Source organism: Paraburkholderia sp. BL23I1N1 (assembly GCF_003610295.1).
GTDB lineage: Bacteria > Pseudomonadota > Gammaproteobacteria > Burkholderiales > Burkholderiaceae > Paraburkholderia.
Genome location: NZ_RAPV01000001.1, coordinates 3,850,594 through 3,905,840, shown reverse-complemented (window position 1 = coordinate 3,905,840; position 55,247 = coordinate 3,850,594). Strand labels below are relative to the sequence as shown.

Below are 55,247 nucleotides of genomic sequence, written 5' to 3'. Positions count from 1 at the left end.
CGTATTCCGATGATCGTGGTGTCGCCGTTTTCTCGTGGCGGCCGCGTGGTACATGAATATTCGGATCATGCGTCGATCATCAAGTTCATCGATCGCAACTGGTCGCTGTCTCCGATCACGCAGCGTAGCCGTGACAATCTGCCGAACCCGGTGCAGCTCCCAGGCAATCCGTACGTGCCGGTCAATTCGCCGGCCATCGGCGATCTTTTTGACTCGTTCCAATTCGACCGGGACCGGGATCAGGACGATCATCACAATGACAAAGGACAGGGTAATAACGGTGGGTTCGGCTGGTGGCCGTTCTGACAAGACTTGAATAACCAGTTGTAGCAAGTAAGTAGCAAACTCCGCGGCATGGCGCGTGGCCGTGTCGCGGAGTCCGTCGAACTGAACCGTCCGTGCAGCAATGCCAAGGCCGCCGATGCGAAATCGCCCCTCTTTTTCGCTTGTCCACGGCAACGCGGTGGGCCAAACTGCGCTTCATGAAAACGCTAATGCCATCCGTGGCTTGCTCCGACTCACTCCAAGGTCTCCCCGATATCCTTGAACAGGGTTTATCAGTGGTGTTTTGCGGAATCAATCCGGGCGTCCGTGCGGCATCGACAGGCCGCCACTTTGCCGGCCGAGGGAATCGGTTCTGGCGGGCCGTTCATCTGGCAGGTTTTACGCCTGAACAGATTTGCCCTGACGACGATCACACGCTCCTGCAGTATGGTTGTTGCCTGACAACCGTGGTCTCGCGCCCAACTGCACGAGCGGATGAACTATCGCAATGGGAATTCAAAGCGGCGGCGACGGAATTCGAGCGGAAGATCGAACGATATGCACCGCAATGCGTTGCCTTCCTCGGAAAGATGGCGCTCTCTGCCATGTCCGGCAATCGCGAAATACACTGGGGCCCGCAACCGGCAACGTTCGGCGGCGCCCGCGTATGGGTGTTGCCCAATCCCAGCGGTCTGAACCGGACATTCAGCCTCGACGCACTGGTGACTGCCTACCGGGAACTTCGTCTTGCAGTCTCGCCGGCTGGTTGAGTCTGGCGAAATTCGCGTGCGGAATGGCCTAATCCTGAATCCACCTACTCCTTCCAACACTCATGCGTCAGCCTGTCTGCAGATTCTCTGCAGCCCAGGTCAAGTGCGCCCTTCTCTGCGCGTGTTCGACGCCAGACGTGAAAATGTTAAGTACAAGTCGAGACAGTGAGTTACCGCACACATGCAGGTCCCCGCCGGGTGTAGTTTGTCGGAAAGGTATTTAAATCGAGAAATGCCGTGGCAGCAACCGACATGCAAGATCGGATTAACCGTGCGGTGTGGAGCAGCCGCAGCGGGCGGAACGGGTTCGCCGTAGCCAGCGGCTGGACCGATTCTGGTGAGGCGGCAGCTTTCGCCTGGGTGGCACACCAGGTGCAACACCAGCCAGTTCTCGATGTAGGCGTGGGCGGGGGCAGAACCGTAGCCTTGCTAACGGCGATGAGCAATGACTACACCGCAGTCGACTACACGCCTGAACTGGTCGCGATCTGCCGCCGTAACCATCCGGGCATCTGCGTGCAGCAGATGGACGCTCGCGACATGTCGGCCTTTCCAGACGAGAGCTTTGCACTGGTCGTATTCAGTTACAACGGCATCGACGCGGTGGATTACGTCGGCCGCCGCGCCGTCTTGCGGGAGTTCGCCCGCGTGCTGAAGCCGGGCGGCCTGGTACTGTTTTCGGCCCACAACTTGTACGGACCGAGCTACCGTCAAAAACCGCTGCATCTTCTACGAATGCCAAACCTGTCGGTCAATCCGATTTCAACCTGCATCGATGTTGCCAGGATCGGATATTCGCTGGCAATTGGCACCCTCAATTACTTGCGCTATTCACCGCTCAATCGTGAGTTCGACGGTTACGCGATCCGGGTTTGCGCCGCGCACGAATTCGGCATTGTTATCATGTACACCGATATGGACACGCAGCGTCGCCAACTTGCCGAAGTGAATCTGCACACCGAGGCGGTGTTCGGAAACTCGACCGGACGGTGCATGCAGGAGGGTGACGATGTGAGGAATGATTCATGGTTCCACTTTATCGCGCGCAAGGTTGTGGCGCGATAAGGATGGCTGGACGAGAAAACCGGGACCTTGAAGTTCAGCTTGGGTAGCGTGCAGTTTTTGATTGATCAGTGATCCTCTTCAATGATGACTGACCGCACGCGCTCAGTTATAAGCCGCCAGAAGCTCTCAAACTCCTGATCGTTGCGGAACCGGTATCGTTGAAATCCGTAAGGCCGCCCCTGGAACGTGAAACCGATCGTTTCCAGTACCTTGGGAAAATAGTTCCCTTGCCGTGTCGACGAAGACTGTTGATAACGCCGCAGATTGCCAATCTCGGGATACGGCATCATCACCGGCGGCTTCGACAGGACCGGCGGCTCGAAGACGGTTAGCCCCTCGGGTGTCAGCAGAATTCGACGGGCCAGCCATGGTCCTAAAAGGCACCAGCCGAAACAGGCGACGGCGAGCATTGCAAAAATCGCCCCATACAATTCTTCTCGCGTCCGGTAACTTACACCCGCCGTATGCCACGCCCAACCCGTGTTTCCAGTCCACGGCCGCCCTCCGTGCATCAACATATACGCCGCCCCGAATGCGCAAACGACGCCTGTCAGCGCGCCAAGCCAGAATCGGCCGATCAATGGGAATTCAGTCATTGGTGTTTTATCGTTTTCCATATGCGCTGTATTGTCGTATTAACGAACGATTGACGGCACGCGACTCAGAGTGTGTGAAAACGCATTGATCGCCTAGACGGTGTTAGGAACTTCGAAGTACTGGGATTGCATGGACAAGCATAAACATGGCGAAGACGACAAAATGCAGACCTGCGAGTGTTTCGGGCAAGCGTTCGTAGTCGCGAGCGAGGCGTCGAAAGCGGTTGAGCCATCCGAAGCTGCGCTCGACTACCCATCGACGTGGCAACAGCACAAAACCCTTTTTCGCTTCATCGAGCCTGATCACCTGGAGATCAATTCCCTGAGCGCGCGCGGCCTGCGCAGGAGCTTCGCCCGTGTAACCCTGATCGGCAAAGGCCACTTTCACGGTTTCTCCCGTTGCCTGCTGCACCTGGCGCGCCAGCTCTGTCACCTGTGCGCGCTCCTGCTCGTTGGCCGGCGTCACGTGTACGGCGAGCAACTGACCCAGCGTGTCGACCGCCATATGCACCTTGCTGCCACGCTTGCGCTTGTAGCCGTCATAGCCTGCGCGTGGACCGCTCTCACATGTCGATTGCATCGTACGGCCATCAAGGATCACCGCGCTGGGCTGCCCCCGCCGCCCCTGCGCGACACGGATGATTGAACGAAGATCACTCACCATGCACTCGAAACAGCCGGCCGCCAGCCATCGTTGCGTCTGCTGGTACACGAGTTCCCACGGCGGGAAGTTGGTCGGCAGCATTCGCCACGCAGCCCCAGCGCGAGCCATCCAGCGCAACGCATTGAACATCTCGCGCAACTCGTATTTACGCTGTGGTGCACTCTCATCCATCAACGTCAGATACGCTGCTACGAAGCTCCATTCTTCGTCTGACACGTCTGTCGGGTACGCTTTACGTTTCTCTCTTGTCATCCCTCCAGGGTACCAGGTTTTGACCGGAAGTTCCTAACACCGTCTAGGTCAGCCTCCTTTCTTTGATGCCTCAAAGCAGACGCTCACGGCCGGCTGCATGTGGCCGCGTACTGCCTCACGCAAAGGGCATACGCAATGTGAACTGAGCAAGTCTGCGGTCAGCAGCACTCGACCCACTTCGACCCCTCAGTTCCGCGCAAAGCGGACAATCAGCGGACGCACCGCCTTGTCGCGGGCCGGCCGAATAACTTCATCGCTATGCACCTGTAGAGTCAGCAGGTGACGTCGCGCGCGATGATCTCGACCAATTCAAAATGCAGCGTTACCAGCTTGAAGTGGTCATGCAGGTCGACATGCGGCATGCACCGAATATGGCACTCACAAAATTTCCTTGCGCTGGAAAACGTCTCGCCACGCCAGACCTCTTCCGGGATGTCCCCGAATTCGATCGTATACACCTTGGTGGCCTTGATGATGCAGCGAAGCCGCTGCCGCAAATCGTAGACTTCAATAATGTCACCCGGTGCATAACCACCGTCGCCGTATTCGCCGTACGGCTTATAGTATTCCGCGAGCGTTTCGGCGGTGACGGTCTTGCGACCATCCATGACAGCGCGCGGAAGACTGTCGTCGTTTTCGTCAGCCCCCCAAAACGTCAGTCTCTTTCTTCTGTTCATCTTGCATCCCTGTGCGTTGCTGCTTCCTCGACCGATCGATTCCAAGCTTCGTTACGGGTGTCCCTCCATGGCCGAACCCAGCCTGATGTGACGGGCCAGGCATGCTCCACGTGACTGACGCTGACGCGGCTAGTTACCAGCTGCAGGCAATCGAACGTATCATTAACTGTGTACTGTGAACAGATTGCGATCATGCGGAGCCTCACATGCGCTTCCAAGAGTTTCTTGAAAGGTGGCGAAACAACCCTTCCACGACATTGCAAGTCGCGCTTCTTATACGCATCGCAGATGCCCTTCAAGAATCGCCTGATTGCACCGGTGCGGTGGTCGTCGGGTCCTTTGCAAAAGAGAGCGCAGACCGCCTCTCTGATATCGACCTGGTCGCTTTTTGTTCGGAAGGCGGCGGACATTCGTTGCTCAAAACTATAAACCAGCAAATCGCGCCGTCGAAAGTTCTCTTCACGTTCGACGGCATGCACGATCCGGACAGTCCGTTCCAAAAGCTTGTCTTCGAGGACATGTCGTCTGTCGAGTTTCACGTGGTGTCGCCCAAGACGGAACTTACCGTGGAGCAGCCTTTCGTCGAGATTGTGAATCGAGATTCATACCTTGAGTCCAGAACATCACCGCACCTTTCAGCAACGAAACGGGACATGACTGTTTTCCGCCACGGTGATCGATTCTTGGCATGGGAGCTTTTTAACTGCTTGAAGTGGCTGTGGCGCGGAGACTACACCGGTGCAAAACGATATCTAGTCAAGCTGGGCAAAGCGATCGAGGCATCGGAGAGAAACGATAGATCACCATCGTGACGGTTTCCCCAGGACGCAGAAATTGTCTCGCCACTGCTGTCCCAATCAGACGGATTGTTGACGATCCACCCGACCGCAGTGACTGGCCGAAATCGCAGAAAGAACAACTGACTGGTGCCAGACTCCACGTGCCATCATGCAGAGAGCCAGGACACACCAGACACAGAGGAAGATTGATTCCCCTTCGGACTCGCACACAATCTCTCCGCTCACGTGGTCACGCCAGCCCACCAGCGTCTGCCCGTTGCCGGCTTCGGAGAGATAAGCGGCAATCGTTATTCCTGACTCGATGCGAGGCCTTCCGTGTGCGTATTTCAAGTACCTGCAGCACGGATTGCCCGCGCGGCCCTGTTAGCGCCCCGGGCTCACTCGCCTGGTGGCGAGCAAGCCTCAACTGCGGAGCGCCACAGTAGCCACAACGAGAGCCGAGAAGATCAGCGCAGGGGCGAGATGCTTGAACGACTCCCGGTTTCGTAGCAACGTGAAGAACACGGCGACCAGGATCGCACCGGCCAGCGTTAGGCCCAGGACTCTCGTTTGTTGTCCAAAAAGAAGTGCCGAACACAACAGCTCAAGAGCGCCACAGAGCAAATGAAACCATGCCGGGTAACCCCAGCGTACGAAGTCGCTCTTCACCGTGCCGCGTCCTGTGAGATTGACCACCCCGGCAACCGCGAACAGAACCGCCACGATCGTCGCGAGAATCGATTCGAAAGATGCGCTGTTCCACGCCATGGTCATGCTCCGTTGATTTGCTGAAAGTGATTTTGTACAGAGAGGTCCGCGATCAGGCCGAGGCCATGGGGTTCCCACGCAAGAACTTGCCGGGCATGCTGGCCACTTACGGTCTGATCGAGCGCCAGTGCGTCAGCGAACGGCCCAAGCGATTTGCGAGCATCGTCGAGCGGCCAGAGTTCGACGCGATCGGCGCCGACCGAGGCCCGAATCGCTTCACCCATTTCGGCAACCGCAACGGCGTCTTCCGCAACCACGTTGAAGATCTGTCCCGTGACTCGACCGTCTCCGCTTGCCGCCCGCTCCACCGCGCTCAGGTAAGCCGTGGCGAGATCATCGACGTGAACGGCAGGCCAGTGGTTGCGACCATCGCCGACGATCCTCACACTGCCGGTCTGACGGACCATGCCGGCAAGCATGCCGAAAACGCCGCCGCCGTAGCCGTGCACCATCGCCGGCCTGAGGATCACTGCGGCAATCGAGCGGCTTGCTGCTAGCGCCAGCACCTGTTGCTCCACTGCGGGCCGCCAGGCGATGAGTGGTGTCGGGTTCAGCGCCGATGCTTCAGTCGCGGGCCCCCCCTCCGTATTGCCGTAGACCCAGGTGCCCGACGTATAGACAAACGCTGCGCCCGGACGCAGATGCGAAAGCATCGCTACAGCCGCGACCTCATCAGCAGCAGCGGCGGAAGCATCGTTGGTCGACGCGGCGTGCACCACGCCATCAGCGGCACCGGCAGTCGCAGCGAAAGACTGCGGCTCACGCAGGTCGCCGGAATACAGTGTCACACCGAGACGTGCCAGCGCGCTGGCGGCCGCCGAGCTGTCCTGGCGCACCAGCGCCGTGACCTGATGACCGAGGCTGATCGCCTTGCGCGCGACCGCTTGCCCGATGAAGCCAGTACCACCTGTAATGAACAGTTTCAAAGCGTTCTCCAATGATTGGCTGCGAAGTTGAATAGTCATACAAACGAGACCCATCGGTCTCGTTTGGGTAAATCTAAACGAGACTGCCCAGTCTTGTCAACTACTCGACGATCTGTTATTTATCTCGCATGGACACTTCTTCTCTCCCCGGCCTGAGCCCGCTGCAATGCCGCAAGCGGTCCGCAATCCTCGACGGCGCGAAAACCGTTTTCTTACGCGAGGGTTTCGGTCTGGCAACGATGGACGATGTCGCCTCGGCCGCCGGCGTCGGCAAACAGACGGTCTACCGCCACTTCAAGTCGAAGGAGGCGCTCTTCGTTGGTTTGGTCAGCGAGATGTGCGCCCAGGTGGGCGTGCTGCTTGCCAGCGCTCAGGGCGAGCAAACCGATGGCGCACCCGAAGTGGAGTTGCGCGAGTTGGGATGGTTGCTGGCACGAAGCCTCATTACGCCGGATTATCTGCGGCTTTACCGGGCCATCGTTGCCGAGGCCGAGCGTCTTCCGGAACTTGGCCAGGTGTTTTTCGAAAATGGTGCAAAGGTCGTGCGTGCCTTTGCCGCAAAAATTCTGCGAAAGCGTTTTGACGAATCGACTGCTGCATTGCGGGCAGCGACATTCGTTCAGTTGGTGCTTGGCGACGCGTATCTGGAACTGTCAATTGGCTACACGGTGGCCGATGTTGACGCACGCTTTGCGCTGCAGATTGACGAGGCGGTAGCGGTTGCACTTCGCTAAGGAGCGCTGCATAAGATGTCGGGCCGCTGCATACGGCACGCGACTCTGACTTGCCGGCCACGAAGGTCTGCAATTGCGCCGTCTAATAAAATTGGTTCACGGATGTCGATTTAGCCCTCTCTCGAACGTCGACTAGGTGAGCGCTGGAGTTGCGTATCCGGCACTCACCGAGACATTCAGCAAAGGAGAAATCACCGTGCCCCCTAAACTGCCCCCCGTTATCACCGCCTTTGAACGGTCGCCCGATAGCGGCAGGGGGCTGTCGCGTGACACGCGTGTTCGCTGGGCGCTTGAAGAAGTCGGCCAAGGTTACGAGGTTCGTCTTGTTTCGTTCGACGTACTGAAGGATCCCGCGCATCGAGCGCTTCATCCCTTTGGGCAGATCCCGACCTATGAAGAAGGCGCGCTTGTCCTGTTCGAGTCGGGGGCGATCGTGTTCCATATCGCAGAGCGCCACGCCGGCCTGCTACCTGACGACGCGAATGCCCGGGCACGCGCGATCACATGGATGTTTGCCGCGCTCAACACGGTTGAGCCGCCGATCCTCGATCTCCAAACCACCAAATTCCTGGAGGGAGACAAGACCTGGTACGACGAGCGTCTGCCTCTCGTCAAGGATCGCATCCGTGACCGGCTGGGCGAGCTTTCCGATCACCTTGGCAACGCCGACTGGCTCGATGGTGCGTTCAGCGCGGGCGACCTGATTATGGTGTCAGTGCTACTCAGGTTGAAAGCATCGGGTCTGCTGGACGAATATCCGAACCTCGCCGCCTATGTCGCCCGCGGCGAAGCCCGGCCCGCCTACAAACGTGCTTTCGCCGCTCAATTGGCGGTTTTCACCGGCAAGCCACCGGCCGGTTGAAAACGCAAAAGTACTCGGTTTTCGACGTAGAGGTAACGGGGCCGCCGCCACCGGTTGTTAGGCGTCCTTGTGCCCCTGGCGCCGGAGTACAACATGGGTGGCTTTCTCCGACGCAACGAACTGAACGCATTCGTATCCCAGAGCGCGTACGTCAATCCCCTCGAACAGTCGCTCTCCCCCGCCTAGCAGGACCGGCGAGATAGCGACGCGCAGCTCGTCGATGAGCCCCGCACGAAGATATTGCTGGATAGTGTTAGCGCCGCCGCCAATGCGTACATCCATTCCGTTGGCTGCGTCGCGCGCCCGGTCAAGCGCCTCGTGAATACCGCCCGTGACGAAGTAGAACGTCGTTCCGCCTTCCATCTGAATGGGCGGGCGCGCGTGATGAGTCAAGATGAAAGTTGGAACGTGATAGGGTGGGTTGTCCCCCACCAGCCTTTCCAGTTCATGTCGGGCCAGGAACCGCGAATCGGCCCGAACATGTTTCTTCCGAGAATCCAGGCGCCAACATTCTTGAAGCCCCGCGCAGCGAAGTCGTCATCGATCCCCGTTGTGCCACCGTCGGCGCCAAATAGGGTCTGTTGGAACGTGCGTGTCGGGACTAACCACTGGTGCAATTCTGTCCCGCCCACGCCGAGCGGATTACTCATGTCCTGATTCGGACCCGCTCCGTATCCGTCAAGCGAGATGGTAAAGCCCTCAACTCGGACGCGTGTCATTTCATGACCTCCTTTCGATTAGCGCCTAACGTAATATCAACCGCAAGACCTGTGGCTTATATCAGTCACTGCGGTATACATTGGCCCAAAGAATCCTGAAAAATACCTTACCAGCTTGGTTTTCAGCGTTCACTGTAAAAATTCAGCTAAATAAAACGCCCGTGAAACCCCGCGCTCAACAACGCGCAATCGGGCATTAGTATTGCAATGAAATATGCCGCCTGCCAATCAAAAGTTGCGATATGGCATTGATCTCAAACCAGACCATGATACCCGCAGTCGCAAACACGCAACGCGAGCTTGGATCAGCACAAAACCGTGATTGCAAAGACGAAAACGTTTGCCACGGGCTTTCCGGCGCGCTCACGTCCCGCTTGCCTTTTTGGGGGGCATTCTTCAATTACCGGGCGTAACGAAACTGACATAAAGACCCATTAGCGTGCTGATTTCTCGTTCAACGGGTAGTCTCGAAATGCACCCCGCGCTTGCGCAGTTTCGTCGCCCTGGCGTACCCGGAAGCCCGCGGTGCGCCGGCGACCTGTGTCAGGAAGTCCCTGCCATCGATGCGGCTGATTCGAACTCCCTGGCAATGGAGATTTTCTATTCGCGGCGCGATATGGTCAGTTTGGCCGTGTTGGAGGGCGACCGCCCCATCGGACTGATCAATCGCGATATTCTCCTGTCGCAAATGAGCAAACCGTTCCACCGGGAGCTTTACGACAAGAAAAGCTGTATCGCGTTCATGGACAAGGAGCCGCTCATCGTCGACGCGGACATGAGCATCGAGGCGCTGACCTTCAAAACGGTCGAGGTGGGTAACAAGGCGCTGTCGGACGGATTTATCGTGACGAGACAGGGCCGGTTCGCCGGACTTGCCAGCGGCTATCAGCTATTGGGTGCCGTGGCTGAAATGCAGGCGGAAAAGAACCGTCAAATCATGCAGAGCATTGAATATGCAAGCGTGATTCAGCAAGCCACGCTGCGCGCTTCGCGCGACGCGCTCTCGTCCATGTTGCCGGATGCCACGTTGATATGGGAGCCGCGTGATGTGGTGGGCGGCGACTTCTATCATTTCGCTTCGTTTGCCGATGGATGGTTCGGCGCCGTAGCCGACTGTACTGGACATGGCGTGCCTGGCGCCTTCATGACGCTGCTTGCTTCGGCCTCACTCTCGCAGGCGCTCGAGCGAATCGGGCCGCGCGACCCAGCCGCACTTCTCGCGGCGGTCAATCGCAACGTAAAGGGGTTGTTGGGTCAAGTCAATGGGACAGGTGAGTCGCCGCAGTCGAACGACGGCCTCGACGCCGCTTTCTTCTGGTTCGACGCCGGGCAGCAGCGACTCCATTTTTCCGGTGCACGCATCGCGCTGCACGTTTTGCGGCCAGATGCCGATCACTTTGAAAGCATTCCGGGCGAACGCATGGGCGTCGGCTATGTCGACAGTCTGGCTGACTATGTGTGGGCCCTGAACACCGTTGCACTTCCGCAGGGTAGCCTCCTGTTCGTCTCGACAGATGGGCTTATCGATCAGATCGGCGGTCCGCGAAAAATTGCTTTTGGGAAGCGCCGGGCTCTCGAACTCATTGTCGAGAGCCGTGCGCAATCGCTATCCGCGATATGCGAAGGTCTTCAGCGCGCGTTGGCCGACTGGCAAGGCGCAGAATCCCGTCGCGACGACGTAACACTATTTTTTGCACGAGTTTAAGGTAGTCCATGAACATGTTTGAACTCTTAGATCAGGATGCCGCGTTTTTCGAACTCGCACAGAGGCGCAACCTGATTTTCTATCACAAGGGCTACTTCTCCCATAGCATCGTCGCGGCGATGAGTGAGGTCATGAAACTGCAACTGGAAGTTGCAGGGGTCAGCGCTCCAACCCGGCGCAAATTGTTTTCGACCTTTATCGAACTCTCCCAGAATATCGTCCACTATTCGTCCGACTCGCTCGTCGAAGGGGGCGGCAACGGTGGCGCCATACGCGAGGGTGCGGTGTGCATCACCACCGAGGGTGAGCGTCACCTCATGTTATGCGTCAATCCCATTGCGACGGCGGCGGTGAGCAGCCTGCGCGAGAGGCTTGAACCGTTGCGCAGCATGTCGCTTGAAGAAATCAAGCAGGCGTACAAGCTATCGCTGCGCTCCGATACGCCGGAGGAAAGTAAGGGCGCGGGGCTTGGCTTTTTGACGATGGCTCGCGACGCGAGCGCTCCGCTGGAGTTTGCCTTTTACCCGCGTGTCGATGCCCCGGAAACCACACTGTTTTGCCTCAAGACGATCATCTGACCAAGGGACGAGTAGGCGCCATGGATAATCTTTATATTGCGGCCACGACTACGTCGCCGGAAGTCGATTTTCAATTCGACCAGAACGTGCTGACGTTCAGGGGAGAGTCTTATCCCGAGAACGCGGCCGCGTTCTATGCTCCGGTCATCGAGCGGCTTCGCGAGTACCTTGCAAGTTGCGAGAATGCCGCTATCACGGTTGAAGTTACGCTGACTTACTTCAACAGTTCGAGCACGAAGATGCTGTTCAGCGTGTTCGATGCGTTGGACCAGGCGGCTTCATCTGGAAATCACGTGCTGGTGAGATGGTATCGCGACGCCGAGGACGAAACCATTCTCGAATTCGGCGAGGAATTGCAAACCGATTTTACGGCGATCCAGTTCACCGATTGTCCGGTTGCGACGTAAGGACGGCCACGGTGGTCTCAACTTCCTCTTCGGACGCACCTTCGAACGACGCTCCGGACCTGTTCCAGAACGAGAGCGAGGCGCTGGAGAAGGCGCGCGCGATTCATGCGGATGTCGGCGCCGACCCGCAGCAATGCCGCCTGGCGCTAGCTGAACTCATCGGACACTATGAACGCCTGATGCGCGAGACGCGCCGCCTTATTGGGCGCAGCGACCGCGCCGAGCGGGAGATGCATGCACTGACTCAACAGTTGCAATATCGTGCGACACACGATGCGTTAACCGATGTGTTGAACCGCAGTGCGGTGATCGAGCGCACGAGCAAGGCGCTGCGCGTTGATCGGGCAGTGATGATCTTGCTCGACATCGACGAGTTCAAGAAAGTCAATGACGATTTCGGGCACCCTGTTGGCGACGCGGTGATACTCGGCATCGTCGATTGCTTGCGACGCATTGTCGGCGAGCAAGGTGTCATCGGTCGCGTCGGCGGCGAAGAATTTACGGTGTTGTTACCGGGGCATGATCTCGCCGACGCACTGCAGTTGGCGGAGAAAATGCGCGGGGCGATCGGTAGTTACGTTTTCGCCGCGCCTGTGAATCGTCGCATCACGGCCAGTTTCGGCGTCAGTGCCAATCCGGTTCGGACCGATTTCGATATTGCATACGGGTTAGCAGATTCGGCCTTGTATAAAGCGAAGCGAGGTGGGCGGAATCGCGTGGAGTTTGCTGATCCGCAATTGGTTTCGCCTGCGATGCCGATCGAAAACTGAACGGCAACTTGTTGCTGCAGGTACGTCCTCGGCGCGTCGCGAGAAAGAGAAATCTGCTTGCCGACCGTCGGCTGGACAACGCCCAGCGCACGGGCCGCTTTGGTCAAGCTACCCGCCTCGACGACCCGGACGAATAGTTGAAGCGCTTCCAGTCGATCCATTCCGTCAGTTCTCCCAAGAGAAGAAGAATGCCTGATCGGCGTTCGAGGGCAATGCCGTCACACCAGCGCGCCGCCTGGAGGGCGCGGTTCGACGGGTCTGACGCAGCAAGAAGCGCGCAAATCCGCTCGACCGCTCAATTCGTCGGCCAAGGCGAACGCTACCGCGCCGTTGCTGCTTACATCGCGCTTCGTGCGGCGGTATGCAGATCCGATCTGCTGTCCTTTTTCCCCGATGGGATGAAATCCGTTGTCAGAAGTGCAACCGTGTCTGAGCTGGCAATCGAACGCTTCTTGCTGGCTCGAACCTGGATGCGCTCCAGACTCTGGTAGAAGAGTTCGAGTTGTCTCGCATCTGAAGCCCGCCGCTCGAGGTCGAACACATCCTCAAGCACACGACGCGAGACGTAGAAACGTTGAAGTCCGTGGGCAATACGAACCTGAAAGACAACGCCGTCACTGTTGTGCGACACCGCTGCCCAAATCAGCAGATGGCTACTCATGGAGCCCCCCGTAGATCACAATTTCAAAAGCAAAAGCTGGCCAATCCATAGTCGCACAGGCCAATATTTTTCAAAATTGTGACGCTCACTGATTTGACATTTTTACCACAGTCATCTGTTGCGACGCAGCGGAGTGGGCACCCTGCTCGCCGAAGATATAGCACCCAGGTCAGGGTGTTTGCGGATTGGGCAGCTATATTGTTAGCCTCTGTTTGAGTCATCGCGGGTGACCATCGAGCGCCCACCTTATTCACTCACGCGCCAATCACTTCTGCCCTGCCGAACGGCCACCGTCACTGCCACCCAGCGCCTCGAGCAATGGCCGTAACGCATCCAGTTCCGCGCCGAAACCACTCCAGTCGCCCGCCTTCAATCGCTCGATCGCACGGTCATAATGAGCAAGCGCTTCGCGGGCGCGCGCGTCCGCCGTGCCCTGAGGCTGTGCCGCGAGTGGCGCGCTTTCTTTGAAGAGCGCCGCCAGCGCTTCGCCCAAAGTTTCCTTCATCACCACCCGGTCCCCATACGCGGCAATCACCCGCTTCAACTCGGGCAACTGACCCGACTCCGCGCGCAAATAGAGCGGAGAGATATAGAGAATGGAGTTCTCAATCGGCACGACGAGAAGATGGCCGCGAATGACGCGCGAGCCCATCTGGTTCCACAGCGAAATCTGTTGCGAAATCTCGGTGTTCTGCTGAATGCGTGCCTCGATCTGGAACGGCCCATAGACGAGCTTGTCCTTCGGGAACGAGTAGACGATAAGCTTGCCGTAGTTGGGCGGATCGCAACGCGCGGCGAGCCACGCGATCATGTTGTCGCGCTGGCTGGGCACCATCGGCAGCATCAGGACAAACTCCTCGTGCGGTTCCTCGGGCAGCCGCATGATCATGTAGTAAGGCGTCATCGGCGTGCCGGGACTATTCCCGCCATCTATGCCGATCAATTCCCGCGGGAACTGCCAGAGGTCCTCGCGATTGTAGAAAACCTCCGGCGCGTCCATGTGATAAGCCCGATACGTTCGCGCCTGGACCAGGAACAGATCTTCGGGGTAGCGGATATGTTGCTGCAGGTCTTGTGACATCGCCGCAAGAGGCTTGAACAGGCCCGGGAAGATGCGCTGATACGTCCGTAGGACCGGATCGGCAGGATCGCTGACATAGAAATCCACTGAGCCGTTATACGCGTCGATCACAACCTTGACTGCGTTGCGGACGTAGTTGGCGCCATCGCCGAATCCCGGCTGGGCGTAGGGGAACCAGCGGCTTGTCGTATAGGCGTCCTGCATCCAGAAAAGGTGTCCGTTGCTTATGACGAGATAGGGATCATGGTCAAGGGTGAGGAACGGGGCGATCGTCCGTACGCGGTCCTGAATGTTACGGTGCAGCAGGATACGGCTAGCGTTCGTGATATAGCCGGTTAGCAGGATGTTCGGATCGTCGAACTGCCAGGCAAAGAGGCTTCGGCGCGCCGCGCTGCCAATGGCAATCCCATCGCGCCCGTCGTAACTGGCGTAGACGTTGTCCTTGCCCTTGGGGTAATCGAATTCGGCGACGCTACCTTTGACGATGACGTAGCCCTCCCCTCCTTCACCGAAATACAAACGCGGCTCACGAATGGCCGGTCCACCGTAGGTCACGGGTGGAATATCCTGCAGATAGAAGGAGGGCAAACCTTCCGTCGATTTTTCGGTGACGGGCGACATCACCACGCCGTTGCCGTGCGTGAACAGGAGGTGCAGGTTCACCCAGGTCTGGGCGTTCTCGGGAAGCATCGAAGGTTCCAGTTCGCGAGCCGACAGCATCACCTGTCGGTAGCCGGCGTCGAGACGATAGCGGTCGATGTCGACGGAGAGGAATTTGTAGTAAGTCCTGATCTCCTGCAACTGCGCGTAGGTATCCATCAGCGGCTGCCCGTCCCACAGGCGAATGTTGTCGATGATCGCGCGATTGGCCTCGAGCGAGGCGAGATTCAATTGCTGCTCGGCCGGAAACGGCTTGACCGCGATCTGGTTGAGGCCATAGCCCATTCGCGTTAGCGCGATGTTGTTCTTGATATAGGGCATCTCCAGTTGCAGCTCGCTCGGCTTGACATAGAAGCGCTGGAACAGCGCCGGGTAGATCAGCGCGAACACGAACGAGGTGCCGAACACCAGCAATACGGAGGCGGCAGGAATGCGATAGTCCCGTCGGCGCATATTGACCCACGACGCGACGGCCGCAATGGCGGAAAGTCCGACAAGCACCCACAAGACCGGGAGTTCGACGTGGATGTCGGTATAGCCGGCGCCGACCACGACGCCGTTATCGCCGTAGAGCAGTAAAAAACGGTCGAGTGCGTAAGAACCGGCCTTCAGGGCGAAGAACACGCCGAGCAGCGCTGCACCGTGAGCGGCGGCAGCGGCTGAGAGTCCACGCGGCGGCCGCTCGAACGTGATATCGCCGCGTACCCCGTAGATCGCGCCTGCAACGATCGCACTGCAAAACAGCACCTGCAGCAGCCAGTTCTTGAACGCAAGATAGGCGGGCAGCGAGAACAGATAGAAGCCAATGTCCTGGCCGAACACAGGATCGCGCTCGCCATAGGGCACCTGATGAAGGAAGCGCAGCACCAGATCCCAGTTGCCGAGTTCACCGACGGCAATGATCAGCCCCAGGACAATAGCGCTACCGGCAATGCTGGTGCGCCACGGAATGCGCGGTGCGAGTTGGTCTGCCAGTTCGCTGATGAATTCCGGCGTACCTGACAGACGAGCCGTTTCCACTTGCCAGCTACCTGGACGCCTCGCGTAACGATGCGCGAGGAACCCCGACGCGGCGATTACGCCCGCCGACGCGGCGAACACGGCGGCAAAAAGGAGCACCTTGGCGGAGACGACCGTCCAGAAAACGTCGACATGGCCGATTGAAGCAAACCACAGCCAGTCGACGACGAACCCCGTGATGCGTCCGAGGACGATCAGGGCACCCACAACACCCGCCACCGCGATTGCGGTGCGTCTGTAGCGCATGCGGGAGCCGGGTTGCCAATGCATCGCCCCTCCTTTGCTGGGATTAGGGTCGTATAAACAATTGTAGTCTGGCGAGGCAGGTGGCGTATGCCCACCCGATCCGGATTTGATTTGACATCCGTAACCTGGACCGGGACTATTGGAGCCGCAAAACGTGCCGGCGCGATCAAGATGCCGAGTGCAAATCGAACCTACCCCACCCACAGTATCAGGAGACACAGCGCCATGAGTGATCAGCCGTTCGGCCGTTCCCGTCGTGATTTCATGCGTATTGCCGTTACGGCAGGCACCACCGCAGCGCTGCCGTGGATGCAGGACGCCCACGCGCAGTCAACGACCAGCTCCGCAACGCCGGCACCCGCCGCTGGACACCCGGCAAAAGGCACACAGCTGATCCTGCTCGGCACCAAGGGTGGCCCGACGCCGTCCGATCTGCGCGCGGCACCGTCGAACGTGCTGGTGGTCGACGGTCAGCCCTACGTGGTCGATTGCGGCAACGGCGTCGCGCTGCAGTTGACCAAAGCGGGCGTCAAGCTGCCGGGCGTCCGTGACATCTTCCTGACGCACCATCATTCGGATCACAACGCCGACCTCGGCAACCTCGTGTTCCTCGCCTGGGCCACCGGCCTGCACATGCCCGTGAATCTCTACGGGCCGCCGCGCATGACAAAGATGATCGACGACTTTGTCGACATGAACGCGATCGACCTCGACGTGCGGATGCGCGAAGAAGGCCGCCCGCCGTTCCGGCCACTGATCAACATCCATGAATTCGACGGCCCGCGTCTCGTGATGGAAGACGACCGCGTGCGCGTCACCTCGACGCTGGTCGACCACTACACGATCAAGCCGGCATTCGCTTACCGCTTCGAGACGCGGGACCGCACCGTCGTCTTCTCTGGCGACACGACCTACTACCCGGCGCTTGCCGAGTTCGCGAAAGGTGCTGACGTCCTGGTGCACGAAGTGATGTACCTGCCCGCGCTCGAAAAGCTGATGAAGACCGTCGACAACGCGCCGACGCTGCTCGATCACCTCGTGAAGAGCCACACCACCACGGAGCAGGTCGGCAAGATCGCCGCGGCGGCAGGCGTCAAGACGCTGGTGCTGAGCCACTTCGTGCCGGGCGGCGATCCCGCGATTACCGACGAGATGTGGGCCGCCGACGCGCGCAAACATTTCGACGGACAAGTCATCGTTGGAAAAGACCTGCAGGTTATCTGAGTGTCAGGAAGAGCCGCCATGCAATCCTCTGCGATTCCCCTGACCTTGCTGACGGGCTTTCTCGGTTCGGGTAAGACCACCTTGCTTAATCGCCTGCTGCCGCAACCGGCGCTGGGCCGTTGTACCGTGGTGATCAACGAACTGGGCGCGATCGGTCTCGATCATCTGTTCGTCAGCACCTCGCGCGACGAGACCATCGCGCTGCTGGAAAACGGCTGCCTGTGTTGCGGCGTGCGCGACGAACTGGCTGCCACTGTGGCCGATCTGCTGGAGCGCCGCACGCGCGGCGAAATTCCCGCCTTCGAGCGGATTTTGATCGAGACCACGGGGCTAGCGCGACCCGGTCCGGTGATCTCGTTGCTGCTTGGCGACCCGGCGCTTGAAGGCCGTTTGCAACTCGATGGCATTGTGACGACCGTCGATGCGAAACACGGCGCCGCACAACTTGCACGACATGAGGAATCGCGTCAGCAGGTGGCCGTCGCGGACCGGCTATTGCTGACCAAGGCTGAACTGACCGATGAACCCGCACTTGCCGAACTCGAGTCCGCGCTTGAGGCGCTGAATCCGGGTGCGACGCGCATCCCGGTGCGCAACGGGGAGATTGACGCACAACAGCTGCTCGATATCCTGACGCCGCGTGCCTTGCGGCCCTGGTTGCGCGCCGAACCTGCACCGAGCAAGCTGCTGATGCGGGGCGCTACAGCGTCACGTGTGGCTCATCCGGACATCGACACCTTTTGCCTGACCTACTCGCAGGCATTGCCGATGCAAGCATTCGAAACCGCGCTAACCGTCCTGCTCGGCTATCACGGCGAGCGCATCCTGCGGGTTAAGGGGATCGGCAATTTCATCGGCGAATCGCGGCCGGTTGTGTTCCATGGCGTGCAGCAGTTGCTGCATGAACCGCTGCGGCTTGACGCATGGCCCGACGACGATCACACGACACGGCTCGTGTTCATCGTACAAGGTCTGGCCAGGTCGGTAATCGAGGAAACGATCACGCATTTTCTGCGCGAAGCGGGAGTGGACGAACTGACGGAAGACGATGCAGCGCAACGCTAGAAACGGTCGATCATGCCGAACTGCACGCCTCGCACGAAGGCCCCCGGCCAAGACGGTGTGAGGCCCGTCACGTTCACGCCGCGTAGCGTGAACTCAGCCTGGCCGCGGTTGTGCAACCAGCCGGCGCTCGCATACAGCAGGGCGCGCTTCGAGAGGTCGTACTCGCACGCCGCACTCCACTGGTCGGCGTTGTTGTCGCCACCCGAACTGTCGCGCAGATAGGTGTAGCCGAGTGAGGTCCGAAAGCGCGAATTGAGCGCATAACGCGCGGAGACGGATACGCCGTCGTTGTGATATGACGGCCCGCCATCGCCGTTGAAGAACGATAGAAAACCGGTGACCGCGCCAAAAACGTACGAGACGCCGCCCAGGTTGGCGCGCAGCGCGCCGTTACCGTGCGTCTGTTGATGCGCGTACGAGATGCGGAACGGTCCCTCGCGCCATTCGAAGGTTTCGATGTGGCCGGCGAGCCCATTGCCGTCGCCGTCGTTCGCATCGCGTAACGAAGCCATAAGCGTCGTGGAGAAGCCGTGGAATTCGGGCGAGAGATAGGTGATCGCATTGCTCTCGTACGGCGTGAGCTTCGAGAGATTGTCGAGACCGGAAGCGATCGTGCCTGCATCGAAAGCGTCGAGCTGGCCCTTGAACGGGATATAGATCGGCGAGTACTGGCGGCCGATACGCACGGTGCCGTAAGGCGTGCCCAAACCGATCCAGGCCTGGCGGTTGAAGATCGTGTTCGCGACAGCGAGGGTGCCGTCGGCGGAACTGAAGCCGTTCTCCAGATTGAACAGAATCTTGACGTTGTTGCCGAGGTCCTCCGCGCCGCGCAGGCCGATGCGCGATCCACGATAAGCGCCGGAATCCATCCGCGCCACGTAGCCCGCGCCTGGATTGGTGACTTCAATGCTCGTGTCGAGGGCGCCGTAGAGCGTGACGGCACTTTGTGCATGCGCGAGCGTGGCGTGCGCCGCGATTGCGGCGAGCACGACGCAGGCTCGCGGTGCAAAGCGTGAATAGATCATTCGAGACTATGGAAAGCGGCGCGTGCCGCTTACTGCTGCGGCAACGCGTAGGCAATCACATAGTCACCGAGCTTTGTGCCGAACGAGCCATGTCCGCCCGCCGCGATCACGACGTACTGACGGCCATTGACCGAATAGCTCATCGGCGTGGCCTGACCGCCTGCGGGCAGGCGGGCCTCCCAGACCTGCTTACCGTTGTTCACGTCGAATCCGCGAATGTAGTTGTCCGCCGTCGCGCCAATGAACGCGACACCGCCCGCAGTGACGATCGGACCGCCCAGCATCGGCATGCCCATCCTGAACGGCAGCGGAATCGGCGAGCTGTCGTGCACGGTGCCGATCCGCTTCTTCCACACGATCTCATTCGTCTTGAGATCAATCGCAGACATGTAGCCCCATGCCGGTTGCTTGCACGGCAAGCCTAGCGGTGAAAGGAACGGATTGATCGTCACGCCGTATGGCACGCCGTATTGCGGCTGGATGCCTGACTCCGTGCCGCTGCCCTTCGCACCTGCCACCGGCTCCATCGGGTTGCCCGGGCTGCGCGGAATCAGACGCGAGACGAACGGCAGCGCAATCGGGTTCGCGACAGCGATCTGGCGGTCGGTGTCGATCGCGAGACCGCCCCACTCGAACATGCCCAGGTTGCCCGGGAACACGAGCGTGCCCTGCAGCGACGGCGGCGTGAACGTGCCTTCGTAACGCAGTTGATGGAACATCACGCGGCACACGAGCTGGTCGTACATCGTCGCACCCCACATGTCGGCGTCGGTCAGGTTCTTCGACGGACGGTACGTGAGCTGCGAGAACGGCTGTGTCGGCGCAACGTGGTCACCCGGGGCAGCGCCTTGCGGCACCGGCGTTTCGGGCGCCGGCACGACCAGCGCACCCGTGCGGCGGTCGAGCACGAACAGGTTGCCGGTCTTGGCCGGCGCGTACACGACCGGCACGGTCTTGTCATCCTTGTCGGTGATGTCGGCGAGCGTGGGCTGCGACGGCTGGTCCATGTCCCACAGATCGTGGTGCACGGTCTGGTAGAACCAGGCCAGCTCGCCGGTCGACGCGTGAAGCGCGAGCAGCCCGGTCGCGTAACGCTCCAGCTCCGGCGTGCGGTCGCCGCCCCAGATATCCGGCGTCTTCACACCCATCGGCAAATAGACAATGTCGAGCTTCGCGTCGTAGGCGGCAGGTGCCCACGAGTTGGGTGAATTCCACGTGTAGTGCTCACCCGGGCCCGGAATGTGATTCGGGTCCTTCGCGCCTGGGTCGAACGCCCAAAGCAATTCGCCCGTGCGCACGTCGAAGCCGCGGATGACGCCCGATGGTTCGCGGTTCGAGAAGTTGTCTTCGACCGCGCCCGCTACGATGATCACCTTGCTGGTTATGATCGACGGCGAAGTCGGCTCGTACATCCCCGCCGTCGTGACGGGCTGGGCGTGTTGAAGATCGAGGTCGCCGTTGTTGCCGAAGCCCTCGCAACGTTGGCCCGTCAGCGCGTCGAGCGCATAGAGGTGGCCGTCGTTGACCGGCAAGAAGATGCGGCGCGTGCAGGCGGATGTGGCATCAGCGGCTGGGGCGGCTGCTGGGGTGGCGGCTGTGGCGGCGGCGCCCGAGGCGTCCGAGGCTGCCGCTGCATCGCTCGCCAGCGTCGCCGCGGGTGCGGCCGCCGTGGCGTTGGCCGAAAGATCGACATACGACACGCCGCGGCACGTCACGTGCTGGAACGACGGATCGGACTGCAGTTTCGGATCGAACTTCCACTTGAGCGCGCCCGTCTTCGCGTCGAGCGCGAACAGGATCTGGTGCGGCGAGCACAGGTAAAGCAGGTCGCCGATCTTGATCGGCGTGACCTCGTTGGTAATCTCGACAGGATCGTTGGGCCCCTTCGTGTCGCCCGTGCGGAAGGTCCAGGCCACCTGGAGATCCTTCACGTTCTCAGGCGTGATCTGCTTCAATGGCGAGTAGCGAGTGCCTTCCTGGTCGCGCCCATAGGCGGGCCAGTCGGCGGCATCGATCCCGGTGCTGGTGCCGCTCGCGGGCGCGGAAGCGTTCAGTGTGCCGTTGACCTGCTGCGGATCATTGAAGCTCGCGTACACGAGCACGCCCGCCCATGCCACGAGTGCAACCACGAGCGACACGACACCCAGCGTGCGCGCCCCCTCGAGTCGCCAGCTTACGAGCAGCAGCAACCACACACCGAAGATGACCAGCACATCGGAACGCGGCGCGAGTGCCCAGAAGTCGGGACCCGACTCCATCAGCGCCCAGATCGCCGTGCCGATCAGTACAAGTGCATAAAGCACGAGCGCGGCGGGACTGCGCCGCCAAAGCAGCCAGGCCACGCCCAACAGCACGATGCCTGTGATGACATAGTAGGCCGAGCCGCCGACCGTGAGCAGCCACGCGCCGCCGATCAGCAGATACAGCGCGGTCAGCACCGTAAAGAGCAATGTGATGACGCCGATCACGCCCCGCGAATTCGACTGACTGGCCATGATGATCTCAATCCTCTTGAGTGGATGCCGCCTGCCGGTGGTACCGACGCCGAATTCACACACCGGAGCACGGTAAATCATTCCTGCCGTTGTTTCTCCTGGGCGACGGTCCCACAGAGGAACGTGCGCGCGTCTAGGTTATAGGTCGTTCCGAGTGCATAAGGCAAGGCATGGCTGGCAACATCGTGCGATGCAAACCCCGGCGTCACGAGTTCTAGCCGGGTTGAGAGCGGTTTACCGGTCGAAGCGGGAAAGCCCGCTTCCGGACCCGTTGCGGGCGTTTGAACCGCCAGCATCAACGGGGCTGCTTACTGGAAATCAGCGGTCATCCGCTCCTAGCCTGGGTGTCGTAACCCGGCAGCCACCTGGATAGCATAAACAGCGGCAGCCGTTACCACACCCGTTATCAACACGCCGAGCAGTCCAAGCAAAACCGCGACGATCCGACCAAGCGTGGTGGTCGGCACCACGTCGCCGTAGCCGATGGTCAGCGCCGTCACCGCGCAAAAGTAAAGCGTTTGGCCTGACGATGCTTGTGTGCGTGTGGCGGCATCGACGGCTCCCCCAACGTAATACATGGCGGCCGTCAAAATGAGGAAAAGAATCAGCAGCATCACCAGAATGGCGCGCAGGTGCCAGAGAACCCTGGCAAACTCCCCAACTGCGTGGCGCGGGTGGATTCGGGTGCGCGCAGCCGCTTTTTCGGCATTATCCATGTCGTGAACCTCGCGGATAAGTGCCGATGAAGCACGCGCTATATCCCGCCGCTAAACGTTGCGCGAGGTTCGTTCCGTCGCCGCCTCCGTCGCGCCCGTCAGTGACGCGCGCATGAGCACGACACAAGACCTTTTCGATCGACATTCAAGACTCCTTTGCGTGTCAGGGTGGTCGACGACTGCGCGGCAATTCTCCCGGTATCGAAAGGGTTGTCAATGAGAGACGAAAGCGAATCGCAACTTCAGTCGCCCTGCCTTCACGCGCTGCGAATCTTGCAGATCGTTGAGCAGGACAATGCTATTGCGAAGCATGGGTGACAGCCACTGCCGACTTTCGCTTACTCTAAGCGCTCCACTGTCAGATTGATATGACATATTCCATGTGGCAGCGCTAATACGCCCTCTGTCCACCCGACTGTCGAGGTTAAAGGCTGAAGTCGGCGGCGTGGTGCGTCACGAACTCCCTCATGCCCATTGGCTTTTGGCCGGTGAGCTCGAATACGTCATCGGTCAAGCGGTCGAATCGGCCCTGCGCGTGAAGCTCGGCCAACACGGCAAGGTGGCAGATCAGGTAGTCCGGCACGCCCAGTTCGCGAAGCTTTTCGGACCATGCCGGAACCGGTACGTTGCGGTAACGAATGGTGCGGTCGAGCGCTTCAGAGAACACGCGTGCGTAGTGGTCCAGATCAGCCGACTCGGGACCAGTCAGGTTGTAGATCTGGCCGACGTGCGCCGCGGGGTCATCGAAGATCGCGGCCACGACGCGAGCCACGTCGACCGCCGCGATCGGCGAGGTCCTGGCATTCCCCAGCGGTAGTACCAACTCGTCCTTTTCGCGCACGCTGTTGACGGCGAGACGCAGGAAAAAACCTTCCATGAACGCAGTGGGCCGCACCGTGACCACCGGCAGGCCCGACCAGGCCAGGGCCTGCTCAGCGAGCCAATGCAACTTGTGTTGAGGACTGTTGGTGGTTTCGGTGATGCTCATGCCCGTCACGCTCATCTGCGACATGTTCACGATGACTTCGACACCGTGATGACGTGCCACCGCGGCGAAGTTCACCGTGGCTTCCAGATAGGCCCCCGACACCGACATGCTGAAGTAAATGCGCTTGCAACCTTCAATGGCACGGTGCACCGACTGCAGATCGGTCAGGTCACCGAGCACGACCTCGGCGCCGAGCTGGCGCAGGCTTTCGGCGCGTTCGTCTTCACGACGCACCATGGCGCGCACTTTGTGACCCTTGGCCAGCAGCATCGCGGTGAGATGGCGGCCTATGGAGCCGATTTCGCCGGCTGCGCCGGTTACGAGGATCGGGTCGTCATGTGTGGATTTCATCGTCATTTCCTTTACCTTTTCGTTGCGTTCAATAGGTAGGCGGCGGATAACTACTCGTTTCAGATCCGACGCCTGTGTTCACATCAGCGATTATGTGCATATGCACATTTTTGAAAAAACAGAATGAAAAATACCGTCTACCCGATTACTCTTTCGTTAGTTCGTCAGGGTCTTGCTGAGTGCTCGGCCTGGGGTGCGCAGTGCGTTCGTGAATGTTCGCGGTAGGCGTACGGTCAATCATGAGACTGAGCAGTTCCGGCCGGTTGTAGTGACCGGCCGAGTCCATCAACATCTTGCGCCGGTCGATCAGCGTGAAATCGAGGTCAGCGATGACCTCGCCCTCGCCCGAGCGGAGCGGTTCGCCAATCAGCATGCCGTCGGGCGCCACGATTGTGGTGAAGCATCCGCCTGAGATCGGACCGATCGTGCAACCCGTGTCCTTCATGATCTGCGCCTGCTGCTCGGCGTCGAGCCAGGCCGTGGCGTTGACGACGAAGCAACCGGACTCCAGAGCATGCTGGCGAATGTTGATTTCCATCCGCTGGGCAAATCCCTCGCCGAAGGCAGAACCCGGATACATGGCCGAATGGATCTGTTCTCCGTCGGCCATCAGCGCGTAGCGCGCCAGCGGATTATTGTGCTCAAAGCAGGCGAGCTGGCCGATGCGTCCGACCTTGCTGTCGACGGCGCGCAGGCCCGAACCGTCGCCCTGGCCCCAGATCATGCGCTCGAAATGCGTGGGTGTGATCTTGCGGCGGCGCTGGATCAGGCTACCGTCAGCGTCGAACAGCAACTGCGTGTTGTAGATGGTGCCGCCGTCCCGCTCGTTGACGCCCATGGACACCACCATGCCCGCCTTGCGGGCCGCCTCGCCGATCGCATCGGTAGCGGGAGAGGGCACCGTCACGGACTGCTCCAGCAACCGCAGATGCTCGGTTCCGGACAGAAGCTCGATACCCGTCTGGAGGGCGGAAAAGTACGGGTAGTAAGGCACCACGGTTTCTGGGAAGGTGGCGAACTGCACGCCCTTCTGGCCAAGCTCGAGGATCTTCTGCACGACCTTCTCGACTGTCGCCTCACGACTGTAGAGGACAGGGCTGATCTGGACTGCGGCGGCTTTGACGACTTTCATTGCACATTCCTCGAACGGTAAGGGCGCAACGCGCCCTTGTCTTGTTGCACCTGCAACATTGGGTGAAAAAAATCAGCTCTTACGTCGGACACGACCGCTTTCAAACTGCCAGCCGTCCATCCGGTTGAACGAGCGGAGACTCACCGCTCGACGGACGTATTGGAGCGCGCCGATGTATCTCGCTTGTGTAGGGAACGACGGTTTTTGTATGTGCGCGTATCGACGCACCCAGCAGATACGTTCTGATACAAAATTGAGCCGTGTGCCGTCAAAAAAACGGATCTTTTCGCCAAGGCCGAATAGCCTCTATCGGGAGGCGGTGTCGCGTAGCTCTTCCCCTCGCTGCAGCGACGCAATGAGTGGACATGACACGTTACCTTTGCGCGAATGACACGCACCCAGGAGCTGGGTGAGCACGGCTTCCATCCGCCCGAGATCGGCGAGCTTCTCCTGAATGTCGAGGAGCTTGTGCTCGGCGAGGCTGCTCGCCTCATCGCAATGCGTCCCGTCCTCCAGTTTCAGCAGATCTGCGATTTCGTCGAGACTAAAACCCAGACGCTGGGCCGATTTGACGAACCGCACCCGCGTGACATCCGCTGCACCGTAGCGACCGATGCTGCCGTACGGCCTCTCCGGTTTGAGCAGCAGATCCTTGCGCTGATAGAACCGGATCGTCTCCACATTGACGCCGGCCGCCTTTGCAAACGCGCCGATGGTCAGGCTTTCGTTACCGTTTTCCATACCGCTTGACTCCGTACATAGGTACGGAAGTAACGTTACGCCACTAGTCGGATATCCGGAAGGAGCAGCGTATGGCGGAACCACCGAACGGACGCGGCGTGCTCGCTGCTGGCGGACTGGCCGCGATCCTCGCGTCGACCTGCTGTCTCGGGCCACTGGTGCTCGTCGCGCTGGGAGTGAGCGGCGCATGGATCGGCAATCTGACATTGCTCGAACCCTACCGGCCGATTTTTATCGGCACGGCGTTGGTGGCGTTGTTCTTCGCCGGCCGGCGGATCTTCCAACCCGCTGCGGCGTGCGCGCCCGGCGAGGCGTGCGCGATTCCACAGGTGCGCGCCGCGTACAAGCTCGTGTTCTGGGTCGTCGTCGCACTGGTCCTGATCACGCTCGGTTTTCCCTACGTGCTGCCCCTCTTCTATTGAACCTGGAGGTCATCATGAAAAAACCGCTTGCTGCGCTCGCGCTCGCGATCGTCGCGGTTCCGGTCTGGGCGGCAACCCGGACGGTCACACTGTCTATACCCGGCATGACGTGCGCCGCCTGCCCGATCACGGTTAAACACGCGCTTTCCAACGTTAAGGGCGTCGAAAAAACGGATGTCAGTTTCGAGCAGAGGGAAGCCATCGTGACGTTCGACGACGGCAAAACCAACGTCCAGACGCTGACCAGGGCCACGACGGACGCGGGCTATCCATCGTCGCTCAAACAGTGAAAGTACCGAATAAGCCCATGATGACCTTGGAGATCGACGGGATGACCAGTGATAACGGCGCATTGCGGATCGCCGTCATCGGCAGTGGCGGCGCGGCTATGGCGGCGGCACTGAAGGCCGCCGAAAACGGCGCGCAAGTGACGCTGATCGAGCGCGGCACCATTGGCGGCACGTGTGTGAACGTCGGGTGTGTACCCTCCAAGATCATGATCCGTGCCGCCCACATCGCGCATCTGCGGCAGGCGAGCCCCTTCGATGCGGGGATCAGCGCCGCGGCGCCGGTGATCGACCGGCCGCGCCTGCTCGCCCAGCAGCAGGCACGTGTGGACGAACTGCGTCACGCCAGGTACGAAGACATCCTGGCGTCGCACGCGAACATCGACGTCCTGCACGGCGAGGCACGGTTCACGGGCAGCCATACGCTCACCGTCACACTGAGCGCCGGCGGCAAACGTGAGGTGGCATTCGACCGCTGCCTGATCGCGACCGGCGCGAGCGCCGTCGTACCGCCCGTTCCGGGCCTGAAAGACACACCGTACTGGACGTCCACCGAGGCGCTGGCCAGCGACGCCATTCCGGGGCGGTTGGCGGTGATCGGTTCGTCAGTGGTGGCCGTCGAACTGGCGCAAGCCTTCGCGCGTCTCGGTAGCCGCGTGACGATCCTCGCGCGCCGCACCCTGTTCTTCCATGAAGACCCGGCCATTGGCGATGCGGTGACGGCGGCGTTCCGCGCGGAAGGCATAGACGTGCTGGAACGGACCGCGGCAAGCCACGTGTCGCATACCGCCGGCACGTTCGTCCTCACCACCAACCACGGCGAGGTGCGGGCCGACCAGCTACTGGTGGCAACGGGCCGCACCCCCAACACCGATAGTCTGAACCTCGCAAGTGTCGGCGTGCAGCTCGACGAACGCGGTGCGATTGTGATCGACGCGGGCATGCGCACCAGCGCACCGGATATCTATGCTGCCGGCGACTGTACCAACCAGCCGCAGTTCGTCTACGTTGCGGCTGCCGCCGGGACGCGCGCGGCGATCAACATGACGGGGGGCGATGCGCGGCTCGATCTCGATACCACACCAGCGGTCGTCTTCACCGAGCCGCAGGTTGCAACGGTCGGCTACAGCGAGGCGCAGGCGAACCAGGCGGGCATCGAGACCGACAGTCGCACACTGACGCTCGATAACGTTCCGCGCGCGCTGGTGAACTTCGACACGCGTGGGGTCATCAAGCTGGTGGCGGAAGCCGGCAGCGGCCGGCTCATGGGCGTGCAGGCGGTCGCACCCGAGGCGGGCGAAATCATCCAGGCGGCCGCAATCGCGATCCGCGCAAGGATGACCGTGCACGACCTCGCTGACCAGTTGTTCCCGTACCTGACGATGGTCGAGGGGCTCAAGCTCGCCGCGCAGACCTTCAGCAAGGACGTGACGCAACTCTCGTGCTGCGCCGGATAACCAGTAGGCAACGATATCGCGAGGTCGATCGTATCAACTAGCGCCTGCTAGCCGTGAAACTGCGGCACCGGTCACAATGACAACCGCGCCCTGCGCGATTGAAGCGCCTGGTCGCTTGGCGCTTAGTTGCGCCTGGTTGTCATCTTTAACACCTGTTATTGACCAGCGGCCGGCGACACTACGCTCGGGGTCGCCAGCGTGTTGTGACTCCCGGGAGCGTTGGTGAGGGATGTCGAGCTATTGTTCGTGCTATTCGGCAGGCCCGAGTTCGACGACCCGGCGCCCACGCCGCTGTCCGAGTTGGTGACGCCAGGCGTGCCGTAGCCGCTCGTTGCATTGACCGGCTTCACGGCGGCCGGCGACACGACGCTCGGGGTCGCCAGCGTGTTGTTCTGTGCATAGACGCCGCCCGACAGCGTGAGTGTGGCGACGGTGGCGATTAATGTGCGGGTTGTCTTGTTCATGACCCGTTCCTCCTTGATTGGACTGGAATTTCGACGTAAACAATCCATTCTTACTTCTCAATGGCAGATCAGACCAAGTTTAGGAAAATGGTCGTTGATAATTAAGTGCATTGTTCGCAAGGATTAATTTCGATTTCCGGAATTACCCTTAATGGGTTCTGGTCCCCAATCTGAGGCCGGCGTGGTTCGGCCTTGCGCGCTGCATGCTACGTAACCCGCGAGGCAACTGATTGGGCTGAGTGGATAGCGAACAGCCACCGGAGCGGGGCCGGTGGGCACACTCGCACACGATCAGAACTGATGCCGGATGCCGACACGCGCAAGGAATTGATTCGCGCTCGTCGAGGGCGCATCAGCACCGGTGATGTAGGCGGTATTCAGCGGCGCCGCCACCGTGCTGCCGCCCGAAGCGTGCTGATAAAGCCCTTGCACATAGACGTCCGTACGCGGCGACAGGTTGTAGTCCGTCATCAAGCCGAATTGCTGCCATTTTGGCTTCGAGTTGCCCGCGCTGCTGTCGAAATGCCCGAGCGTGTAGGTGTACATGGCGCCGACATAGGCACTCTTCGTGAACTGATACTTGGCGTTGACTTCGAAGTTGTCGAACTTCAACGAGCTCGCCGTGTTCGCGAAGTTTCCTACATATACGGACCCCGTCGCGTCATTCAGGCTCGTATGGCTGTACACGAAGCCAAGCACCGTCGGACCGATCGTATAGTTGATGCCCGCGCCCCAAACCTGTTGGCGTGCGGCAAAGAAGTCTGTGTCGTCGGCTGCAAGCGATCCGCCCGACGTGCCGCCCGGAATGTTGATCTGCATGTACGCTGCCGCCACGGTCACCGAGGTGCCGACGTATTGCGCGCCAAAGCTGTAAGAACGGTTGTTCGCGAAGCCGCCCGCCTGGTTACTGAAACCGTACAGGCCGCCGAACGTCACGCCGCCATATGTGTTGCTCGTATATTTGACGCTGTTGTTCAGGCGGAATGAGTTGTCGGTGTTGTCGTTATCGTACGGATGCGACATCAGATAACCGGCCCAGTTGCCGTTGGCCGTGAGCGGCGCGAGAATGTCGACAACGGAATCGTATTGCCGGCCCATCGTCAGCGTGCCGAATTGCGCCGAACTGAGACCCACGTACGCCTGCCGGCCGAACATCCGGCTACCTTGGCCGAGTTTGCCCGAGTTGACGTCGAAGCCGTTCTCCAACTGGAAGACAGCCTTGGTGCCGCCACCCAGATCTTCGGCGCCTTTCAAGCCCCAGCGGCTGCCTTGCGCAAAGCCGCTCTCCATCTGTACGTTCGAATGCCCACCCGAGTTGCTGGTGTAGTTCAGACCTTCGTCGATCAAGCCGTACAGCGTGACGCTGCTTTGCGCCATCGCGCTCGTTGGGACAAGCGCGCAGCCGAGCGCCGTGTTGGCAGCCACGGCAATCAGGAGTTTTTTCATGAATGCAGATCCTTGTGGGTGTGATGACCTCGCCGGTGTTTCGTCGCGTCAACAGCGCGATGGCACAGCTATCCGGCGTCAGGTTCACGCACTTTAGGACCTACAAAATGTGGCTCCTCAGCAATTCAGTATTGCTCGAATGGTGTTGTAGCGGGCCGACGCCTATCGCACCCTCCCGCTTGCTTTCCTCCGGCGTGTGACGATAGCGCTCAACGACGAAATCGATGAAGCTGCGCAGCGCGAGCGCCATGTGCGGCTGGCCGGAATAGTGCAGCCATACTGTACGTTCGTCGGCGCAAAGCGTCGCGTCGCTCAGCAGTGCGCGCAGACTGCCGTCCGCGAGCTCCTGCTGCACTACGGATTGCGAAAGCCGTGCGATCTCGAGTCCGGCCTGCACCGCCCGTTTAACGACCAACGGGCTTTGTATGTTCAGAATCGGCCGTACGACGACGCGCTGTATGCCGTGCGCGTCGCGGAATTCCCAATGGCGGCTTGGCGCATCCGAGGCGACCAGTACGTCGTGCGACGCGAGTTCCGCCGGCGTGCGCGGCGGTCTGCGCCTCGCCAGATAGGTGGGGCTCGCAACGATCACGTCGCGAGTCTGCGCGAGCGGCCGGCAGATCAGCGACGAATCGCGCAGGCGCCGCTCGGCGCTGAAACACACATCGAACTCGCTCGTCGCCACGTCGCTCATCGTGTCGAACACGGTCAACTCGAAGTTCATGCGCGGCTCCTTCACCCGGTATGCTGCCAGCACGTCAGGCAGGTCCGTCGTCGCGTAGAGCGATGACGCCGCAATCCTGAGCGAACCGGCCGGCTGCCCCACCGCGGACGCAATGCACTCGTCCATCGTGTCGAGTTGTTTGATCAATTCGACGCAACTCTCCCAATAGGATTGCCCGGTGCTTGTCAGCGAAACACGCCGTGTGGTCCGATTGATCAGGCGTACGCCCAAATGCTCCTCGAGCGCCGCCACGCTGCGGGTAACGACGGAATTGGAAATACCCAATTGCTTGGCCGCTTCCGCAAAATTCAGGCACTCCGCGACTTTGGTGAAGATGCGTATCGACGCAAGCTGATTCATCGCGTCATCCGGTGATCGCGGGACGGCCGGCTGGCGGGGTAATACGAGGAGGCAAAATGGCGAAAGGACATGGGATATCTACCCCGTCGGCCGGGTTGTCGAACCCTATGCGAGTCATTGGCATCGCACGGGCGCCCGGCCAGAATCAAACGCCGGCCCGCTGGTCCATAGAATAAGTCGTGTGTCCTTACCCGAAACCGTCCGGTTGATTACAGCGCTGTTATCTAAGCAGTGTTAAGGCTGATCCTATCTACGCTCGCCAGCGGCGCTGACGGATAGCCGATCAGTCGGCTTGACAGTCATTTCTTGATCGCCTATTCTAAAATTAACATTCAAAAAATGGCCGATATGGGACGCTCACGTGAGTACGACGAGGAATCAGTGCTGACAGGTGCAATGCACGCCTTTCGGCGCGAAGGCTATTCCGCAATCTCGATCAAAGATCTGGAAGAGGCGACCGGGCTCAAATGCGGCAGCATCTACAACAGCTACGGAGACAAGGCTGGCTTGTTTTCTGCTGCTCTCGCTCATTACAACCAGAAGGTTTTGCACCGACGCATTGTTGAACATGCGTCGGAAGCGGCCGGCTTGCGTGGCTTGCGCAAGCTCTTTTTGTCATTGCTCCGTGAACCGGACGGAGAGTCGTTCGGCTGTCTGATCACCAACGCCGCAATCGAATTTGGCGGCAACGGCCGTTCTATGCCGACGGGTATCAATGAGGGACTCGATATTCTGTTGCGCACGTTTACCGCGCGGCTTGTATCGGCACGCCGTACCGGCCAGCTTTCAACGGAGATCGAACCCAAACGCGCGGCCTCGAAATTACTGGCGCTCTATCAGGGAACGCTCGTGCTCGTTCGTGCCAGCTATGACAAGGCGCTGCTAAGGGCGCTGATCAATGACGAATTCGACCGACTGGAAGGACTCCACCATGTCACCTGAAGCACTTTGGAATCGGTATGCGGCTACCTGGTCGAGAGATTCGGATGCCCGTGTGGGCGAACTTGCCGCATGCCTCGCGGACGACGTGACGTATTGCGATCCAAACGGCCCCATCGAGGGCCGTCTGGCCATCTCGGCTTACATGAGTGACTTTCAGCAAAGCGTTCCCGGCGGAACATTCCGCATTCGAACGCTCCTGCATCATCACGATCGCACTCTTGCACACTGGAGCCTGCACGGGCCGGATAACAGCACGCTACAGACAGGGACCAGCTTTGGCCTGCTTTCCGATGACGGGCGACTTCGGAGCATTACCGGTTTTTTCTATCGACCAGATCAAGATCAAGATCAACCGACATAAATCTTTCCGCCGCACGTGAAAGAGCGCTTGAATGTGTGGATCGCCTGAGCATGATCGGGCCGATTTCGGTTTCCCGATTCTTCGGTGGAGCGGGACTGGTGAAGAACGGCGTCCAGTTCGGCTTTGTCATCAAGGGGGCACTGTATCTGCGTGTGGATGATCTGACACGCCCAGATTTCGAGGCATTGGGAGCCGTTCCTTTCAGCTACGCCGGGCAATCAAAAACGGTCAAGGTCGCCAGCTATTACCAGTTACCGGACGAGATAGCAGACGATCAACACGAACTGATTCGCTGGGTGACCCGCGCGATCCATGCCGCTGCGGTGGCGAAGTCGAAAAGCCAGCGCGGTAAACACATCGGCGCCCTTGTAATTACCCACAATTCTGCTAACTTGGAAACATTTACGATCCCTATTTGAATAAATGACAGGAACGGAACGCGCAAAGGATGAATCCTGGCTGAATTGCGAGATTACGGGCAGCGAGTTTCAGGACACCCGGCTTCGCAAGCGGTTTGGAATGCTGTTGGAGCAATTGTGGAAGGGTATGGGACAGACCATTCCACTCGCCTGCCAGGATTGGGCCAATACCAAGGCAGCGTATCGCTTTATGAACAATGATCGCGTCAGTGAGCAGGACATTCTGAGCGGACATTTCCGGACTACTTCAAAGCGTTCTTCCACGACCGATGGACCGATTCTTGTACTTCAGGATACCACCACGTTTTCATACGAAAGGGAACATCCCGAACTCATCGGATACGCTGGCAGCGCAATAACTTCCGCCCAGCGGCGAGGCCGGACGAAGCCGAGCCCGCATTGCGGCATCCTGATGCACGCAAGTCTCGCCGTCACAACCGAAGGTCTGCCACTCGGGCTAGCGGCCATCAAATTCTGGAGCCGCAAGCAATTCAAGGACACCGCGAGAAGACGCAGCAAAGTCAATTTCACACGCATACCGATTGAGCAGAAGGAAAGCTTTCGGTGGATTGAGAATCTGCGTCAATCAACCACCCGGCTCGGTGAACCGGATCGCTGTGTGCATATTGGCGACCGGGAAAGCGACATCTATGAACTGTTTTGCGCCGCCTCTGAGCTCGGCACGCATTTTCTGGTGCGTACCTGCAGCAACAGGTTAGCCGGCGACGGCGAGCATACCGTTGCAGACGAAATGTCAGAGGTGCGGGTGAAGGGATTGCACCGGATCGAATTTCGCGACGCCAAAGGACACCCTCACCAGGCGTGTCTGGAACTCAGATATCGGCGCCTTACGGTTTGGCCGCCTGTCGCCAAGCAGCTGCGGGGCTAACCGTCAAATCAGGCGGCGAGTTGCTGTCAAATGTATAGTCCGTGCCCCCGGTACCCCCCGTGATGGTGACCCAACTCGGGTCTGCCACGGCCGGATGCGCCAGCACGGCCGCTGTCAAAGCCACAAAGACGCGCTTGCGGCCACCGCCTTTGCCGCGCCCCCGCGAGAACTCGGCGACTGCAACCCAATCGTTCAGCGGCTGACTCCAGACCAGGCGGTACACATGGTTCATGGATCTCGGATATTTCATATTGGCAGTGGCGTTCACAACCTGTTAGGTGACGCGCGGCCGAACGCGCTGTTTCAGTTTAGGCGATCACCGCACGTTTTCACACAAGCTGGACCCGGAGCGGACTCAGGCGACGAATCTACAAACGTCTGCTTGCCGTCGCGTCGGCGATCGGCTATTCACGTTCGCTCCGGAGCGGACATACGGCGCACAAATCAATGAACACGGCTCGCTGTTTGCCAAGGCCATGTGGGTCAATGCGCTTACCGTCTGGCTAACCGAAAGCAGAGCGACGCTTCAGATCTAAACAGTGTGTCCGGAAATGGCCGCACACGGACTTATGTGATCGGCATAACTCGACCTTGCGCAATCTTTCGATTTCACTTACAGCGGAAGTTGAGCGCCAGGAACGGGTTTATGCGTCTCTGGAATATCCACTTGATGAAGCCGCGATGTCTGAAACACGGGAGATGCGAGATGCATGACAAGAACGCACTTGATCTGAACGGGGACTGCCATGTCAAGTGCATCGTCGACCACGATGCCGAGGTATCGCACCGTACTTTCCAATGTCGTACGACTGGGTAGCAGCTGCACCGCCCGCAGGTTTTTCGTGCGGCATCGCGGCATGACTGCCGATGCTCTCTTCAGATGAGCGTGAGGAGCTTAACGGCATTGTGGACATGCTCGTTGAGGTATTTCGCAGTCCAGTAAAGGGCTAAGGCCGATCGCCCTGACGGACCAACGCTCGATGGATGACTCGCCGATTCATCAAAATTCATATTAGCGATAATATCGACGAGGTTCGCACCGACCTGCGCCGCTTTCCCCTATATATGGGCACAGATGTTCGATCCCTTTATCCAGACATACGGGAATATACCGAGAAGGTCAGGCGATATTATTGACTAATATTATTACCTGACGCGGCGACCGTACCGCCGCACGTCATCGGATGCTGTCCCGCCGGGCAGCTCCGCGGCGAATTTTCCAACCCGCCGGAAATGAGTGGCAGTTCTGAAGAATACCTGCTTGATCAGTGACGATTCTGGGTAAAACAGTTTGCATACCTAAGTAGCGTGAACCTAATCAGAAGCGTGGTTTCATAGGAGGATGTCATGATGTCCAGAGGAACCGGTTTAATTGCTGTCTTGCTGGCGATGGCCGTCGGGCTTGCCGCATGCAATGGAGATAGCAGCGGCACGTCCCCATCGCAAGCGACAGGGGTGTCGAACTCAAGTGCGGCGCCGACGAATAATGCAGTCCAGTCAAATTACAGTACGCCAACGGCAGAGGCGGCGACGACTCCTCTTCCGTGCGACGCCGCAGCAACTGCCAATACGCCGTGCTCCGCGGCTCACAGCGTGACACGCTTGCTGACAAAGAATTACAGTGGCCCGTTATTCCAGATTCAACGGGCGTCCGATGGTGCAAAGCAGGACGTCTATCCCTATACGTCGAGTACCTTGCCGAACAGCGCCGACCGCACGCTGATTGGTTCGACCAACGTCAAAAGCGCAAACACGTTCTGCAACAATACAACCTGCGCCGTCACCTACATTTACGATCAGATCGACCTGGTTGCGCCCCTCAGAGGAGGAGCATTTGGCAATGTGCCGGCCACCCTCACACTCAACCAGGACGGAACAGAGTCATTGACCGTACCGAATAGTGGCTCAGGGACCCAGAAAACGACAACCGTTCCGGTCCTCAATGGCTTTGCGACGATCACGCTTCCAGGAACCGGTGGCGCCCTGACCGTTCAACTTCTGCAGCCGCCCACCGCGCTGACCGCCCAGTCACCCACCCTCCAGCTATCGATCGGGAACGATCTGCCGGCGCTCGCCGGCACTCCGGCAAAGCTAGGCTTTGTGCCGTTGCAAGGCGTCCAGATTCCAGCCCTGGGTACTTTGGCGGGACAAGCGTACCGCAACAGGTTCGGCACGGTGAACCAGTCGATCGGTGATAGCGATATTGCCGAGTATATGGTTGCCGGAGCGCACTATAGCCAATCCTCCACGTGCTGCGGGACTTACGGAAATATGGAAAGCAGTGCTAACCCGAGCACCTATGCACATGGAGAAGTCGAAGGCGAAATGTTTGCGCTGGCGTTCTCGAACGGCAACGCAGCGGTTTTTGGCTATTGTGATGGCGACTCCAACCAGGCACCCAACGTCAAAGACCCCGTATGCAACGCACTCGATATTAACTGGCCTGGCGTCGACGCAGAGGCAGGCGTTTATCTCTACGGCCCGCAGCAGCCTCCAAGAGAAAAGTTCGTCACGGTGCTCTCCAAATACTCACCGGTGACCGCTTCAAATATCTTCGCGGTAAAAGGTGGGTCTGCCTCACAAAGCGTACTCACAGCACTCTATGACCAGGCGCCCCCAGAAGCCTTGAACTTTGGCAACGACGCCGGTCATGCGTTTAACGGGCAGTGGCAAGGCGGTCTTTCGCTTGGCGAAGGCGGCGACGGTAGCGCTGCTCCCATCCAGTTCTTCGAAGGAGCCGTGATCACCAAGGCGACATCCGACACGACCGATAACGCGATCCAGGCGAGTATTGCACGCTTTTATGGGCCGCCTGCTGACAAGGCCGCGGCCGCCTGCTATGCAAACAACCTGATCAATTCGCCGCTGAGTCTCGCCACACCGGATGCATGGTCGCAACAAAATGGCGGCACCGCCGTGCCCGCGCCCGATATCTCCGGAGTGAACAGAGGAGCCGCCACGGTTACCAGCACGAACGGATCGTCAGTCTCGAATGTCCGCGAAATCATCAGGGTTCAGGGCGGGCAATCGTATAGTTTTACTGACTATGTTCTCGCTACCACCAACGCCACGGTCTTTCCTGGCGGATCAATCCAGACCGATGACCCGAGCGGCACCGAATTTGGCTGGGTCCTCAATACGAATACGGGCGCGGTGGTGCGAGGGACATGGGGCGCCGGACAGGCAACATCGCTGAGCGCGGTGAAATCGGGTAACTGGTGGAAATTGACGATGACCCTCACCGCTCCCGCGGGATCGAACAATGCGTCAGTTTTTATCGATCCGCCCACGTCTAACACTGCCGGGGTTCGCTCACAGCAAGCGCCGTACTTGAGCGCGACGCATTATTGCCCGAGCCTTGCAATCGTGACTAACTCGGGAGCGTAGGTATGAACCGGGCCGTGGTTTTCGGAGACACCCGCTCTTAAGGGAATGAAGTCACGGAAAACACAAAGGAGAAGTCAGCGAGGTGCTTGTTAGAAATGGGCGAGCAATCGGTTCGGATGGTGCTCCAGCGCCATCCGAACATGATTCGATTGCGGGAAAAGACTTTGACTAATTGAGCGAGCCACGCCGAACGGGATCGGGGATTACGCTGGATGGACCCAAGCCTGCCTTTAAGCACGGCCGCGTAGCTTACGCTGCTGTAGCGACACCATCCGTTCAATAATGTCTTCCGGCAGTTTGCGTTCCCGAGCGATCGCTACGCTGTCGCGACCAACCGAATCCGGAATCGACGGATCCGCTCCCGCGTCGATCAGCAGGGCCAACGTGGCGAGTCGTTTGAGCCTTGCCGCATAGAAGATGGGGGTCTCGCCATGCGCCTTGAGATTCAGTTCTGGTTTGGATTTCAACAGTGCGCGACATAGGAGATCGTCGTCTTGCCATACTGCCGCCCAAAGCGAATAGCTGGCGTTGGCGCCACGCTGCAGAAGAAACTCGACCAAGGGAAAATTTTCTCCACGGGCGACCGCATACCATAGCGGCGTGGCGCGAAAATCGCCTTCGTCCTCATCCATCGGTACAGCCTGTTCGAGGTCCGCACCCGCTTCGAGCAAGATCGTGGCGGTCCTGATACCGTTCAGTTCGACCAGTTGTGCGCTACTGCCAGGCTTGACCGCGCACGCCCGATGCAGGGCGGTGTGTCCCTGTGGGTCGCTTGCCTCGACCAGTTCAGGTTTCGCAGCCAATAATGCGCCGACCGTTGGCCAGTCCCACATGCGGACTGCGGAGAATAACGCTGTTCTCGAAGGCTTGCCCATAGTCGTCCCCGCACTTGACTGACACCGCGCTGATTCGATCAGCGTCAATTGTCACGAAGTTTAGACTGTCAGATTGACATCAATTTTGGTCGGACAGTCCAATCCGTTCGTTGCACGCCTGATCCTATTGACGCGACTCGACCCGCCGTCGGCACAGGCTCATGACTTCGTGCCCGTGTCCTGATTGCGGAACGCCGCCTCACCCGCGTCCGACACCTCGACCCATTTCTTGTCGGGCGCGGCGTCTGCGACGTAGCTGTCGTGCCAGTTCCACCACTTATAGGTCGGGGTCTGAGGATAGCCCTCGGGCGAGTCTTCCCAGGCCTCCTGCCGGCCCAGCGGCGTGATATCGAGGTAGTTCCAGGTGCCGCCCATCTGCTCGTCGCCGCGGTTGTTGACGAAGTAAGTGCGGAACACGCGCTCGCCGTCGCGAAAGAACACGTTCGTGCCGTGCCACTCCGCCACGCCGAAGTCGGCGTCGAAGCTGTCCGTGAGGGTGAACCACGGTATCTCCCAGCCCATCTGTGCCTTCAACCTCTCGATATCCGCCTGAGGCGCACGCGAGACGAAGACGAGGGTGGTGTCACGCGCGTTCAGGTGGGCAAGGTGAGCGACCTGGTCGGCTACCATCGAGCAGCCCCGGCAGGCATGGTCGGGCCAGCCAAACACGCCGGGCTCGAAGAAAGCGCGGTACACGATAAGCTGACGCCGCCCTTCGAACAGGTCGAGCAGGCTGGCTTTGCCCGCAGGCCCCTCGAACTCGTATGCCGTCTCCACAGCCATCCACGGCATTCGCCGACGCTCGGCGGCAAGAGCGTCACGGGCGCGGGTCTGAGCTTTTTCCTTGACGAGCAACTGCTCGCGGGCTGCCTCCCACGCCTGCGCAGACACGACCGGTGGTGTCTGCATGGCAGGTTGTCCGTCTTTCCGTCCATTCCCGGTTGATGTAGTCATGACTTTTGCAATCTCCTGGTTTGGGTGAGTTCCCGCGCCTCATGGCTGAAGCGCGATTCCATTCATTGCTCAACGCTTGTTGTTGACCGTGAGATAGTTTTGCACCGGCAGGCGAACGTTGGGAGTAACAAGTGTGGCGGCATTCCGGTGCGGTCCCGGCTCTTTCCGGCGTGTCACCACCGCGCCTGCGGAAGCTTAAAATTCATTACAGGCATAGCGTTCTCTCAATGCAGACCATAAATAACTTTTACTTTCCGATTTTGGGTCACGCCGCCATTGTGTGAACCAGACAGCCGGTCCATATAGCCACAATCCATGCGCCGCACCGCCGCATGCATGGAATACACGGTTACCTCTTCAGACGATGACATCTTACGATTCCTTAAGATTTCGTTCATTGATCGTCTTCGACCGGAAGCGGAGGAAATTTGAGCACTCAGACCGCCTCCCCGGACCGGCAGTCGGACCAGTAAACGGAAAGGAGACGAATCGATGGAAAAGCGCCTGATGGCCTTGATGTTGTTCGCTGCGGCCGCAGTGGCCGCCTGCGGAGGTGGAGATAACATCAGCGGACCGACACCGCCCAAACTACTGACGAATATCGCCGTGCCCAATGCTTCGAGCCCACCATTCAGTTTCGACATCGGCTACGTCGAGGCCGGCAAGTACTTTCTGACCGACCGCAACAACAAAACGGTCGATGTCGTGGACACCAAATCAAACGCGCTGATCGCCCAGATTCCGGGGCCATTCGTCGGTGCGGGGGCCACGACAAACGAGTCCGGTCCCGACGGAATTGTAGGTATCACCGGCACGAACACGATCTATGTCGGCGATGTGGACTCAGTCAAAGTGATCGATACGGCCACGGAAGCGACGGTCAATACAATCGCCATCAGTAGTTCCGGATCACGCGTGGATGAGGGTTGCTACGATCCTGACGATCATCTCGTGATGTACGCGAGCCCCGGAGACTCGCCGCCGTTCGTCACGTTCATTTCCACGCTGACCCAAAAGGCCGTGGTAAAGCTTCCTTTCAACGGTTCGTCGGGGCTCGAAGCGTGCACCTACGATTCTGCCTCGAAGAGCTTCCTGATCAACAATGACGGGACCTCTGCCAATCCCAATGGCGAGCTCGATGTCATCACCGCCAGCTCCGCGGTGGCGGGAAGTCCCGCTGTCAGCAAGTCATTTCCACTGGGGAAATGCGGACCGGCGGGAATCGTGCTTGGCCCGAATAACGACGTGCTCATTGGATGCGATCCGCCGGCCGGTAACCCCCTCATCACGCTGATCCTCGATCGTTCGAGTGGCGCAATTCAAGCCAGCCTGCCGTTTGGCGGGGTGGACCAGGTCAATTACGATCCGGCTTCCAACCGCTATCTCCTGCCAGCCCGGCACTACGTCACAAGCGGGGTCGCTGCCGCGTCAGGATTTAGCCCACAGATGGGCGTAATCGATGGCGCGTCACGGCAGTTGCTCTTCAAGGTTCCGGTGGGTACAGGCGCGCATTCTGTCGCCATCGACAGCACGCTTGGGCAAGTGTACGTGCCGTTCCAGCCCGGCGCGGCAGGATTTCCCAACGGCGGCATCTCGGTGTTCTCGACCCACTAGTCCTTCCGGCGCGGGTCATGGTCTAGCCGGCCGGACTGGATGACGATTGCCGCAGCATGCCAGCGATCTCTGGTCGCGCGCTACCCCTGCGGAATCGTCACCACCGGCTTTGACAGGACCGGCGGCTCGACGATGGTGAGTCCCTGCGCTGTCATCGCCCGCCGCACGCCACGCCTACCCGAGGCTGCCCGCCTCGGTCCCCCAACTGCAACCATAGTTTCTCCAGTTGCTGATCTCAGGCGCGAGCGACCCACATTTCGCATCTGCGGGGCCATGCCACGCTCGACGTTGCGTCATTCATGTCCAATAATCGACGATACGGCCTTCTCCCGAATGCCGCGCTGCACCGCCGTGCCCGATATCCCGACTCCGCGGTAACCGCCAGGCGTGACATCCGCGGCATCGGCCAAGCCCTTTCAACGGGTCGGGCGGGACCGGCGCCAACATCACCTTTCGTCGACAGGTCACTACCATGAGCGATGCGAATCATAAACACGCCCCACGCCACGAACCCAATGGGAACACCAACTATCACTACCGGTTCCACGTGCCGCACGTTCATCTCAACTCGGTGTTCGGCGACGACTGGTTCGCACTCAAGGCCGAAAGGTTCGCGCGTTTCTTTGGAACGCCAACCTTCCTGATTGCACAGACACTGATTGTCGCGGTCTGGATTGCCGTGAACATGCTCGGTTTTACGAAGTTCGACGTTTATCCTTTCATCCTTCTGAACCTTGCATTTAGTCTTCAGGCAGCTTACGCTGCGCCGCTCATTTTGCTCGCGCAAACGCGCCAGGCAGATCGCGACAAGGTTCATTCCGATGCCGACGCGCGCCATCGTGAAGACCTTGCGATGGCGAGCGAGCAGCGCCAGGCGCTGGCGGCCAGGCAGACTGAGCAGCTGGTTGCATTGCTTGAACAGAACACGCAGCTCACTACCCTGACAAAGCAGATGAGCGAACGTATCGAAGCGTTGACGCTGGAGTTGCGCGACAAGATAACGTCATCCGGTGGGAGCGCATAGCAGATTGCACCTGCTGCTGCGAGTTGCCCGGAAATCGATCGGACGCCATACACCACAGCAAGGGCTACCCCTCCTGCCACGGCGCCGAAAACCACCATCGGCATGTAGGAATCAGATTGCGATTCATATGCTCATGGAACTCGATATAAGTAGAAACGGTGATGTCGTTCCATGCAGACCAGCTGATTCACGACGCCTATTCCATGACGTCCGGATCGAGCGGTCAGACGCAAGGTTGCAACTTCGACTCGTGTAAACTGTGCGGATGTCCCAAGAAACCGATTACCTCAACCCCGCCCTTCCTTCCGGCCTCCGACGCGTGTCGATGCCCGTGGTCGACGCGACCCCCACAACGCTTGATGGATTCGGCAGGCTTGTGACAGACCCGAGCGAGTGCTCGATCGAGATTGTGCAGTGGCCGGCGATGGGGACAAGGCCCATAGACCCCGGAACCGGTGACGAGGCAGGCACAACCGAAGGCACATTTGTGAGCGAATGGCGCGGGGATATTCTCTACGGCCGAAACGAGGCCGTAGGCGGCAACTACATCCTTGCGTACGCTAAAGAGCCCGAAGCCGCCCGCGACGACAACGTCAATGCGCCGGAACGCATGTTGCTTTGGCATGCGAACTATCATCCAGATGGCGGACAACTGTTCTTTCCGCTCGACCATCTGCCGTTCTACGTTCCACTGGCATTACCCGGGGACGACATTACGCCAGAGAAGTTCGTGTGCTTTCGCTTCGATGGACAGCAGGGTCTCTACATCCATCCAAACATCTGGCATGAAGGTGTGTTCACGCTTGGAGGGACGCAGCGGTTCTTCGACAAGCAGGGCGCAGTCCATGCGCGTGTCTCTGTCGACTTTGCCCGCGAGTTTGGTTGTCTTCTCGAGGCGCCGATCGCCCTCGACGCCTAACCGTTTTTGGTCGAGGCGGCGATCCCCGCGAGAAGGCCAACTGGGAGCTTGCCGCCAGAACAGCATATGCAGACCCGAGGTGCGCGAAGGCGAGTGGCACGGCAATCTGATTACGATTGCGCTTCCCGATCTCGCCGCCGCGCATAGCGGTCCTTTCGTTCCACACTCCAGACCGACCGAGCACCTCACCTTGACGATCCACATCCGCCCTGCCCACGCATCCGACGCCGCCTTGATTCTCCGCTTCATCACCGAACTCGCGGTGTATGAAAAAGCGGAGCACGAAGTTGTCGCCACCGTGAAAGACATCGAAGCGAGCCTATTCTCCGCCACGTCCACCGCGAAAGCGTTGATCTGCGAAATGAACGGCGAGCCGATCGGCTTCTGCGTTTACTTCTTTTCCTATTCGACATGGCTCGGCAAACAGGGGCTTTATCTGGAAGACCTGTACATATCGCCGGCATCGCGCGGCAGCGGCGCGGGCAAACAGATGCTGCGCCACCTTGCGCAAATTGCATGCGAGACAGGCTGTGGGCGCTTCGAATGGAGCGTGCTCGACTGGAATGAGCCGGCGATCGGTTTCTATGAATCGATCGGCGCGAGCGCGCAAAGCGAATGGGTGCGCTACCGGTTGGCGGGCGATGCACTCACGGCGTTTGCCGACGGCAATACCTGAGACACGCTTGTCCCCGAACACGAACATAGCCAGGTAATCAGCGATGCGCGCCTTGTTCATCTGCAGCAAGAACCGCTTGCGCAGCCCGACGGCCGAGCAGGTTTTCGCCAGTTGGCCAAACGTCGAAACCGATTCGGCCGGTCTGGTTGCGGACGCGCCGCCACTACGGGGTTATTCGCCTGCCCCGTTCACTACCGGATCGACTTCAAACGCGTCGCCCGTGGCGAAGAAAGTCCCGCCCGCCACGTAATGGCACGTGCGCAGATCGGGGTCGTTGCCGAAATGCCAGCGGTTGTTCGAATACACGCGGCTGTCCGCGTAGGCGGCAACCACTTCGCCAATGATCAGATCGTGCCGCTGGCTATCGTCCGGAATGACCTTGCATTCCATCCAGGTAACGCAGCCGGCCAGCATCGGCACATCGATTTCTTGTGCAGGGAAAGTCTCGAGATCGAAAGCGGAGAATTTGTCGAGTTCGGCGCCTGCGTTCGTACCCACTGCCAGCGTCTGCGCGGCAAATCCGCGGCTCGGCAGTTGCAGTCCGAACACGCCGCTCGCTTCGATCAGTTGCCGCGTGAGTGTGCGGCTGTCCACCACTACGACGACTTTCGGCGGGTTGAAATCGAGCGGCATCGCCCACGATGCGGCCATCACGTTCGAGCGGCCGCCGTGCGCGCTGGTAATGATCGTGACAGGGCCATGATTCAGTAACTGCGTGGCTCGCGACAATGCAACAGGTTCCCGGGTGACTTTCATACGTGCTCTTCCGCGTCAAATGGATCAGTCAGATTGTAGCGGGGACGCGCAAAGCGGGTGAGGCATCCATCATGAACGGCGCATCACGCCATACGTGCGCTGCTTCCAGGCAATCCAGGCGAGAATGCAGAACGATCAGAACCGTTGGAGAAATCGTGCGCATCGTCTGCTTGCATACCGCCGACAGCAATATCGCGCTGTTCGACGCGGCCGCCCGTGCCGCCGGATTCGAAGCGCTCGAGTTGACGCACGTGGTCCGTGCCGACTTGCTCGCCGCCGCAGTGCATGCAGCCACACTCGCAGGCTAAAGCACGATGTTCGCCGAATACATCGTCAAGTGGGATTTGCTGCCGGACGGTGAGCCGATTCGCACGCATAGCAGCCGTCTGTTGCCAGTACGCCAGCGCGGCGTCGCTGCGATGCTGAAAGTTGCGCAGGAACCCGAAGAGAAATTCGGCGCGCAGTTGATGGTGTGGTGGGCCGGCGACGGCGCGGCGCGCGTGCTCGCCCATGATGCCGACGCCCTGCTGCTGGAGCGTGCCGAAAGCAATCACTCGTTAGCGGACCAGGCCCGCACGGGCAACAGCGCGGCGGACGACCACGCCATCGACATCCTTTGCGCTGCCGTTGCACGACTCCACGCGCCTCGAAATAAGCCTCTGCCCGAACTGATCGATTTGCCGCGCTGGTTCCAGAGTCTCTGGCCTGCAGCGGAGCAATACGGTGGCTGGCTCGCCGAGAGTGCTGCCGCAGCGCAAGCCCTGCTCGCTCATCCACAAGACCTCGTCGTGCTGCACGGCGACATTCATCACGGCAACGTGCTCGATTTTGGCGCGCGAGGCTGGCTGGCGATCGATCCGAAAGGTCTGCACGGCGAACGCGGTTTCGACTACGCGAACATCTTCTGCAATCCGGACCAGACATCCGCGCTAGTGCCGGGACGGTTCGAGCGTCGCGTCGAACGCGTGGCGCAAATCGCCGGGCTCGACAGACGCCGTTTGCTGCAATGGATTCTCGCGTGGTCGGGTTTGTCCGCGGCGTGGATTCTCGAAACGGGCGAGACGCCGGACGTCGATATCGACATCGGCAGAATGGCCGCCGAAGCGTTGAAGCGTGAATAACCGCTGGAAAGCGGAGAGGAAACCACTACATCGGACCCAACCGCCAACACCCTGGCGCTGCGCCGATCCTGCCAATCAAGGCCAGCAAGCAAACATCATTGAGCGGCAGCCGCCAGGCCGCCGCCCAGGCATTCCGTCTGTCAATGCGGCGCTTTACCGTTGGGCAAGGCGTCCAGCGGTTTGTGCTGTTCTTCGCCTAGCCCTGGAAAAAACGCGTTCCATGCGGCGCGCACGCCCTGAGCCGCAGTGGCCTCCGCGCTAATCGATTCTGCCTCGCCGTCGGCAGCCTTCGACGGGTCGGCGGAGAGGCCGCGCCAGTGCGTAAACACCAGCAACGGTTTCTCGGTCCACACGCCGTCGCCATATTTCGCAAATGCCGTGTCCCCGCTCGTCAGCTGCACTTCGTACCAGCCTTCGCGGACCGGTGTATGGGCAGCAAGCTCAAACCAGGCGGTCGGTTCGATTTCCTTCATGTCGTCTCCGTCAGATAGATCGTCATCGATAACCACAACAAAGGCATGCTTCATGCCCGAGCCCGATAGCGGCCCGGCAGTCGGGCGCCGCATAACGCGCCATGATGCAGGGCGCTGCGCTGGGCATGACCTGCGGGCGATCCGTCGACGTCGCGCACGCCGAAATCGCCGCGCATAAACGACACGATAGCGCGACATGGGCCGCGCGGACAAACGTAAAAACTTACACGGCGCGCCGGGTGGGCGCCGCGCTTGCCGACCCGTTGTCCGGCCCGCCCGCCCTCTCGCCCGCGATCTCGCGCACCAGTTCTGCCAGGACACGGACAGCGAGCGCCAGTTGCCCGGCTGGCGTGCTGCCATAGCCGATCACGAGGCCGTTCGCGTCCTCGCGCTGCTGCAGCGCAAAACCCGACAGCGCGCGCGGATTGAGCCGCCTGGCGAGCGCTCGTTCGGCGAGGGTCCGATCGGAAATATCGTGCGGCAGACGAAGCGTCAAATGCATGCCGCAATTGCCGCCCAGAATCTGCGACGGCGCGAAATGCGTGGTGAGCGCATCGCGCAACGCCTGCTGACGCTCCCGATACAAACGCCGCATGCGGCCCAGATGCCGCCCGAATTCACCGCTGTCGATGAAATGCGCCAGCGCCAGTTGCTCCAGACGATGCCCGCCGCGCAGCATCTCCTGCAACGCGACAGCCGTGTGCGCGGCGATGGCACGCGGCAGCACGACGAAGCCAATACGCAGCGCCGGAAACATCGTTTTGCTGAACGAGCCGACGTACAAAACCGGCGCGTGCTCGACCAGCCCTTGCATGCTGGCGATCGGCTCGCCGGTATGGCGGAATTCGCCGTCGTAGTCGTCTTCGATCAGCCAGGCGCCGCAGCGGCGCGCCTGCGCGATCAGCTCCAGCCGGCGCGCCACCGACAACACCGCACCGGTCGGATACTGATGCGCGGGCGACGTGTAGATCAACTTGGGCGGATGCGCCTGCCACGCACCGGGCGGCACCGCGATGCCTTCGGGATCGACCGGCATCGGCAGTATGGTCAGATCGCCGAGATTGAACGCCGCCTTGGCGCCGCGATAACCCGGATCTTCAACCCACGCAATGTCGCCCGGATTGGTGAACAGCCGCACACACAGGTTCAGCGCTTCCTGCGCGCCTTCGGTGATGACCACCTGCGAGCCCTCGCAGCGCACGCCCCGCGCCATCCGCAAATGCGCGGCGATCGCGTCGCGCAACGCCGGTTCGCCCGCCGGGTCGCCGTAGCCAAGCGCGAGCGGCAACGCGCGCTCCATCGAACGTTCCAGTGCGCGCCGCCAGGCCGCAAGCGGAAAGCGGTCCAGCGCGGGCGTGCCCGGCGTCAGCGGCAAGGTGTTGTCGAGATGGGTGCGCGTCGCCGCGAATTGCGTGACGCGCGCGGCGTAGGCGATCTCCGATGCGGCCGGCCGTGTCTGCGGCTCCCCGCGCGCCGCCGGACTGGAGAGCGGACTCACACGCGTGCCCTTTTTGTCGGCCACCACATAGCCGACTGCGGCCAGATGCTCGAACGCGATCACCACGGTATTGCGCGACACGCCCATCTCGGCGGCCAGCAAGCGCGACGACGGCAGCAGCGACCCTGCCGGCAAACGCCCTGTGAGGATTGCCTGCTGCAAACGCTCGATCAGTTGTTTTTGCAGCGGCACGGACTTTTCACCGTTTCCGGCGACCGTCGCAGCGGCCGGGTTGGTGAGCGGGCCAATGATCTCGATCATCTTGACTGGACCTATCAAATACTCTTCGGCTGGATCTTTTTAACATACCACGTTTGCCGTATCGTTCTCTATAAGGAACCATCACCCACTATCGACAGGAGAGCAGACATGGAACCCGAACGTAACGCTTTCGAGCAGCCGATCGGCGCACCCGTGCCGGACTGGAAAGGCGCCCAGGCACCCGGCCGCGAGCCGCTGGTGGGCCAATATTGCCGGATCGAACCGGTGGACGTCGAACGCCATGCGGCGGACCTGTACGAGGCCTATAGTTCGGCGCGCGATGGCCGCGACTGGACCTATCTGTCGGTTGGTCCGTTCGACAGTCTTGCCGCGTATCGCGAGCAATTGACGCGCATGGCCGCATCGCCCGATCCGCTGCACTACGCGGTGATTGATCTTGCAACCGGCAAGGCGGTCGGCACGCTCGCGCTGATGCGCATCGACCGCGCGAACGGCGTGATCGAAGTCGGGCATGTCACGTTTTCGCCGCGTCTGAAGCGCACGCGCATTGCCACCGAAGCGATGTTCCTGCTGATGAGCCATGTGTTCGACGATCTCGGCTATCGCCGCCTTGAATGGAAGTGCGATTCGCTGAATGGACCGTCGCGAACGGCAGCGTTGCGCTTTGGATTTACGTTCGAAGGGATCTTCCGGCAGGCGATCGTGTATCGCGAACGCAATCGCGATACCGCGTGGTTTTCGATCATCGACAGCGAATGGCCCGCGCTGCGTCCGAGCTATGTACGCTGGCTCGACGCCGGCAACTTCGATGCACAAGGCAAGCAGGTCGAACGGCTGGTGGACCTGATTGCGCGGCAGCGATCGGCGGCGAACGAAGGCAAGTGAAGGTAAGTGAAGGCAGCTAAGCGGTCATTCAGGCAACGCCCGCCGTTCGTCGCAGGACGATGGTCGGGTTGCCTTTGTACGTCGTGCGAAGTTGCTCACGGTAACCGCACTTGTGCGCGACGCGCAGTGACGGCTGATTTTCCGGTGCGATGATGCAGGCGGTCTCGCCGCCGGGCCAATGCGTATCGGCCCAAGCGAGCGCGGCGCGCACCGCTTCGGTCGCGTAGCCGCGGTTGTGCACGGCGGGGTCGAGTGCCCAGCCAATTTCAGGCGTGTCCATCAAGGAAGGCTCAATCTCGCGGTGGTAGTCGGCAAAGCCGACTTCACCGAGGAACCGGCCGCTCTCCTTTTCCCGCACCACCCAGTAGCCATATCCCAGCATCGCCCAATGCCCGGCGTAGCGCAGCAGGCGCGCCCAGACTTCTTCACGCGTGAACGGCTTGCCGCCGATGTAGCGGATCACTTCGGGATCGGACCACATCGCATAGCTTTCGAGGAAATCGTCGCGCGTGTGCGGACGCATGATCAGACGGTCGGTGGTGAGAAGCGTGGGGCGGCTGGACATAGGCGGGCTGGGGTTGGCGTGGTGGCTTGGGCTCAAGAGGCGTTGAAGAGTGCCTGGCATGATCGCAGATTTTTTGCGCGCCAGGTTCGCTGCCAAAATCCCTGCGCCGCTCGCGCTGCACTGCAAACGCTGGCATGCGAAGAGGCTTCGCCCTACACTCCCCGGGTACCGCATGCGCAGCCACGCCGGCGAGATAAGAACGGCGAAATCCAGCGTGCGCGACCTCGAACAGCGAACCGAATCTCCGTGCCCCAAGCCCGCCCACCTGACCTCCACGACGCCGCCGACGCCCGCTCCCTCGCGCGGCGCTATCCGCGTGGCATGCGTGTCGACCCGCATTCGCATACGTGGGCGCAGGTGCTGTACGCGATATCGGGCGTGATGTGGGTCGAAGTCGGTCACGAAGCGTTGGTGGTGCCGCCACAGCGCGCGGTCTGGCTACCGGCCGGCCGGCACGGTTCACTCCATCCACATGATGAGCGAAGTGGAGATGCGCAATCTCTATCTGCACGAGCGCAACGTCGGCCATCTGAGTCAGCGCAGCGACGTGTTCAAGATTAACGGCCTGCTGCGCGAACTCATCACGTCGATTGCGGAACACGAACGCACCCGCGCTCGCGACGAAACCTATCTCGAAGCCGCGTACCGCCTCGCCATGCTGGAGCTGGGGCACGCGCCACGCTCATCGCTGCGCATCGCGCTGCCCGATGCGTCGGACCGGCGGCTCAATGCATTGTGCCGCGCGGTGATCGACAACCCTTCGATCGCGATCAGCTTCGAACAGCATGCGACATCGGTCGGCGCCAGCTTGCGCACGCTGGCGCGCCTCTTCACGCGGGAGTTGGGGGTGGGCATTGCCGAATGGCGCCGTCAAGTTCAACTGGCGCTGGTCGTATCAGGTCTCGCCGAAGGACGCCCCGTCAGCAGCATCGCACGCTCGCTGGGCTTCCAGCCTAGCAGCTTCAGCGACATGTTCCGGCGCGAGCTAGGCGCGCCGCCGACCGGCTTCGATCCGAGCAGTACGCTCAACGAGGCCACTCCTGAAGCTTCACCGGAGCAGGCACAAAACAAGCTGCCCACGAACACGTGAGCCCTTCACGCCAGCGGCTCGACGACTCTCCCGTGCAACTGAGCCGCTCGCTATCCTCGCTATCGGCTGAACGATTCGCTGGCTGCCGAGCCATGGGCAAAACGGCTAAACCGAAGGTCTAAACGATTTCCGGCACGACCCATAAGCTGACCCACAACCGTCTTGTCCGACATTCGAAAGCCTTTGTCCCAACACTTTTGTACCGGCCATCTAGACTACGCTCATCGGCTGCCCAACGCAGCACAAGACCCGACCGGAGCGATACACAATGAAAGCGATTCAGTTCAAGACTTTTGGCAATCCCGAGGTGCTCGACTACGTCGACCTGCCGACGCTCCACGCCGACGCCGACAGCGCTGTTGTACAAGTCAAGGCCGCCTCGGTGAATCCGAGCGACGTCAAGAACGTGTCCGGCCATTTCGAACACACCGTCCTGCCGCGCACGCCCGGCCGCGACTTCAGCGGTGTCGTGGTGGACGGCCCGCAAGCATGGCTCGGCGTCGAGGTCTGGGGCACCGGCGGCGACATCGGTTTCACTCGCGACGGCACGCATGCCCAGTTCATCAAGATTCCGCTCGCCGCCCTGTCGCGTAAGCCCAGCACGCTCAGCCATCCGGAGGCCGCCGCGATCGGCGTGAACTTCGTGGTCGCCTGGCTCGGCACCGTCGAGTATGCCCATCTGGAAGCGGGCGAGACGATTGCCGTAATTGGTGCGGGCGGCGGTGTCGGTGGCGCGGTCGTGCAGATCGCGAAAGCGCGGGGGGCGCGCGTGATCGGGATCGATCGTCATCCGCTTTCCGCCGATACCCCTGCGGGCCGGCTGATCGACGACTACGTTCCGTTCAACGAAAACGTGGCGGAGCGCCTGAAGGCGCTAACTGGCGGCGCGGGTGCCGACGTGGTGTACGACACCGTCGGCGGTGTCGCGTTCGCAACCGCACTGAGTCTCGTCAAGCGCCGTGGCCGCGTGCTGGAAATCAGCGCCACAGGTCAGCGTCGCGTGGAATTCGATCTGATCGACTTCTACCACAACGAAACGCAGCTGCTCGGCGTGGACAGCGCCAAGCTGGGCGTCGCCGAATCGGCGCCGTTGATGACGGCGCTGACGGAAGGCTTCGAAAGCGGCAAGCTCCAAGGGCCGGCTATCGCGCAGGAATTCCCGCTCGAACGGGCACGCGAAGCCTACGAGGCGGTGGCCACCGGCACGCGCGGCCGGGTCGTCATTACGATGTAATTGCCGAAGCGACCAGCGGGCTCGGCAGCCCGCTTTTCAGATGGAAATCTCAAACATGAAAGCGTATCTGGTTTCGCTCGTTGCCGGCGTCGTGGTCGGTTTGCTCTATAGCGTGATGCAGGTGAAATCGCCCGCGCCGCCGACAGTAGCGCCAGTCGGCTTGCTCGGCATGCTGGCCGGCGAGCATGTGATCCCATTCGTGCGGACGTGGCTGGTCACCGGCATTCATTGACTTCCTCCCATTGACGTCTCTCGTCGACCGCTCTTCGCGCCGATACCTTTTCCATCGCCGGGCGCCTCACGCTAAGATTGAGTCCGCCGGGCCGCCCGGAGATCACAAGAAAAGTTTCGCTCGGAGAGTCAGATGCCTGAAGAATATGAAGTGCATGGTCCGCACGACCATGCGGTCGAACACGCCGGCCACCACGACGCAGATCCCTTTGCGAGCCGCATGGCTGTAATGACAGCGATCCTCGCGACGATCGGCGCGCTGTGCGCCTATCAGAGCGGTAACAGCGAAAACCTGGCGCTGTACTACAAGAACGAAGCCGCCATTGAAAAGACGGAAGCGTCGAATCAATGGAATTACTACCAGGCCAAGGGCGAGAAAGAGAATCTCGCTGAACTCGGCGCGGCGTTGTCGCTCGGCAATGCCGACGCGCACGCGAAGTTCGTCGCCGACGTCGACAAGTACAAGCAGCAGAAAGAGCCGATCCGCGCGAAGGCCGAAGCGATCGAAAAGGAAGTCGTGGATAACGATGCTAAAAGCGAAGCGCTGCTGCACGGCCATCATCGCTGGGCGCAGGCCACGACCTTGATTCAGGTGGCGATCGCCCTGTGCGCGATCACGTTGCTGACCCGCAAGAATTGGCTGCGCAATTTGTCGTTCGGTGTTGCGGCCGCGGGTGTGGTCACTGCTGTCGTTGCGTTCTTTTCGGCTTGATTCAATACCCGATACCGCGCGCGGCACGCTCGAGCAACAGCTCGCGCTCGCGCGCATTGCGCGTCATGCCCGCGGCGCGTTCGAATTCGGCGCGCGCCTCTTCCACGCGGCCGAGTTTCTCCAGCAGATCGCCGCGCACGCTCGGCAACCAGTGGTAGCTCGCGAGCGCCGCATCGGCTGCGAGCGCATCGACGATTTCCAGACCGGCGGCCGGTCCGAACGCCATGCTGACCGCCACCGCGCGGTTCAACTCGACCACGGGTGAAGGCGCCACCTGCGCCAGCGCGTCGTACAACGCGACGATCTGCGCCCAGTCGGTCTCGTCGGCGCGGCGGGCGCGCGCATGACACGCGGCCAACGCGGCCTGCAATGCATACGGACCGCTCGCGCCGCCCAACGCGTGCGAGGTGGCGAGCGCGGCCAGGCCACGGCGGATCAGCAGCGGGTCCCAGCGGCTGCGGTCCTGATCGAGCAGCAGCACCGGCCTGCCCTCGGCATCGGTACGCGCGTGGGTTCGCGACGCCTGGATTTCCATCAACGCGACGAGGCCACACACTTCGCTTTCGTCCGGCACGAGCCCGCTTAGCACACGCCCCAGTCGCAGTGCTTCCTCGCACAACGCCGGACGCATCCAGTCGTCGCCACCGGTGGCCGAATAGCCTTCGTTGAAAATCAGATAGATCACCTGCAGCACCGAGGCGAGCCGGGGTGCACGTGCATCCGCTTGCGGCACTTCGAACGGCACCTTGGCCGCGGACAGCGTGCGCTTGGCCCGCACGATGCGCTGGGCAATGGTCGGCTCGGGCACGAGAAACGCGCGGGCGATTTCGTCCGTGGTGAGGCCGCCCACCAGGCGCAGCGTGAGAGCAACGCGTGCGTCGGTTGACAACACCGGGTGGCACGCCGTGAACACCAGCCGCAGCAGGTCGTCGCCGATATCGTCGGCGCGTGCGGCATCGAGGGTATCGACGAAATCCGGCACGAGGTGCGCCTCCAATGCGTCGAGATCGTGGCCCAACTCCTCGCGCTTGCGCGCATGCAGCGCTTCCTGGCGCAAGCGGTCGAGGGCTCGGTTCTTCGCGGTCGCCATCAGCCACGCTCCCGGATTGTCCGGCACGCCCGCATCAGGCCAATGTTCGAGCGCGGCCACCAGCGCGTCCTGCGCCAGTTCTTCGGCAAGTCCCACGTCGCGAACGATCCGCGCGACGTGGGCGATGACCTTGGCGGATTCGATCCGCCAGACTGCCTCGATGGCACGATGGGTGGCCGGTGTCGTCACGGGATCAGCTCGCTGCCTTGGCGTTCGGGTCCATGTAGATCAGCTCCCAGATGTGTCCGTCGATATCTTCGAAGCCATGACCGTACATGAAGCCGTAGTCCTGCGGCGCGCGCGGCACCGTGCCACCGGCGGCGAGCGCATTCGCGACCAGTGCATCCACCTCGCCCCGGCTCTCGCACGAAAGGCCCAACAATGCCTCGGTGCTTTCCTTCGGATTGCAAAGCGATTTGCGCGTAAAGGATTTGAACAGGTCCTTGACCAGCAGCATCGCGTAGAGGTTCTCGCCGAGGACCAGGCACGCGGCCTGCTCGTTGGTGAATTGCGCATCGAAGCTGAAACCGATCGCGCTGAAAAATGCCTTCGACCGTTCGAGGTCGTCGACGGCAAGATTGACGAAGATCTGCTTATGCATGATGGAATCCATTGATCCGGTTGTGTACCCGCCTGCGTATTCAGCTCGCCTCGGCCAGCGTTTTCAGATTGCTCAGGCCGTCTTCGAAATCCTTGCCGACCATTCGATCCATGCTGACGAACACCTGCATCAGCTTCGACAGAAACGGCGCGGGCCCATGCATCGCCCAGGTAACCTGAGTCGCACCCGCCTCCGGCTTCAGCTCGAATTCGGCGATGTTATGCGCTTCGAATGGCTTGAGAAAATCGAGGTTCATCGTCACGCTCGACGGCGCCGCCGTCTCGACGATCTCCATCTGCCCCACGCCGATCTTTTCGCTTTGCCATGCATAGCGCGCGCCCTTGCCGCTCTCCGTGCCGCTGTACGTGCCTTGCGTCGCGGGATCTTTGCGCAGGAACGGATTCCAGCGATTGAATTGATGCAGGTTGTCGATCAACCCGTAGATCCGCTCAGGCGGCGCCTCGATACGCACGCTGCGTTCAATGCGAAAGTTATCGGGCCGTGTCGCCGCATAAATGAGCAACAGACCCACCGCCGCGACGACGGCGATCAGAATGGTTTTAAGCATGATGAATCCTTTCGATGTGGCCGGATCGGCGCCTCGTTCGGCGTTCGGATCGGCATTGCGATCAAGGTTTGGCCGCGTCCAGTTTTTTGAAGCGCTCCAGTTCCGGGTTCGGCTCGAAGTCCTCGAGTTCATAGAGCTGCCGCACTTCGATTTCGCCATCGGCCTGCTCGCCGAACGGCGCCGGAAACCGCCGCGCCCATTCCATGGCTTCTTCGCGGGAGTGAACCTGAATCAGCGTGTAGCCGGCGATCAATTCCTTGGTTTCCGCGAACGGCCCGTCGACGACCGTGCGCTTGCCCGCGCCGTAGCGGATGCGCCAGCCTTTCGAACTCGGTTGCAGGCCGGTTGCGTCGAGCAGCACACCGGCTTTAGCCAGTTCTTCGTGGTACGTGCCCATCGCGGCCATCAGGGCATCGTCCGGCGGGCCGCCGGCTTCGCTGACGGCGGTCGCCTTCACTATGATCATGAATCGCATCGCAATCGCTCCTTGGGTGGCGTGTGGTAAGTGGCGAGCCGTTATCTGTTTGCCGGCTCCTTACTCACACGACGAGCGATGCGCGACCGGATCGACATCTTTGTCGCAGACCAAGGGAAAACCCCAATAAAATAAACGCAAGTGGGCAAACCCGCTCAGATGAAACAAGGTCCGATTTTGCGGACTTCGACGGTGCACCACGAGGCCGCCGGGCAGGCTTGTGCGATCGCGATCGCTTCTTCACGGGTTTCGCAATCGAGCAGGAAGAAGCCACCGACCATTTCCTTGGCTTCGGCAAACGGGCCATCGAGCAGTTTGGGCTGACCGTCGCGCACCTGCACGCGCACGGCGTCACTGGAGGAGGTCAGCGATTCGACGGCACGCAGCTTGCCGCGCTCTTTGAGGTCCGCGGCAAAACGCACCATCTGGTCATAGACCTCGCGCCCCGCCTGCTCGCCGCGTTCGATGCGTTGATCCGGGGGTTCGACGATAAGCAGCATGTACGACATGACGTCTCCGATTGATCGCGCCGTGAACGTGAACGCCAGGCAGGCGTACGACGGCA

General features: G+C 60.4%; 59 protein-coding genes and 5 pseudogenes (1 of these 64 running past the window's edge). 32 read left to right on the top strand and 32 right to left on the bottom strand.

Annotation, left to right across the window (positions count from 1 at the left end; translation table 11 throughout):
* The 3 genes from B0G76_RS18195 to B0G76_RS18185 all read left to right on the top strand — a co-directional run.
* Positions 1 to 306: the end of an alkaline phosphatase family protein gene (locus B0G76_RS18195; RefSeq protein WP_120293825.1), read on the top strand. The gene continues 1,713 nt to the left of window position 1, outside the view; 306 of the gene's 2,019 nt are visible here — the last part of the coding sequence; its start codon lies beyond the left edge, outside the window; its stop codon occupies positions 304 to 306.
* Positions 307 to 482: 176 nt separating this feature from the next.
* A complete protein-coding gene (gene mug / locus B0G76_RS18190) occupies positions 483 to 1,034 on the top strand; it encodes a G/U mismatch-specific DNA glycosylase (protein WP_120296503.1) in 552 nt (183 codons plus the stop codon).
* Between the two features lie 252 nt (positions 1,035 to 1,286).
* Positions 1,287 to 2,099, top strand: a complete 813-nt coding sequence (locus B0G76_RS18185) for a class I SAM-dependent methyltransferase (RefSeq protein ID WP_120293824.1) — start codon at positions 1,287 to 1,289, stop codon at positions 2,097 to 2,099.
* 65 nt (positions 2,100 to 2,164) lie between these two features.
* On the opposite strand, the gene B0G76_RS18180 is transcribed toward B0G76_RS18185, so the two are convergent.
* The 3 genes from B0G76_RS18180 to B0G76_RS18170 all read right to left on the bottom strand — a co-directional run bounded on the left by B0G76_RS18180 (position 2,165) and on the right by B0G76_RS18170 (position 4,288).
* A complete protein-coding gene (locus tag B0G76_RS18180; protein ID WP_120293823.1) occupies positions 2,165 to 2,716 on the bottom strand; it encodes a hypothetical protein in 552 nt (183 codons plus the stop codon).
* An 82-nt stretch (positions 2,717 to 2,798) separates the two neighbouring features.
* On the bottom strand, positions 2,799 to 3,611 hold the full coding sequence (locus B0G76_RS18175) for an IS5 family transposase (protein WP_120293822.1): 813 nt from the start codon (positions 3,609 to 3,611) through the stop codon (positions 2,799 to 2,801).
* A gap of 272 nt (positions 3,612 to 3,883) precedes the next feature.
* Positions 3,884 to 4,288, bottom strand: coding sequence for an ASCH domain-containing protein (locus B0G76_RS18170; RefSeq protein WP_259460613.1), 405 nt, complete (start codon positions 4,286 to 4,288; stop codon positions 3,884 to 3,886).
* A gap of 206 nt (positions 4,289 to 4,494) precedes the next feature.
* Between B0G76_RS18170 and B0G76_RS18165 the strand changes: the two genes are divergently transcribed.
* Entirely contained in the window at positions 4,495 to 5,100 is a 606-nt protein-coding gene (locus tag B0G76_RS18165; RefSeq protein ID WP_120293820.1) for a hypothetical protein, read from the top strand.
* A 390-nt stretch (positions 5,101 to 5,490) separates the two neighbouring features.
* On the opposite strand, the gene B0G76_RS18160 is transcribed toward B0G76_RS18165, so the two are convergent.
* Both B0G76_RS18160 and B0G76_RS18155 read right to left on the bottom strand, forming a co-directional pair.
* Positions 5,491 to 5,835, bottom strand: a complete 345-nt coding sequence (locus B0G76_RS18160; protein ID WP_120293819.1) for a DoxX family protein — start codon at positions 5,833 to 5,835, stop codon at positions 5,491 to 5,493.
* Between the two features lie 2 nt (positions 5,836 to 5,837).
* Positions 5,838 to 6,761, bottom strand: a complete 924-nt coding sequence (locus B0G76_RS18155; protein ID WP_120296501.1) for an NAD-dependent epimerase/dehydratase family protein — start codon at positions 6,759 to 6,761, stop codon at positions 5,838 to 5,840.
* A 128-nt stretch (positions 6,762 to 6,889) separates the two neighbouring features.
* On the opposite strand from B0G76_RS18155, the gene B0G76_RS18150 reads away from it, so the two are divergent.
* Positions 6,890 to 7,495, top strand: coding sequence for a TetR/AcrR family transcriptional regulator (locus B0G76_RS18150; RefSeq protein WP_120293818.1), 606 nt, complete (start codon positions 6,890 to 6,892; stop codon positions 7,493 to 7,495).
* A 208-nt stretch (positions 7,496 to 7,703) separates the two neighbouring features.
* Entirely contained in the window at positions 7,704 to 8,357 is a 654-nt protein-coding gene (locus B0G76_RS18145) for a glutathione S-transferase family protein (RefSeq protein ID WP_120296499.1), read from the top strand.
* A 57-nt stretch (positions 8,358 to 8,414) separates the two neighbouring features.
* Here the strand turns inward: B0G76_RS18145 and B0G76_RS18140 are convergent.
* Positions 8,415 to 9,076: pseudogene (locus B0G76_RS18140) on the bottom strand (dihydrofolate reductase family protein).
* A gap of 589 nt (positions 9,077 to 9,665) precedes the next feature.
* Between B0G76_RS18140 and B0G76_RS18135 the strand changes: the two are divergent.
* Genes B0G76_RS18135 through B0G76_RS18120 form a run of 4 tightly spaced genes read left to right on the top strand, consistent with a single transcriptional unit; the run spans position 9,666 to position 12,536 of the window.
* Positions 9,666 to 10,781: a SpoIIE family protein phosphatase gene (locus tag B0G76_RS18135; RefSeq protein ID WP_120293817.1), complete on the top strand. Its 1,116-nt coding sequence runs from the start codon at positions 9,666 to 9,668 to the stop codon at positions 10,779 to 10,781.
* Between the two features lie 14 nt (positions 10,782 to 10,795).
* Positions 10,796 to 11,359, top strand: a complete 564-nt coding sequence (locus B0G76_RS18130; protein WP_120296497.1) for a SiaB family protein kinase — start codon at positions 10,796 to 10,798, stop codon at positions 11,357 to 11,359.
* A gap of 20 nt (positions 11,360 to 11,379) precedes the next feature.
* Positions 11,380 to 11,766, top strand: coding sequence for a DUF1987 domain-containing protein (locus B0G76_RS18125; RefSeq protein WP_120293816.1), 387 nt, complete (start codon positions 11,380 to 11,382; stop codon positions 11,764 to 11,766).
* An 11-nt stretch (positions 11,767 to 11,777) separates the two neighbouring features.
* On the top strand, positions 11,778 to 12,536 hold the full coding sequence (locus B0G76_RS18120; RefSeq protein WP_120293815.1) for a GGDEF domain-containing protein: 759 nt from the start codon (positions 11,778 to 11,780) through the stop codon (positions 12,534 to 12,536).
* Between the two features lie 95 nt (positions 12,537 to 12,631).
* On the opposite strand, the pseudogene B0G76_RS44840 reads toward B0G76_RS18120, so the two are convergent.
* The 3 genes and pseudogenes from B0G76_RS44840 to B0G76_RS18105 form a co-directional block, all read right to left on the bottom strand.
* Positions 12,632 to 12,697, bottom strand: a pseudogene (locus tag B0G76_RS44840) (hypothetical protein); the annotation flags it as partial.
* Positions 12,698 to 12,873: 176 nt separating this feature from the next.
* Entirely contained in the window at positions 12,874 to 13,197 is a 324-nt protein-coding gene (locus B0G76_RS18110) for a hypothetical protein (protein WP_120293814.1), read from the bottom strand.
* Between the two features lie 265 nt (positions 13,198 to 13,462).
* Positions 13,463 to 16,228, bottom strand: a complete 2,766-nt coding sequence (locus tag B0G76_RS18105) for a UPF0182 family protein (RefSeq protein ID WP_120293813.1) — start codon at positions 16,226 to 16,228, stop codon at positions 13,463 to 13,465.
* 240 nt (positions 16,229 to 16,468) lie between these two features.
* On the opposite strand from B0G76_RS18105, the gene B0G76_RS18100 reads away from it, so the two are divergent.
* Positions 16,469 to 17,428 carry an MBL fold metallo-hydrolase gene (locus B0G76_RS18100; RefSeq protein ID WP_120296495.1) on the top strand — a complete coding sequence of 320 codons (960 nt, stop codon included), beginning with the start codon at positions 16,469 to 16,471 and terminating at the stop codon, positions 17,426 to 17,428.
* 18 nt (positions 17,429 to 17,446) lie between these two features.
* Positions 17,447 to 18,493, top strand: coding sequence for a GTP-binding protein (locus B0G76_RS18095; protein ID WP_120293812.1), 1,047 nt, complete (start codon positions 17,447 to 17,449; stop codon positions 18,491 to 18,493).
* Here B0G76_RS18095 and B0G76_RS18090 read toward each other — a convergent pair.
* The 7 genes and pseudogenes from B0G76_RS18090 to merR form a co-directional block, all read right to left on the bottom strand.
* Positions 18,490 to 19,518, bottom strand: coding sequence for a porin (locus B0G76_RS18090; RefSeq protein WP_120293811.1), 1,029 nt, complete (start codon positions 19,516 to 19,518; stop codon positions 18,490 to 18,492). The two genes, B0G76_RS18095 and B0G76_RS18090, sit on opposite strands and share 4 nt — an antisense overlap.
* A gap of 29 nt (positions 19,519 to 19,547) precedes the next feature.
* Positions 19,548 to 22,013: a glucose/quinate/shikimate family membrane-bound PQQ-dependent dehydrogenase gene (locus B0G76_RS18085; RefSeq protein WP_120296493.1), complete on the bottom strand. Its 2,466-nt coding sequence runs from the start codon at positions 22,011 to 22,013 to the stop codon at positions 19,548 to 19,550.
* 335 nt (positions 22,014 to 22,348) lie between these two features.
* Positions 22,349 to 22,729: a potassium channel family protein gene (locus B0G76_RS18080; RefSeq protein WP_120293810.1), complete on the bottom strand. Its 381-nt coding sequence runs from the start codon at positions 22,727 to 22,729 to the stop codon at positions 22,349 to 22,351.
* A 22-nt stretch (positions 22,730 to 22,751) separates the two neighbouring features.
* Positions 22,752 to 22,874, bottom strand: a pseudogene (locus B0G76_RS43855) (organic hydroperoxide resistance protein); the annotation flags it as partial.
* 279 nt (positions 22,875 to 23,153) lie between these two features.
* Entirely contained in the window at positions 23,154 to 24,074 is a 921-nt protein-coding gene (locus B0G76_RS18070) for an NAD(P)H-binding protein (RefSeq protein WP_220700762.1), read from the bottom strand.
* Between the two features lie 139 nt (positions 24,075 to 24,213).
* Positions 24,214 to 25,200: a carbon-nitrogen hydrolase family protein gene (locus B0G76_RS18065; RefSeq protein ID WP_120293809.1), complete on the bottom strand. Its 987-nt coding sequence runs from the start codon at positions 25,198 to 25,200 to the stop codon at positions 24,214 to 24,216.
* A 306-nt stretch (positions 25,201 to 25,506) separates the two neighbouring features.
* Complete coding sequence (gene merR / locus B0G76_RS18060; RefSeq protein WP_120293808.1) at positions 25,507 to 25,941, bottom strand: Hg(II)-responsive transcriptional regulator; 435 nt, start codon at positions 25,939 to 25,941, stop codon at positions 25,507 to 25,509.
* Between the two features lie 71 nt (positions 25,942 to 26,012).
* Between merR and merT the strand changes: the two genes are divergently transcribed.
* The 3 genes and pseudogenes from merT to merA all read left to right on the top strand — a co-directional run.
* A complete protein-coding gene (gene merT, locus B0G76_RS18055; RefSeq protein ID WP_120293807.1) occupies positions 26,013 to 26,363 on the top strand; it encodes a mercuric ion transporter MerT in 351 nt (116 codons plus the stop codon).
* Positions 26,364 to 26,377: 14 nt separating this feature from the next.
* Positions 26,378 to 26,653 carry a mercury resistance system periplasmic binding protein MerP gene (gene merP, locus B0G76_RS43850; RefSeq protein ID WP_120296489.1) on the top strand — a complete coding sequence of 92 codons (276 nt, stop codon included), beginning with the start codon at positions 26,378 to 26,380 and terminating at the stop codon, positions 26,651 to 26,653.
* A gap of 62 nt (positions 26,654 to 26,715) precedes the next feature.
* Positions 26,716 to 28,107 (top strand): annotated as a pseudogene (gene merA, locus B0G76_RS18045) (mercury(II) reductase); the annotation flags it as partial.
* 155 nt (positions 28,108 to 28,262) lie between these two features.
* On the opposite strand, the gene B0G76_RS18040 reads toward merA, so the two are convergent.
* From B0G76_RS18040 to B0G76_RS18030, 3 genes are all read right to left on the bottom strand, one after another.
* Complete coding sequence (locus tag B0G76_RS18040) at positions 28,263 to 28,571, bottom strand: hypothetical protein (RefSeq protein ID WP_120293805.1); 309 nt, start codon at positions 28,569 to 28,571, stop codon at positions 28,263 to 28,265.
* 291 nt (positions 28,572 to 28,862) lie between these two features.
* Positions 28,863 to 30,017 carry a porin gene (locus B0G76_RS18035; RefSeq protein ID WP_120293804.1) on the bottom strand — a complete coding sequence of 385 codons (1,155 nt, stop codon included), beginning with the start codon at positions 30,015 to 30,017 and terminating at the stop codon, positions 28,863 to 28,865.
* A 100-nt stretch (positions 30,018 to 30,117) separates the two neighbouring features.
* Complete coding sequence (locus tag B0G76_RS18030; RefSeq protein ID WP_120293803.1) at positions 30,118 to 31,101, bottom strand: LysR family transcriptional regulator; 984 nt, start codon at positions 31,099 to 31,101, stop codon at positions 30,118 to 30,120.
* A 306-nt stretch (positions 31,102 to 31,407) separates the two neighbouring features.
* Here B0G76_RS18030 and B0G76_RS18025 point away from each other — a divergent pair, with 306 nt between their 5' ends.
* The 4 genes from B0G76_RS18025 to B0G76_RS18010 are packed head-to-tail and all read left to right on the top strand — an operon-like array spanning position 31,408 to position 33,712.
* Positions 31,408 to 32,043 (top strand): TetR/AcrR family transcriptional regulator, encoded by a 636-nt coding sequence (locus B0G76_RS18025; RefSeq protein ID WP_220700761.1) that lies wholly within the window; start codon positions 31,408 to 31,410, stop codon positions 32,041 to 32,043.
* Complete coding sequence (locus tag B0G76_RS18020) at positions 32,033 to 32,404, top strand: nuclear transport factor 2 family protein (RefSeq protein ID WP_120293802.1); 372 nt, start codon at positions 32,033 to 32,035, stop codon at positions 32,402 to 32,404. Before B0G76_RS18025 ends, B0G76_RS18020 begins: the two co-directional genes overlap by 11 nt.
* A gap of 35 nt (positions 32,405 to 32,439) precedes the next feature.
* Positions 32,440 to 32,823 carry a TfoX/Sxy family protein gene (locus tag B0G76_RS18015; protein WP_120293801.1) on the top strand — a complete coding sequence of 128 codons (384 nt, stop codon included), beginning with the start codon at positions 32,440 to 32,442 and terminating at the stop codon, positions 32,821 to 32,823.
* Between the two features lie 4 nt (positions 32,824 to 32,827).
* On the top strand, positions 32,828 to 33,712 hold the full coding sequence (locus B0G76_RS18010; protein ID WP_120293800.1) for a transposase: 885 nt from the start codon (positions 32,828 to 32,830) through the stop codon (positions 33,710 to 33,712).
* On the opposite strand, the gene B0G76_RS44835 is transcribed toward B0G76_RS18010, so the two are convergent.
* The gene (locus tag B0G76_RS44835) at positions 33,672 to 33,944 is read right to left on the bottom strand and encodes an ESPR-type extended signal peptide-containing protein (RefSeq protein WP_183082079.1); all 273 of its coding nucleotides are present in this window, start codon (positions 33,942 to 33,944) and stop codon (positions 33,672 to 33,674) included. The two genes, B0G76_RS18010 and B0G76_RS44835, sit on opposite strands and share 41 nt — an antisense overlap.
* Before the next feature lie 1,115 nt (positions 33,945 to 35,059).
* On the opposite strand from B0G76_RS44835, the gene B0G76_RS17990 reads away from it, so the two are divergent.
* On the top strand, positions 35,060 to 37,099 hold the full coding sequence (locus B0G76_RS17990; RefSeq protein WP_120293797.1) for an arabinofuranosidase catalytic domain-containing protein: 2,040 nt from the start codon (positions 35,060 to 35,062) through the stop codon (positions 37,097 to 37,099).
* Between the two features lie 230 nt (positions 37,100 to 37,329).
* Here B0G76_RS17990 and B0G76_RS17985 read toward each other — a convergent pair whose 3' ends face one another.
* From B0G76_RS17985 to B0G76_RS42910, 3 genes are all read right to left on the bottom strand, one after another.
* Complete coding sequence (locus B0G76_RS17985; RefSeq protein ID WP_183082078.1) at positions 37,330 to 37,932, bottom strand: ankyrin repeat domain-containing protein; 603 nt, start codon at positions 37,930 to 37,932, stop codon at positions 37,330 to 37,332.
* Positions 37,933 to 38,133: 201 nt separating this feature from the next.
* Positions 38,134 to 38,928, bottom strand: coding sequence for a DUF899 domain-containing protein (locus B0G76_RS17980; protein ID WP_183082077.1), 795 nt, complete (start codon positions 38,926 to 38,928; stop codon positions 38,134 to 38,136).
* A gap of 224 nt (positions 38,929 to 39,152) precedes the next feature.
* A complete protein-coding gene (locus B0G76_RS42910) occupies positions 39,153 to 39,299 on the bottom strand; it encodes a hypothetical protein (protein ID WP_183082076.1) in 147 nt (48 codons plus the stop codon).
* A 121-nt stretch (positions 39,300 to 39,420) separates the two neighbouring features.
* On the opposite strand from B0G76_RS42910, the gene B0G76_RS17975 reads away from it, so the two are divergent.
* From B0G76_RS17975 to B0G76_RS17955, 5 genes and pseudogenes are all read left to right on the top strand, one after another.
* Positions 39,421 to 40,542, top strand: a complete 1,122-nt coding sequence (locus B0G76_RS17975; RefSeq protein WP_120293794.1) for a YncE family protein — start codon at positions 39,421 to 39,423, stop codon at positions 40,540 to 40,542.
* Between the two features lie 571 nt (positions 40,543 to 41,113).
* Entirely contained in the window at positions 41,114 to 41,566 is a 453-nt protein-coding gene (locus B0G76_RS17970) for a DUF1003 domain-containing protein (RefSeq protein ID WP_259460610.1), read from the top strand.
* A 265-nt stretch (positions 41,567 to 41,831) separates the two neighbouring features.
* A complete protein-coding gene (locus B0G76_RS17965) occupies positions 41,832 to 42,485 on the top strand; it encodes an ureidoglycolate lyase (protein WP_120293792.1) in 654 nt (217 codons plus the stop codon).
* 190 nt (positions 42,486 to 42,675) lie between these two features.
* Positions 42,676 to 43,161, top strand: a complete 486-nt coding sequence (locus tag B0G76_RS17960; protein WP_120296485.1) for a GNAT family N-acetyltransferase — start codon at positions 42,676 to 42,678, stop codon at positions 43,159 to 43,161.
* Positions 43,162 to 43,204: 43 nt separating this feature from the next.
* Positions 43,205 to 43,318: pseudogene (locus tag B0G76_RS17955) on the top strand (phosphotyrosine protein phosphatase); the annotation flags it as partial.
* A gap of 14 nt (positions 43,319 to 43,332) precedes the next feature.
* On the opposite strand, the gene B0G76_RS17950 reads toward B0G76_RS17955, so the two are convergent.
* Complete coding sequence (locus B0G76_RS17950) at positions 43,333 to 43,917, bottom strand: flavin reductase family protein (RefSeq protein WP_120293791.1); 585 nt, start codon at positions 43,915 to 43,917, stop codon at positions 43,333 to 43,335.
* 155 nt (positions 43,918 to 44,072) lie between these two features.
* Between B0G76_RS17950 and B0G76_RS17945 the strand changes: the two genes are divergently transcribed.
* Entirely contained in the window at positions 44,073 to 44,225 is a 153-nt protein-coding gene (locus B0G76_RS17945; protein WP_183082075.1) for a hypothetical protein, read from the top strand.
* Between the two features lie 6 nt (positions 44,226 to 44,231).
* Entirely contained in the window at positions 44,232 to 45,038 is an 807-nt protein-coding gene (locus B0G76_RS17940; protein WP_120293790.1) for an aminoglycoside phosphotransferase family protein, read from the top strand.
* 140 nt (positions 45,039 to 45,178) lie between these two features.
* Here B0G76_RS17940 and B0G76_RS17935 read toward each other — a convergent pair whose 3' ends face one another.
* Both B0G76_RS17935 and B0G76_RS17930 read right to left on the bottom strand, forming a co-directional pair.
* Positions 45,179 to 45,511 (bottom strand): hypothetical protein, encoded by a 333-nt coding sequence (locus B0G76_RS17935; protein WP_120296483.1) that lies wholly within the window; start codon positions 45,509 to 45,511, stop codon positions 45,179 to 45,181.
* 223 nt (positions 45,512 to 45,734) lie between these two features.
* Positions 45,735 to 47,270 (bottom strand): PLP-dependent aminotransferase family protein, encoded by a 1,536-nt coding sequence (locus B0G76_RS17930; RefSeq protein ID WP_120293789.1) that lies wholly within the window; start codon positions 47,268 to 47,270, stop codon positions 45,735 to 45,737.
* A 108-nt stretch (positions 47,271 to 47,378) separates the two neighbouring features.
* On the opposite strand from B0G76_RS17930, the gene B0G76_RS17925 reads away from it, so the two are divergent.
* A complete protein-coding gene (locus B0G76_RS17925; protein ID WP_120293788.1) occupies positions 47,379 to 48,116 on the top strand; it encodes a GNAT family N-acetyltransferase in 738 nt (245 codons plus the stop codon).
* A 28-nt stretch (positions 48,117 to 48,144) separates the two neighbouring features.
* On the opposite strand, the gene B0G76_RS17920 is transcribed toward B0G76_RS17925, so the two are convergent.
* Positions 48,145 to 48,681, bottom strand: a complete 537-nt coding sequence (locus B0G76_RS17920; RefSeq protein WP_120293787.1) for a GNAT family N-acetyltransferase — start codon at positions 48,679 to 48,681, stop codon at positions 48,145 to 48,147.
* A 490-nt stretch (positions 48,682 to 49,171) separates the two neighbouring features.
* Here B0G76_RS17920 and B0G76_RS17915 point away from each other — a divergent pair, with 490 nt between their 5' ends.
* The 4 genes from B0G76_RS17915 to B0G76_RS17900 all read left to right on the top strand — a co-directional run bounded on the left by B0G76_RS17915 (position 49,172) and on the right by B0G76_RS17900 (position 51,948).
* On the top strand, positions 49,172 to 49,771 hold the full coding sequence (locus tag B0G76_RS17915) for an AraC family transcriptional regulator (RefSeq protein WP_259460609.1): 600 nt from the start codon (positions 49,172 to 49,174) through the stop codon (positions 49,769 to 49,771).
* 268 nt (positions 49,772 to 50,039) lie between these two features.
* Positions 50,040 to 51,005 (top strand): zinc-binding alcohol dehydrogenase family protein, encoded by a 966-nt coding sequence (locus B0G76_RS17910; RefSeq protein WP_120293786.1) that lies wholly within the window; start codon positions 50,040 to 50,042, stop codon positions 51,003 to 51,005.
* A gap of 55 nt (positions 51,006 to 51,060) precedes the next feature.
* Positions 51,061 to 51,237, top strand: coding sequence for a DUF1427 family protein (locus B0G76_RS17905; RefSeq protein ID WP_120296481.1), 177 nt, complete (start codon positions 51,061 to 51,063; stop codon positions 51,235 to 51,237).
* 132 nt (positions 51,238 to 51,369) lie between these two features.
* Entirely contained in the window at positions 51,370 to 51,948 is a 579-nt protein-coding gene (locus B0G76_RS17900; RefSeq protein WP_120293785.1) for a DUF4337 domain-containing protein, read from the top strand.
* Between the two features lies 1 nt (position 51,949).
* Here B0G76_RS17900 and B0G76_RS17895 read toward each other — a convergent pair whose 3' ends face one another.
* The 5 genes from B0G76_RS17895 to B0G76_RS17875 all read right to left on the bottom strand — a co-directional run bounded on the left by B0G76_RS17895 (position 51,950) and on the right by B0G76_RS17875 (position 55,191).
* Positions 51,950 to 53,227, bottom strand: coding sequence for an RNA polymerase sigma factor (locus tag B0G76_RS17895; protein WP_120293784.1), 1,278 nt, complete (start codon positions 53,225 to 53,227; stop codon positions 51,950 to 51,952).
* 4 nt (positions 53,228 to 53,231) lie between these two features.
* Positions 53,232 to 53,639, bottom strand: a complete 408-nt coding sequence (locus B0G76_RS17890; RefSeq protein ID WP_120293783.1) for a VOC family protein — start codon at positions 53,637 to 53,639, stop codon at positions 53,232 to 53,234.
* Between the two features lie 40 nt (positions 53,640 to 53,679).
* Positions 53,680 to 54,207, bottom strand: coding sequence for an SRPBCC family protein (locus B0G76_RS17885; protein WP_120293782.1), 528 nt, complete (start codon positions 54,205 to 54,207; stop codon positions 53,680 to 53,682).
* Positions 54,208 to 54,268: 61 nt separating this feature from the next.
* A complete protein-coding gene (locus tag B0G76_RS17880) occupies positions 54,269 to 54,682 on the bottom strand; it encodes a YciI family protein (protein ID WP_120293781.1) in 414 nt (137 codons plus the stop codon).
* Positions 54,683 to 54,837: 155 nt separating this feature from the next.
* The gene (locus B0G76_RS17875) at positions 54,838 to 55,191 is read right to left on the bottom strand and encodes a YciI family protein (RefSeq protein WP_120293780.1); all 354 of its coding nucleotides are present in this window, start codon (positions 55,189 to 55,191) and stop codon (positions 54,838 to 54,840) included.
* Positions 55,192 to 55,247 lie beyond the last annotated feature (56 nt).

Bases quoted from the DNA above. Each gene is read 5' to 3' on its own strand.
- B0G76_RS17880 (WP_120293781.1), bottom strand. From the start codon at position 54,682: ATGCGATTCATGATCATAGTGAAGGCGACCGCCGTCAGCGAAGCCGGC.
- B0G76_RS17875 (WP_120293780.1), bottom strand. From the start codon at position 55,191: ATGTCGTACATGCTGCTTATCGTCGAACCCCCGGATCAACGCATCGAA.
- B0G76_RS18110 (WP_120293814.1), bottom strand. From the start codon at position 13,197: ATGAGTAGCCATCTGCTGATTTGGGCAGCGGTGTCGCACAACAGTGAC.
- B0G76_RS18070 (WP_220700762.1), bottom strand. From the start codon at position 24,074: ATGACGATGAAATCCACACATGACGACCCGATCCTCGTAACCGGCGCA.
- B0G76_RS18180 (WP_120293823.1), bottom strand. From the start codon at position 2,716: ATGGAAAACGATAAAACACCAATGACTGAATTCCCATTGATCGGCCGA.
- B0G76_RS18130 (WP_120296497.1), top strand. From the start codon at position 10,796: ATGTTTGAACTCTTAGATCAGGATGCCGCGTTTTTCGAACTCGCACAG.
- B0G76_RS18090 (WP_120293811.1), bottom strand. From the start codon at position 19,518: ATGATCTATTCACGCTTTGCACCGCGAGCCTGCGTCGTGCTCGCCGCA.
- merP (WP_120296489.1), top strand. From the start codon at position 26,378: ATGAAAAAACCGCTTGCTGCGCTCGCGCTCGCGATCGTCGCGGTTCCG.
- merT (WP_120293807.1), top strand. From the start codon at position 26,013: ATGGCGGAACCACCGAACGGACGCGGCGTGCTCGCTGCTGGCGGACTG.
- B0G76_RS17980 (WP_183082077.1), bottom strand. From the start codon at position 38,928: ATGACTACATCAACCGGGAATGGACGGAAAGACGGACAACCTGCCATG.
- B0G76_RS18080 (WP_120293810.1), bottom strand. From the start codon at position 22,729: ATGGATAATGCCGAAAAAGCGGCTGCGCGCACCCGAATCCACCCGCGC.
- B0G76_RS17930 (WP_120293789.1), bottom strand. From the start codon at position 47,270: ATGATCGAGATCATTGGCCCGCTCACCAACCCGGCCGCTGCGACGGTC.
- B0G76_RS17950 (WP_120293791.1), bottom strand. From the start codon at position 43,917: ATGAAAGTCACCCGGGAACCTGTTGCATTGTCGCGAGCCACGCAGTTA.
- B0G76_RS18175 (WP_120293822.1), bottom strand. From the start codon at position 3,611: ATGACAAGAGAGAAACGTAAAGCGTACCCGACAGACGTGTCAGACGAA.
- B0G76_RS17935 (WP_120296483.1), bottom strand. From the start codon at position 45,511: ATGAAGGAAATCGAACCGACCGCCTGGTTTGAGCTTGCTGCCCATACA.
- B0G76_RS17900 (WP_120293785.1), top strand. From the start codon at position 51,370: ATGCCTGAAGAATATGAAGTGCATGGTCCGCACGACCATGCGGTCGAA.
- B0G76_RS17885 (WP_120293782.1), bottom strand. From the start codon at position 54,207: ATGCTTAAAACCATTCTGATCGCCGTCGTCGCGGCGGTGGGTCTGTTG.
- B0G76_RS18170 (WP_259460613.1), bottom strand. From the start codon at position 4,288: ATGAACAGAAGAAAGAGACTGACGTTTTGGGGGGCTGACGAAAACGAC.
- B0G76_RS17965 (WP_120293792.1), top strand. From the start codon at position 41,832: ATGTCCCAAGAAACCGATTACCTCAACCCCGCCCTTCCTTCCGGCCTC.
- merR (WP_120293808.1), bottom strand. From the start codon at position 25,941: ATGGAAAACGGTAACGAAAGCCTGACCATCGGCGCGTTTGCAAAGGCG.
- B0G76_RS18010 (WP_120293800.1), top strand. From the start codon at position 32,828: ATGACAGGAACGGAACGCGCAAAGGATGAATCCTGGCTGAATTGCGAG.
- B0G76_RS17940 (WP_120293790.1), top strand. From the start codon at position 44,232: ATGTTCGCCGAATACATCGTCAAGTGGGATTTGCTGCCGGACGGTGAG.
- B0G76_RS18065 (WP_120293809.1), bottom strand. From the start codon at position 25,200: ATGAAAGTCGTCAAAGCCGCCGCAGTCCAGATCAGCCCTGTCCTCTAC.
- B0G76_RS18100 (WP_120296495.1), top strand. From the start codon at position 16,469: ATGCGTATTGCCGTTACGGCAGGCACCACCGCAGCGCTGCCGTGGATG.
- B0G76_RS18105 (WP_120293813.1), bottom strand. From the start codon at position 16,228: ATGCATTGGCAACCCGGCTCCCGCATGCGCTACAGACGCACCGCAATC.
- B0G76_RS44835 (WP_183082079.1), bottom strand. From the start codon at position 33,944: ATGAACCATGTGTACCGCCTGGTCTGGAGTCAGCCGCTGAACGATTGG.
- B0G76_RS18020 (WP_120293802.1), top strand. From the start codon at position 32,033: ATGTCACCTGAAGCACTTTGGAATCGGTATGCGGCTACCTGGTCGAGA.
- B0G76_RS18085 (WP_120296493.1), bottom strand. From the start codon at position 22,013: ATGGCCAGTCAGTCGAATTCGCGGGGCGTGATCGGCGTCATCACATTG.
- B0G76_RS17905 (WP_120296481.1), top strand. From the start codon at position 51,061: ATGAAAGCGTATCTGGTTTCGCTCGTTGCCGGCGTCGTGGTCGGTTTG.
- B0G76_RS18185 (WP_120293824.1), top strand. From the start codon at position 1,287: ATGCAAGATCGGATTAACCGTGCGGTGTGGAGCAGCCGCAGCGGGCGG.
- B0G76_RS42910 (WP_183082076.1), bottom strand. From the start codon at position 39,299: ATGTCATCGTCTGAAGAGGTAACCGTGTATTCCATGCATGCGGCGGTG.
- mug (WP_120296503.1), top strand. From the start codon at position 483: ATGAAAACGCTAATGCCATCCGTGGCTTGCTCCGACTCACTCCAAGGT.
- B0G76_RS18030 (WP_120293803.1), bottom strand. From the start codon at position 31,101: ATGAATCAGCTTGCGTCGATACGCATCTTCACCAAAGTCGCGGAGTGC.
- B0G76_RS18095 (WP_120293812.1), top strand. From the start codon at position 17,447: ATGCAATCCTCTGCGATTCCCCTGACCTTGCTGACGGGCTTTCTCGGT.
- B0G76_RS17890 (WP_120293783.1), bottom strand. From the start codon at position 53,639: ATGCATAAGCAGATCTTCGTCAATCTTGCCGTCGACGACCTCGAACGG.
- B0G76_RS17920 (WP_120293787.1), bottom strand. From the start codon at position 48,681: ATGTCCAGCCGCCCCACGCTTCTCACCACCGACCGTCTGATCATGCGT.
- B0G76_RS17990 (WP_120293797.1), top strand. From the start codon at position 35,060: ATGATGTCCAGAGGAACCGGTTTAATTGCTGTCTTGCTGGCGATGGCC.
- B0G76_RS17975 (WP_120293794.1), top strand. From the start codon at position 39,421: ATGGAAAAGCGCCTGATGGCCTTGATGTTGTTCGCTGCGGCCGCAGTG.
- B0G76_RS17985 (WP_183082078.1), bottom strand. From the start codon at position 37,932: ATGTGGGACTGGCCAACGGTCGGCGCATTATTGGCTGCGAAACCTGAA.
- B0G76_RS17910 (WP_120293786.1), top strand. From the start codon at position 50,040: ATGAAAGCGATTCAGTTCAAGACTTTTGGCAATCCCGAGGTGCTCGAC.
- B0G76_RS18125 (WP_120293816.1), top strand. From the start codon at position 11,380: ATGGATAATCTTTATATTGCGGCCACGACTACGTCGCCGGAAGTCGAT.
- B0G76_RS18040 (WP_120293805.1), bottom strand. From the start codon at position 28,571: ATGAACAAGACAACCCGCACATTAATCGCCACCGTCGCCACACTCACG.
- B0G76_RS17925 (WP_120293788.1), top strand. From the start codon at position 47,379: ATGGAACCCGAACGTAACGCTTTCGAGCAGCCGATCGGCGCACCCGTG.
- B0G76_RS18035 (WP_120293804.1), bottom strand. From the start codon at position 30,017: ATGAAAAAACTCCTGATTGCCGTGGCTGCCAACACGGCGCTCGGCTGC.
- B0G76_RS18150 (WP_120293818.1), top strand. From the start codon at position 6,890: ATGGACACTTCTTCTCTCCCCGGCCTGAGCCCGCTGCAATGCCGCAAG.
- B0G76_RS18160 (WP_120293819.1), bottom strand. From the start codon at position 5,835: ATGGCGTGGAACAGCGCATCTTTCGAATCGATTCTCGCGACGATCGTG.
- B0G76_RS18165 (WP_120293820.1), top strand. From the start codon at position 4,495: ATGCGCTTCCAAGAGTTTCTTGAAAGGTGGCGAAACAACCCTTCCACG.
- B0G76_RS18135 (WP_120293817.1), top strand. From the start codon at position 9,666: ATGGAGATTTTCTATTCGCGGCGCGATATGGTCAGTTTGGCCGTGTTG.
- B0G76_RS17915 (WP_259460609.1), top strand. From the start codon at position 49,172: ATGCGCAATCTCTATCTGCACGAGCGCAACGTCGGCCATCTGAGTCAG.